The organism is Bradyrhizobium sp. AUGA SZCCT0177, from assembly GCF_018130125.1.
GTDB lineage: Bacteria > Pseudomonadota > Alphaproteobacteria > Rhizobiales > Xanthobacteraceae > Bradyrhizobium.
Map to the genome: position 1 here is coordinate 276,415 of NZ_JAFCMA010000002.1, position 57,450 is coordinate 333,864.

The 57,450-nt window shown below is 62.7% G+C and carries 53 protein-coding genes and 1 tRNA gene (1 of these 54 only partly in view); 23 read left to right on the top strand and 31 right to left on the bottom strand.

The genetic code is table 11. The features are described 5' to 3' along the window. Positions 1-42 precede the first annotated feature (42 nt). The 7 genes from JQ597_RS03690 (at position 43) to JQ597_RS03720 (ending at position 9,724) form a co-directional block, all read left to right on the top strand. Positions 43-1,239 (top strand): MFS transporter, encoded by a 1,197-nt coding sequence (locus tag JQ597_RS03690; RefSeq protein ID WP_212262878.1) that lies wholly within the window; start codon positions 43-45, stop codon positions 1,237-1,239. A 278-nt stretch (positions 1,240-1,517) separates the two neighbouring features. After that, positions 1,518-1,988: a DUF805 domain-containing protein gene (locus tag JQ597_RS03695; RefSeq protein ID WP_212262879.1), complete on the top strand. Its 471-nt coding sequence runs from the start codon at positions 1,518-1,520 to the stop codon at positions 1,986-1,988. A 260-nt stretch (positions 1,989-2,248) separates the two neighbouring features. Then, a complete protein-coding gene (locus JQ597_RS03700; protein ID WP_212262880.1) occupies positions 2,249-3,430 on the top strand; it encodes an efflux RND transporter periplasmic adaptor subunit in 1,182 nt (393 codons plus the stop codon). Positions 3,431-3,451: 21 nt separating this feature from the next. Next, positions 3,452-6,592, top strand: a complete 3,141-nt coding sequence (locus JQ597_RS03705; protein WP_212262881.1) for an efflux RND transporter permease subunit — start codon at positions 3,452-3,454, stop codon at positions 6,590-6,592. Between the two features lie 27 nt (positions 6,593-6,619). Continuing rightward, positions 6,620-8,095 (top strand): amidase, encoded by a 1,476-nt coding sequence (locus JQ597_RS03710; RefSeq protein WP_212262882.1) that lies wholly within the window; start codon positions 6,620-6,622, stop codon positions 8,093-8,095. A 42-nt stretch (positions 8,096-8,137) separates the two neighbouring features. Continuing rightward, a complete protein-coding gene (locus JQ597_RS03715; protein ID WP_212262883.1) occupies positions 8,138-9,052 on the top strand; it encodes a PaaI family thioesterase in 915 nt (304 codons plus the stop codon). A gap of 189 nt (positions 9,053-9,241) precedes the next feature. Further along, positions 9,242-9,724 carry a deoxycytidylate deaminase gene (locus tag JQ597_RS03720; protein WP_283813386.1) on the top strand — a complete coding sequence of 161 codons (483 nt, stop codon included), beginning with the start codon at positions 9,242-9,244 and terminating at the stop codon, positions 9,722-9,724. Between the two features lie 25 nt (positions 9,725-9,749). Here the strand turns inward: JQ597_RS03720 and JQ597_RS03725 are convergent, their stop codons facing one another. The 4 genes from JQ597_RS03725 to JQ597_RS03740 form a co-directional block, all read right to left on the bottom strand. Next, the gene (locus JQ597_RS03725) at positions 9,750-11,042 is read right to left on the bottom strand and encodes an ABC transporter substrate-binding protein (RefSeq protein ID WP_212262884.1); all 1,293 of its coding nucleotides are present in this window, start codon (positions 11,040-11,042) and stop codon (positions 9,750-9,752) included. After that, the gene (locus JQ597_RS03730; protein ID WP_212262885.1) at positions 11,039-13,060 is read right to left on the bottom strand and encodes an adenylate/guanylate cyclase domain-containing protein; all 2,022 of its coding nucleotides are present in this window, start codon (positions 13,058-13,060) and stop codon (positions 11,039-11,041) included. The genes JQ597_RS03725 and JQ597_RS03730 overlap by 4 nt, the downstream gene beginning before the upstream one ends. Before the next feature lie 183 nt (positions 13,061-13,243). Then, positions 13,244-14,020, bottom strand: a complete 777-nt coding sequence (locus JQ597_RS03735; RefSeq protein WP_212262886.1) for a potassium channel family protein — start codon at positions 14,018-14,020, stop codon at positions 13,244-13,246. Between the two features lie 62 nt (positions 14,021-14,082). Beyond that, positions 14,083-15,366, bottom strand: coding sequence for an MFS transporter (locus tag JQ597_RS03740; protein ID WP_212262887.1), 1,284 nt, complete (start codon positions 15,364-15,366; stop codon positions 14,083-14,085). A gap of 277 nt (positions 15,367-15,643) precedes the next feature. Here JQ597_RS03740 and JQ597_RS03745 point away from each other — a divergent pair, with 277 nt between their 5' ends. Then, positions 15,644-16,651 carry a Bug family tripartite tricarboxylate transporter substrate binding protein gene (locus tag JQ597_RS03745; RefSeq protein WP_212262888.1) on the top strand — a complete coding sequence of 336 codons (1,008 nt, stop codon included), beginning with the start codon at positions 15,644-15,646 and terminating at the stop codon, positions 16,649-16,651. A gap of 165 nt (positions 16,652-16,816) precedes the next feature. Here the strand turns inward: JQ597_RS03745 and JQ597_RS03750 are convergent, their stop codons facing one another. Then, positions 16,817-17,812 carry an MBL fold metallo-hydrolase gene (locus JQ597_RS03750; protein ID WP_212262889.1) on the bottom strand — a complete coding sequence of 332 codons (996 nt, stop codon included), beginning with the start codon at positions 17,810-17,812 and terminating at the stop codon, positions 16,817-16,819. A gap of 262 nt (positions 17,813-18,074) precedes the next feature. Here JQ597_RS03750 and JQ597_RS03755 point away from each other — a divergent pair, with 262 nt between their 5' ends. Further along, a complete protein-coding gene (locus tag JQ597_RS03755) occupies positions 18,075-18,245 on the top strand; it encodes a hypothetical protein (RefSeq protein WP_212262890.1) in 171 nt (56 codons plus the stop codon). 98 nt (positions 18,246-18,343) lie between these two features. Here the strand turns inward: JQ597_RS03755 and JQ597_RS03760 are convergent, their stop codons facing one another. Together JQ597_RS03760 and JQ597_RS03765 are read right to left on the bottom strand one after the other, a co-directional pair. Beyond that, positions 18,344-19,420, bottom strand: a complete 1,077-nt coding sequence (locus JQ597_RS03760) for a tartrate dehydrogenase (protein WP_212262891.1) — start codon at positions 19,418-19,420, stop codon at positions 18,344-18,346. A gap of 79 nt (positions 19,421-19,499) precedes the next feature. Next, a complete protein-coding gene (locus JQ597_RS03765) occupies positions 19,500-20,489 on the bottom strand; it encodes a tripartite tricarboxylate transporter substrate-binding protein (protein ID WP_212262892.1) in 990 nt (329 codons plus the stop codon). Positions 20,490-20,624: 135 nt separating this feature from the next. Between JQ597_RS03765 and JQ597_RS03770 the strand changes: the two genes are divergently transcribed. Then, positions 20,625-21,530, top strand: coding sequence for a LysR family transcriptional regulator (locus JQ597_RS03770; RefSeq protein WP_212262893.1), 906 nt, complete (start codon positions 20,625-20,627; stop codon positions 21,528-21,530). Positions 21,531-21,653: 123 nt separating this feature from the next. Then, the gene (locus JQ597_RS03775; RefSeq protein WP_212262894.1) at positions 21,654-21,830 is read left to right on the top strand and encodes a hypothetical protein; all 177 of its coding nucleotides are present in this window, start codon (positions 21,654-21,656) and stop codon (positions 21,828-21,830) included. 37 nt (positions 21,831-21,867) lie between these two features. Here the strand turns inward: JQ597_RS03775 and JQ597_RS03780 are convergent, their stop codons facing one another. From JQ597_RS03780 to JQ597_RS03815, 8 genes are all read right to left on the bottom strand, one after another. Further along, positions 21,868-22,284, bottom strand: a complete 417-nt coding sequence (locus JQ597_RS03780) for an META domain-containing protein (RefSeq protein WP_212262895.1) — start codon at positions 22,282-22,284, stop codon at positions 21,868-21,870. 202 nt (positions 22,285-22,486) lie between these two features. Continuing rightward, positions 22,487-22,852: a hypothetical protein gene (locus tag JQ597_RS03785; RefSeq protein ID WP_502754225.1), complete on the bottom strand. Its 366-nt coding sequence runs from the start codon at positions 22,850-22,852 to the stop codon at positions 22,487-22,489. Between the two features lie 22 nt (positions 22,853-22,874). Further along, positions 22,875-26,009 (bottom strand): efflux RND transporter permease subunit, encoded by a 3,135-nt coding sequence (locus JQ597_RS03790; protein ID WP_212262896.1) that lies wholly within the window; start codon positions 26,007-26,009, stop codon positions 22,875-22,877. Between the two features lie 12 nt (positions 26,010-26,021). Then, the gene (locus JQ597_RS03795) at positions 26,022-27,707 is read right to left on the bottom strand and encodes an efflux RND transporter periplasmic adaptor subunit (protein WP_212262897.1); all 1,686 of its coding nucleotides are present in this window, start codon (positions 27,705-27,707) and stop codon (positions 26,022-26,024) included. A 74-nt stretch (positions 27,708-27,781) separates the two neighbouring features. Continuing rightward, the gene (locus tag JQ597_RS03800; protein WP_212262898.1) at positions 27,782-28,285 is read right to left on the bottom strand and encodes a hypothetical protein; all 504 of its coding nucleotides are present in this window, start codon (positions 28,283-28,285) and stop codon (positions 27,782-27,784) included. A gap of 212 nt (positions 28,286-28,497) precedes the next feature. Next, on the bottom strand, positions 28,498-29,052 hold the full coding sequence (locus tag JQ597_RS03805; RefSeq protein WP_249147211.1) for a hypothetical protein: 555 nt from the start codon (positions 29,050-29,052) through the stop codon (positions 28,498-28,500). 677 nt (positions 29,053-29,729) lie between these two features. Then, positions 29,730-29,806: transfer RNA gene (locus JQ597_RS03810), tRNA-His, on the bottom strand. A gap of 833 nt (positions 29,807-30,639) precedes the next feature. Continuing rightward, positions 30,640-32,304 carry an L-lactate permease gene (locus JQ597_RS03815; RefSeq protein WP_212262899.1) on the bottom strand — a complete coding sequence of 555 codons (1,665 nt, stop codon included), beginning with the start codon at positions 32,302-32,304 and terminating at the stop codon, positions 30,640-30,642. Positions 32,305-32,607: 303 nt separating this feature from the next. On the opposite strand from JQ597_RS03815, the gene JQ597_RS03820 reads away from it, so the two are divergent. Then, the gene (locus JQ597_RS03820) at positions 32,608-34,353 is read left to right on the top strand and encodes an ABC transporter ATP-binding protein/permease (protein ID WP_212262900.1); all 1,746 of its coding nucleotides are present in this window, start codon (positions 32,608-32,610) and stop codon (positions 34,351-34,353) included. 19 nt (positions 34,354-34,372) lie between these two features. Here JQ597_RS03820 and JQ597_RS03825 read toward each other — a convergent pair whose 3' ends face one another. Further along, complete coding sequence (locus JQ597_RS03825) at positions 34,373-34,882, bottom strand: HPP family protein (protein ID WP_212262901.1); 510 nt, start codon at positions 34,880-34,882, stop codon at positions 34,373-34,375. Between the two features lie 84 nt (positions 34,883-34,966). Next, positions 34,967-35,980 carry a TorF family putative porin gene (locus JQ597_RS03830; RefSeq protein WP_212262902.1) on the bottom strand — a complete coding sequence of 338 codons (1,014 nt, stop codon included), beginning with the start codon at positions 35,978-35,980 and terminating at the stop codon, positions 34,967-34,969. Between the two features lie 420 nt (positions 35,981-36,400). On the opposite strand from JQ597_RS03830, the gene JQ597_RS03835 reads away from it, so the two are divergent. Then, the gene (locus JQ597_RS03835; protein WP_212262903.1) at positions 36,401-36,856 is read left to right on the top strand and encodes a hypothetical protein; all 456 of its coding nucleotides are present in this window, start codon (positions 36,401-36,403) and stop codon (positions 36,854-36,856) included. Here JQ597_RS03835 and glcF read toward each other — a convergent pair. From glcF to JQ597_RS03850, 3 genes are all read right to left on the bottom strand, one after another. Next, positions 36,853-38,199 (bottom strand): glycolate oxidase subunit GlcF, encoded by a 1,347-nt coding sequence (gene glcF / locus JQ597_RS03840; RefSeq protein WP_212262904.1) that lies wholly within the window; start codon positions 38,197-38,199, stop codon positions 36,853-36,855. The two genes, JQ597_RS03835 and glcF, sit on opposite strands and share 4 nt — an antisense overlap. Next, positions 38,196-39,434 carry an FAD-binding protein gene (locus JQ597_RS03845; protein WP_212262905.1) on the bottom strand — a complete coding sequence of 413 codons (1,239 nt, stop codon included), beginning with the start codon at positions 39,432-39,434 and terminating at the stop codon, positions 38,196-38,198. Before JQ597_RS03845 ends, glcF begins: the two co-directional genes overlap by 4 nt. Before the next feature lie 149 nt (positions 39,435-39,583). Next, positions 39,584-41,077: an FAD-linked oxidase C-terminal domain-containing protein gene (locus JQ597_RS03850; RefSeq protein ID WP_212262906.1), complete on the bottom strand. Its 1,494-nt coding sequence runs from the start codon at positions 41,075-41,077 to the stop codon at positions 39,584-39,586. 228 nt (positions 41,078-41,305) lie between these two features. Here JQ597_RS03850 and JQ597_RS03855 point away from each other — a divergent pair, with 228 nt between their 5' ends. Continuing rightward, the gene (locus tag JQ597_RS03855; protein WP_192738960.1) at positions 41,306-41,698 is read left to right on the top strand and encodes a c-type cytochrome; all 393 of its coding nucleotides are present in this window, start codon (positions 41,306-41,308) and stop codon (positions 41,696-41,698) included. A gap of 142 nt (positions 41,699-41,840) precedes the next feature. Here the strand turns inward: JQ597_RS03855 and JQ597_RS03860 are convergent, their stop codons facing one another. Continuing rightward, entirely contained in the window at positions 41,841-42,803 is a 963-nt protein-coding gene (locus tag JQ597_RS03860) for an alpha/beta fold hydrolase (protein ID WP_212262907.1), read from the bottom strand. 265 nt (positions 42,804-43,068) lie between these two features. Between JQ597_RS03860 and JQ597_RS03865 the strand changes: the two genes are divergently transcribed. Further along, positions 43,069-43,248 carry a hypothetical protein gene (locus tag JQ597_RS03865; protein WP_212262908.1) on the top strand — a complete coding sequence of 60 codons (180 nt, stop codon included), beginning with the start codon at positions 43,069-43,071 and terminating at the stop codon, positions 43,246-43,248. Between the two features lie 89 nt (positions 43,249-43,337). On the opposite strand, the gene JQ597_RS03870 is transcribed toward JQ597_RS03865, so the two are convergent. The 3 genes from JQ597_RS03870 to ykgO all read right to left on the bottom strand — a co-directional run bounded on the left by JQ597_RS03870 (position 43,338) and on the right by ykgO (position 44,600). Continuing rightward, complete coding sequence (locus JQ597_RS03870) at positions 43,338-43,613, bottom strand: hypothetical protein (RefSeq protein WP_212262909.1); 276 nt, start codon at positions 43,611-43,613, stop codon at positions 43,338-43,340. 109 nt (positions 43,614-43,722) lie between these two features. Further along, positions 43,723-44,382, bottom strand: coding sequence for a tetratricopeptide repeat protein (locus tag JQ597_RS03875; protein WP_212262910.1), 660 nt, complete (start codon positions 44,380-44,382; stop codon positions 43,723-43,725). A gap of 92 nt (positions 44,383-44,474) precedes the next feature. After that, positions 44,475-44,600 (bottom strand): type B 50S ribosomal protein L36, encoded by a 126-nt coding sequence (ykgO, locus tag JQ597_RS03880; RefSeq protein ID WP_002718645.1) that lies wholly within the window; start codon positions 44,598-44,600, stop codon positions 44,475-44,477. Positions 44,601-44,931: 331 nt separating this feature from the next. Here ykgO and JQ597_RS03885 point away from each other — a divergent pair, with 331 nt between their 5' ends. Continuing rightward, positions 44,932-45,960: an acyl-CoA desaturase gene (locus JQ597_RS03885; protein WP_249147212.1), complete on the top strand. Its 1,029-nt coding sequence runs from the start codon at positions 44,932-44,934 to the stop codon at positions 45,958-45,960. 82 nt (positions 45,961-46,042) lie between these two features. On the opposite strand, the gene JQ597_RS03890 is transcribed toward JQ597_RS03885, so the two are convergent. Then, positions 46,043-47,257: an ABC transporter substrate-binding protein gene (locus tag JQ597_RS03890; RefSeq protein WP_212262911.1), complete on the bottom strand. Its 1,215-nt coding sequence runs from the start codon at positions 47,255-47,257 to the stop codon at positions 46,043-46,045. Between the two features lie 55 nt (positions 47,258-47,312). Continuing rightward, positions 47,313-48,260 carry an alpha/beta fold hydrolase gene (locus tag JQ597_RS03895; protein WP_212262912.1) on the bottom strand — a complete coding sequence of 316 codons (948 nt, stop codon included), beginning with the start codon at positions 48,258-48,260 and terminating at the stop codon, positions 47,313-47,315. A gap of 88 nt (positions 48,261-48,348) precedes the next feature. Here JQ597_RS03895 and JQ597_RS03900 point away from each other — a divergent pair, with 88 nt between their 5' ends. Continuing rightward, on the top strand, positions 48,349-48,894 hold the full coding sequence (locus tag JQ597_RS03900) for a MarR family winged helix-turn-helix transcriptional regulator (RefSeq protein ID WP_249147213.1): 546 nt from the start codon (positions 48,349-48,351) through the stop codon (positions 48,892-48,894). 262 nt (positions 48,895-49,156) lie between these two features. On the opposite strand, the gene JQ597_RS03905 is transcribed toward JQ597_RS03900, so the two are convergent. Beyond that, positions 49,157-49,591, bottom strand: a complete 435-nt coding sequence (locus JQ597_RS03905) for a MaoC family dehydratase (RefSeq protein ID WP_212262913.1) — start codon at positions 49,589-49,591, stop codon at positions 49,157-49,159. A 12-nt stretch (positions 49,592-49,603) separates the two neighbouring features. Beyond that, complete coding sequence (locus JQ597_RS03910) at positions 49,604-50,080, bottom strand: MaoC family dehydratase (protein WP_212262914.1); 477 nt, start codon at positions 50,078-50,080, stop codon at positions 49,604-49,606. 108 nt (positions 50,081-50,188) lie between these two features. On the opposite strand from JQ597_RS03910, the gene JQ597_RS03915 reads away from it, so the two are divergent. Both JQ597_RS03915 and JQ597_RS03920 read left to right on the top strand, forming a co-directional pair. After that, the gene (locus tag JQ597_RS03915) at positions 50,189-51,073 is read left to right on the top strand and encodes an amidohydrolase family protein (RefSeq protein ID WP_212036908.1); all 885 of its coding nucleotides are present in this window, start codon (positions 50,189-50,191) and stop codon (positions 51,071-51,073) included. Between the two features lie 46 nt (positions 51,074-51,119). Beyond that, on the top strand, positions 51,120-51,944 hold the full coding sequence (locus JQ597_RS03920; RefSeq protein ID WP_212262915.1) for a dienelactone hydrolase family protein: 825 nt from the start codon (positions 51,120-51,122) through the stop codon (positions 51,942-51,944). 41 nt (positions 51,945-51,985) lie between these two features. On the opposite strand, the gene JQ597_RS03925 is transcribed toward JQ597_RS03920, so the two are convergent. Continuing rightward, the gene (locus JQ597_RS03925) at positions 51,986-52,384 is read right to left on the bottom strand and encodes a PaaI family thioesterase (RefSeq protein WP_249136208.1); all 399 of its coding nucleotides are present in this window, start codon (positions 52,382-52,384) and stop codon (positions 51,986-51,988) included. Between the two features lie 247 nt (positions 52,385-52,631). Here JQ597_RS03925 and JQ597_RS03930 point away from each other — a divergent pair, with 247 nt between their 5' ends. From JQ597_RS03930 to JQ597_RS03940, 3 genes are all read left to right on the top strand, one after another. Beyond that, positions 52,632-53,018: a GNAT family N-acetyltransferase gene (locus JQ597_RS03930; protein WP_212262916.1), complete on the top strand. Its 387-nt coding sequence runs from the start codon at positions 52,632-52,634 to the stop codon at positions 53,016-53,018. A gap of 102 nt (positions 53,019-53,120) precedes the next feature. Beyond that, on the top strand, positions 53,121-53,870 hold the full coding sequence (locus JQ597_RS03935) for a haloacid dehalogenase type II (protein WP_212262917.1): 750 nt from the start codon (positions 53,121-53,123) through the stop codon (positions 53,868-53,870). A gap of 98 nt (positions 53,871-53,968) precedes the next feature. Then, entirely contained in the window at positions 53,969-54,454 is a 486-nt protein-coding gene (locus JQ597_RS03940) for a YbaK/EbsC family protein (RefSeq protein ID WP_212262918.1), read from the top strand. Here JQ597_RS03940 and JQ597_RS03945 read toward each other — a convergent pair. Both JQ597_RS03945 and JQ597_RS03950 read right to left on the bottom strand, forming a co-directional pair. Beyond that, a complete protein-coding gene (locus JQ597_RS03945; protein ID WP_212262919.1) occupies positions 54,451-54,819 on the bottom strand; it encodes a hypothetical protein in 369 nt (122 codons plus the stop codon). The genes JQ597_RS03940 and JQ597_RS03945 overlap by 4 nt on opposite strands. 239 nt (positions 54,820-55,058) lie before the next feature. Beyond that, complete coding sequence (locus tag JQ597_RS03950; RefSeq protein WP_212262920.1) at positions 55,059-56,039, bottom strand: helix-turn-helix transcriptional regulator; 981 nt, start codon at positions 56,037-56,039, stop codon at positions 55,059-55,061. 285 nt (positions 56,040-56,324) lie between these two features. On the opposite strand from JQ597_RS03950, the gene JQ597_RS03955 reads away from it, so the two are divergent. Beyond that, positions 56,325-57,450 carry the beginning of an autotransporter outer membrane beta-barrel domain-containing protein gene (locus tag JQ597_RS03955; protein ID WP_212262921.1) on the top strand. 1,502 nt of this gene lie beyond the right edge of the window, so 1,126 of the gene's 2,628 nt are visible here — the first part of the coding sequence; it begins with the start codon at positions 56,325-56,327; its stop codon lies off the right edge, out of view.

Sequence of the window (57,450 nt, forward strand, 5' to 3'; positions counted from 1 at the left end):
GGTAACCCCCGAGCCAACGCCCCAGCGATCGGATGCAGAAGCTTGACAAGCGAGCGTCGGGTCCTGCTTTGGATGTGCCTTCTCGTTGGCGTGAACCAGCTTGGCTTCGGCGCGATGGTGCCGTCACTGCCGCTGTATGCGAACTCATTCGGTGTCTCGGCTTCAGCCATCGGCATTGCCGTCGCCGTCTATGGTCTCGCGCGGTTTTTGGCAGTGTTGCCGGGAGGACAATTTGCTGACCGCTGGGGCCGGCGGCCCGTGCTCGCCATCGGCGGCATCATTTCGGCGGTCGGAAGTTTCTGGTGCGCCGGCGCGCATAGTTTCGTGGAATTCAACCTGGCGCGAATTGTTGCAGGTGCCGGCGCGGGCATCATTCTGACGGTTGGCCAGATCGTCCTCGCCGACATTAGTTCGCCCGACCGGCGCGGACGAAACATCGCGACGTATCAGGCTGCGTTTCTCTTTGGTTTCGGCATCGGCCCTTTCCCCGGTGGATTGCTCGCTGGCGCCTACGGCCTGGCCGCGCCATTCTGGATGACGGGCGTGGCGAGTGTTCTGACGACGGCGATTGCGTGGTTTCTGGTCAGCGAGACCCGGTCCACCAGAACGAGCGCGACAGCCTCCGGCAAGGCAGCTGAGATCCCCTTCGTCCTGCAGATGCTGCGGCTGTTGTCTCATCGGGGCTTTCTGCTGGTCAGCCTGATTTCGCTGATGAACGCGGTCGTTCGCACGGGCGGGTTGTTTGCACTCATCCCGCTGCTTGCGACAGCCACGCTGGGCCTTTCGGTCGCCGAGATCGGCTTTGCCATGATGGTGTCCGGCGTATGCGGCTTTGCCGCCGCCTATCCAGCCGGGGCGCTCGCCGACCTCGTCGGCCGCAAGGCGGTCATTGTCCCGTCAACCGTGCTGACGGGATTGTCGATGGTGCTGTTCTGCTATGCGCCTTCGTACGCGTGGTTTATCGCGGCTTCCGTCGTCTGGAGTGTTTCAACCTCCATCAGCAGCTCCGCGCCGGCAGCCTACGCCGCCGATTCAGCTCCAGCCATGAACGCTTCGGCGATGAGCGCCTATCGGATGACGGCGGACGCGGGCTATGTTCTTGGGCCGCCCGGGTTAGGCCTGCTCGCTGACCTCACCAGTCCGGCCGTCGCCATTATCTCGGCATCCGTCGTTCTCGTCGCCATCGGAGCCATCTTTGCAGTCACGCCGGCGGAGAAGCGGAGTCTGGAGCAGCGCTAGGTTGAGGGGATGAACGAAGCGCAATGCCCCCTAGCGGAGATGCCGATGGCTCGCCGAACGGGTATGCCTCAACTTGGACCTGTTCAACCATTCACGCTGCGACAGCGGCCATTGGGGGCCGTAGGGCGGATTGAGCCGAAGGCGTAACCCGCCCGTTGTCTTCGGTTCGGACGGCGGATTACGCTGACGCTAATCCGCCTGTGCGCTCCGTTTCGAACCAAATCTGCCGCCGTATCGACCAATCAAAGCACCCGGGAGGACGCCCCTGGCGAGATGCGATGAAACTGCAGAAGATCCTTTTCAGCTTCGACGGCCGGATCAGCCGCCGCACCTATTGGCTGGCGATCCTCGCCCTGATCGTCGCGGTGCAAGTGTTGACCGTCGCCCCCTTTCTCCTCGAAAGCGAAAAGGCGGCCGTCCTGTTGCTCGCCTTGACCTCGCAATTCATATGGCTCTTGAGCCTGTGGCCGATACTGGCCGTAGGCAGCAAGCGATTGCACGACCGCAACAAGAACGGCTGGTGGCTGCTGGTTTTCTGGCTGCTCCCCTTTGCCCTGTTCTGTGGCGGCTTCAGCATCTACCTCTTTGACGACCCCAGAACCGGCCGGAGCGGAGATTTCTTGACCGGCTCGATCCTGATTTTTGCGAGCCTTCCGCCCGCGCTATGGGGCATCGTCGAGCTCGGCATTCTGCCGGGCACCAAGGGGACGAACCTATACGGCGCCGACCCGGCGCAACAGTTGACTTAAAACCGCTACGCGTCCCGCGCTGGGTGCCGTCCTGATCGCTCTTGCACCATAGCCACTCCAAACCACAACCGAGTGCAAAACCGATCGGGCGGCACGGCAGACAAGTCGGCTCCAATCCTGTGGCGCCTGGCGTGCCTTTCCGGTGATTTCAAGCTCGCAGCCCCTAGCTGCGGCGCGACCGGCATGCTTTGGTCCGCCCGGGCAAAATCGGCGCGGATTTCTTTTGGTTTGGGTTGCGCGGCTGGGGTATCGTCCGGGGCATGTCAATTACGGCGAAAACGCATTTTGTTCGGCTGATTGCCGCGCTGTTCGGCGTGTCGTTGACCGCATCGTCGGCCGTGGCCGAGGGCACCATGAAGGGGGCGGACTTTGTCCGGGTCGTCCCCGATCAGATGCATCAGCTGGAGGTCGCAAAGGTTGAGACGTTTGCGTTTCGCCCGCAAAGATCGGCGATCGGCCAGATCGGATACAATGAGGATGCCTCCACGATCGTCCTGACACCGTTCTCCGGCCGCGTTACCCGTCTGGTTGCCAAGCTCGGCGATCAGGTCAAAAAGGGCGATCCGCTGCTGGAAATCGACAGCCCCGAGCAACTGGTCCCGCAGAACGACTTCATCGCCGCCCAGGCCGCCAGACGCAAGGCAGGCTCCCAGCACAATCTGGCGCAGATCCTCGAAAAGCGCGTTCGCGATCTCCATGAAGGCAAGGCTGCGCCGTCCAAGGACCTGCAGCAGGCCGAGGCGCAGCTTGCCGCCGCCGAACATGACCTGCGATCGGCGGACACGGCGTTCGAAGCCGCCCGCGTCCGCCTGCGGATTTTGGGCCGTACCGATGCGGAAATTTCGAAGCTCGAGCAGGATGGCATGCTGAGCCGCGTGACCACGATCACCGCGCCGATCGATGGTACCGTCGTCTCGCGCAAGGTCGGGCCGGGGCAATATGTCAAAGCCGATTCCGGCGAGGCCCTGTACACGATCGCCGACCTCTCGACGGTGTGGCTGAAGGCCCAGATCTTCGAGCAGGATATCGCGCAGGTGCGGATCGGCCAGGAGATCGAGGCCAGGGTTTCCGCCGTGCCGAACCGGGTGTTCAAGGCGCGCATCAACGCCATCAACTCGACGTCGGACCTGACGACGCGCCGGGTCGTGGTCCGGTCCGAGATCGAGAATAGGGATCATGCGCTCAAATCCGAGATGTTCGCGATGTTCAGGATCAGCATCGGCGAAACATCGAGGAATCCTGCGGTGCCGACCGACGCTGTGATCCGCGAGGGCGACACGGCTACCGTTTGGGTCGAGACCGAACCGCTGCTGTTCAAGCGTCGTCCGGTCGAGATCGGAATCCAGCAGGACGGCCTGACGCAAATTCGCAGCGGCCTCGAGGCCGGAGAAAAAGTCCTCGCGCGCGGCGCGATCTTCGTCGACAACGAGTGGCGTCAATGATTTTGCGTTTCGGGGCCACGGATGCTGCGTAGTCTGATTGCGTTTTGCCTGTCGCGGCGGCTGCTGGTGATGGTCGCGTTCGCGGCCTTTCTCGGTCTCGGCTACGTCACTTTCCTGATGCTGAACATCGAGGCCTATCCCGACCCGGCGCCGCCGATCGTCGAGATCATCGCCCAGCAGGCCGGCCAGTCGCCGGAGGAAGTCGAGCGCTACATCACGATCCCGATCGAGATCGCGGTCGCCTCTACGCCGGGGCTGAAGTTCATTCGCTCCAATACCGTCTACGGGCTCGGTTTCGTCCGCCTGCAGTTCGAATACGGCCGCGACTATCATTTCGTGCGCCAGCAGACCCTCAACCGGCTGAAGGATGCGGTGCTGCCGGCCGGCGTGCTGCCGGTGATCTCGCCTGCCGGCGGCATCAGCGAGATCTTCCGCTACGAGCTGGTCGGCCCGCCGGGCATGGACGTGATGAAGCTCAAGGCGCTGCAGGACTGGGTGGTCGAACGCAAGCTGCGCATCGTGCCCGGCGTCGCCGACGTCGCCGTGCTCGGCGGCAAGACCAAGGAATTCCAGGCCGAGATCAATCTCGACCGCATGATGGCCTACGGGCTGACGCTGCCGCAGATCATGACCGCGATCTCGGGCAGCAATTCCAATGTCGGCGGCCGCACCATCTCGATCGGCGAACAGTCGGTCAATGTCCGCAGCATCGGCGTCATCAGTTCGATGGACGACATCGGCAATATCGTGCTGACCCAGCAGGGCGGCGTTCCGGTGCTGGTATCCGACGTCGCCAAGGTCCAGATCGGGTTCGCGCCCCGGCTCGGTCTCGCCGGCCGCGACGACAAGACCGACGTCGTGACCGGCATCGTGCTGATGCAGAAGCTCGAACGCACCATGGACGTGGTCAAGCGCGTGCGCGCGGCGGTGGAGCGGATCAACACCGACGGATCGCTGCCCTCAGGCGTCAAGATCGTGCCGTTCTATGACCGCGGCGATCTCGTTGCGATCACGGTGCAGACCGTGCTGCATAATCTCTTGTTCGGGATCGCGCTGATCTTCCTCATCCAGTGGGTCTTTCTCGGCGATCTGCGCTGCGCCGTCATCGTCGCGGCGAACATTCCGGTGGCGCTGTTCCTGGCCGTCATGATCACGGTGATGCGGGGCGAGTCCGCCAATTTGTTGTCGGTCGGCGCCATCGACCTCGGCATCATCGTCGACGGCACCGTGATCATGGTGGAGAACATCTTCCGCCATATCGCCCACCACACGCCGGGGGTGGCCCCGGATCGGCGGGCGCGACTCAGCGACAAGCTGCACCGGATCCTGACCGGCGCCATCGAGGTCGACAAGGCGATCTTCTTTTCGGTGATCATCACGATCGCGGCCTTCCTGCCGCTGTTCACGATGCAGGGCGTCGAAGGCCAGATCTTCGGGCCGATGGCGCGCACCTATGCGTATGCGCTGCTCGGCGCCGTCATTGCCACCTTCACCGTGACGCCGGTACTGGCCTCGATCCTGCTGCCGGCCCATGTAAGGGAAGTCGAAACCTTCGTGGTCCGTCATATACGCACCGTTTACCAGGCCATTCTGGTGCCCGCGGTCCGCAACTATCGCCGATCAGCTGTCATCGCCGCGGTGTTTCTCGCGCTGTGCCTCAGCCTGAGCTTCCGGCTCGGCACCGAATTCCTACCCAAGCTGGAAGAAGGCAATCTCTGGATCCGCGCCGTGATGCCGCCGACGATCACGCTCGAAGCGGGGATGGAAACGGTGACCAAGATCCGCGCCATCATATCGAGCTATCCGCCGGTCCAGACCGTGTTTTCCGAACAGGGCCGCGGCGAGGAAGGCACCGATCCCGACGGATCGTTCCTCGCGGAGTTCTTTGTCCCGCTCAAGCCGGCCGACACCTGGCCGGCGGGGCTGACCAAGGAGCAGATGGTCAAGCAGATGAGCGAGAAGCTCAACCGCGAATTCGTCGGCATCGATTTCAACTTCTCGCAATACATCCAGGACAATATCGAGGAAGCCGTTTCCGGCGTGAAGGGCGAGAACTCGATCAAGATCTTCGGCAAGGACCTCAACGAGCTGGAGCGGCTGTCCAAATCGGTGAAGACCGAACTCTCTGGCGTGCGCGGCGTCGCCGATCCCGCCAGTTTCAATCTGCTCGGCCAGCCCAATCTGGTCGTCCAGATCGATCGCGCCAAGGCCGCGCGCTACGGCTTCTCGATCAGCGACATCAATTCCGTGGTCCAGGCCGCGATCGGCGGCCAGGAAGTTTCCAAGGTCTATGAAGGCGAGATGATCTTCGCGCTGACGGTGCGTCTGGCGCCCGAATTCCGCAGGGACGTCGATGCCATCCGCGCGATCCCGGTGGCGCTGCCGAACTCGGATCCGAAGACGCCAACCGCCTATATCCGGTTAGGGGATCTCGGCGAGGTCAAGCTCGTCAGCGGTGCAGCCTATATCTACCGCGAGAACAGCCAGCGCTTCATCCCGCTGAAATACAGCGTTCGCGACCGCGATCTCGGCTCGACCGTGGTCGAGGCGCAGGACCGGATCGCGAAGAAGGTCCCGGTTCCGCAAGGCTACTCGATGGAATGGTCCGGCGAATACGGCGCGCTGGTCGATGCCAAGAAGCGGCTCGCACTGATCGTGCCACTGAGCCTGCTGTTGATCCTGATGCTGCTGTACAGCCTGTTCAATTCGATTCGCGACAGTCTGCTGGCGCTGTCGGGCATCCCCTTTGCGGTGGCCGGCGGGATTCTGGGGCTCTATATCGGCGGCCTGAATTTCAGCGTCTCGGCCGCGGTCGGATTCATCTCGCTGTTCGGCGTGTCAGCCATGGATGGCATTCTCCTGATGTCCTATATCCGACGCGAAATCGATGAAGGCATGGGAACGGAGGACGCGATCATCCGCGCCGCCGAAACACGGATGCGGCAAATCTTCATGACCGGGCTTTCGGCCTCTATCGGCCTGGTCCCGGCGGCGATCTCGACCGGGATCGGTTCGCAGGTTCAGCAGCCGCTGGCTTGCGTCATCGTCGGCGGAATGCTGCTGTCCCCGATCTGCAGCCTGCTGGTGATCCCGGTGCTGGCACGGTTGTGGATGCCGACGATACAGGAAACCGGATTGGCGCATGAAGCCGCGCCCCATTAAGACGCCGCGCGTAAGGAAATGGACCGCATGACTTTGCCGATGAACTGGAACGAATGGGCGCAGCACGACGGCGTGGCGCTGGCGGAGCGCGTGCGGAAGGGCGAACTGACGGCGCAGGAATTGGCAAGCCAGGCAGCCGCAGCCATCGCAAAAGTCGATCCGGCGCTGTCTGCCGTGGTCGAATTGTTTGAAGACGCCATCGACGATCCCGCCAAGGCCGGCGCCAATCTTGCGGGACCGTTTGCCGGCCTGCCGTTCCTGATGAAGGATCTGGGTCCGACCATGCAGGGACGCCTGCAGGAAATGGGATCGCTGCTGATGCGCGGCAATCGCGCCACATCAGATACGTTCCTGACATCGAAGATGCGCCAGGCCGGACTCAATTTGATCGGACGGACCACGACGCCAGAGTTCGGCGTTTGCAGTTCGGCTGACAATCCCGCCGTTTACGTCACGCGCAACCCCTGGAATACCGACTACACCACCTGCGGATCGTCGGCCGGCAGCGCCGCGATGGTTGGGGCGGGCGCGGTGCCGATCGCGCATGCCACCGACGGCGGCGGTTCGATCCGCATCCCGGCCGGCGTCAACGGCAACATCGGTCTGAAGGTTTCACGCGGCGTGTTCTCGCTGGCGCCGCACCTTTCCGACTTGTCGGGGCTGGTGTCGATCCAGGGCTGCCAGTCGCGCACGGTGCGCGATACCGCCGCCTTCGTCGATGCTTGCCGCGGTCCCGCGCCCGGCGAATTGATGCCGTTCTGGACCGCGCCGGAGCCGTATCAGGACATGATCAAGCGCGATCCGGGAAAGCTGAAAATCGCGCTCTCGCACCAATGGGGCGACTACCAGGCGACACCGCAGATCGCATCCGAGCTGAAAAAAGCCGGACAATTCCTCGAAGGCCTCGGCCACCACGTCGATTACGCGTTGCCGGCGATCGACTACCCCGCCGCCTTTGAAGCCCAGACCACCTGCTACATCAGCAATTTTGCGGTGGTCATCAGCAACATGCTCGCCGCGCGCGGGCTCGAAAAGCCGCCCGAGGACCTCATCGAACCGGTCAACATAAGGATCTGGGAAGCCGGCCGGCACACAACCTTCGCCGAGCGGGCGCGCATGCAGGCGGTCTTCAACACGACCTCGCGCGGCTTCGGCGCATTCTTCGAGGATTGGGACATCATCCTGACGCCGATCACCGCGCTGCCGACGCCCAAGGTCGGCACCACGGAATATCTGACCATCTCCGACAATCCGTCGGTGCTGGACTGGTTCGGCAATCTGTGGCGCAACTTCGCTTTCACGCCGCTCGCCAATCTGTGCGGGATTCCCGCGATCTCGCTGCCGATGGCGCAGCATGAGCATGGCTTGCCGCTCGGCATTCAGGCCCAGGCCAGGCAGGCCAATGACGGGCTGCTGCTGCAGCTCGCAGCGCAGATCGAGCGCGCGCTCGGCGGCCAATGGAACTCGGGACGGAAGCCCGGCGTGCACGCGACGAACGGCTGAGTCGTCTTTGGCTCACCCATCAATATGGTCTAGAACGTCCGTATGTCCGAAGCATCAAAAGTCGACACGCCGCTGCCGTTTGACGAACTGGCTGACGCCATCAAGAGCCACCGCTCCGTCTATGGGCACATCAGCGGACTTCAGCTCGACCGCGCCGCCCCTGGCGAGGCCTGGTCGAGCCTGCCGTACCGCCCGGTCTTCGTCGGCGATACCGGGACCGGCGTACTTCATGGCGGCGTCGTCACCGCGATGCTCGACGAGAGCTGCGGCATGGCGGTCCAGCTCGCGCTCGACGGGACGCGCGCGATCGCAACCCTCGATCTGCGCATCGACTATTTGAAGCCGGCAACGCCCGGCCTCGACATTCGGGCGCATGCGATCTGCTACCGCGTCACCCGCTCGATCGCCTTCGTGCGCGCAACGGCCTATCAGGAGACCGAGGACGATCCGGTCGCCACCGCAACGGCCTGCTTCATGGTCGGCGCCAACCGCACCAATATGCTCAAGGGCCGCTCGAGGGAGGATCTCGCGCTGCCGACGCTTGAAGCGCCGGAAGATCCGACGGGCCCGTTCGCCCAAAGCCCGTTCGCGCGCTGCCTCGGCATCCGCGTCAGCGAGGACGGCACGCTGGTGATGCCGTTCTCACAGAAGATCATCGGCAACCCGATCCTGCCCGCGATCCATGGCGGCATGACCGGCGCCTTCCTCGAAACCACCGCCATCGTCGGCGTGACGCGCGAACTCGGCGTGTCGCTGCCGAAGCCGATCGGGCTGACGATCAATTATTTGCGCTCCGGCCGGGCGCTGGACAGCTACGCCAATGTCTCGATCGTCAAGCAGGGCCGGCGCGTCGTCGCCTTCGAGGCGCAGGCCTGGCAGGACGACCGGACCAAACCGATCGCCTCGGCGTTCGGGCATTTCATGCTGAGGCAGGCGCCGGGCGCGGACGAGGAATAGGCGTATCCAGGCGTTAAGCTTACGATCCAAGCAGTCATCGACAAGCGGCTACCGCCGGGCTTAAATCTGTCAGGTGCTGACCGCGGCCACACGGGCATTAACGGGATGTTGATGCTCTCGCTGTTGTCTCGCCATGGTTGATGGTGGAACATTGGCGCATAGAGCGCACTGATTTTTGAGGGAACGGTATTGCTGGATCCAAAATGGGATGAGCGATTTATGCTCCTGGCGCATCATCTGGCCACCTGGAGTATCGAGAAAGGGCGGCGCGTCGGCGCCGTGATCGTCGGGCCGGATCATGAAATCCGCTCGACCGGCTTCAACGGGCTGCCGCGCGGTGTTCGCGATGATCTCGAGGAGCGTCATTCGCGCATCACCGGCGCCAAATATATCTGGAGCTGCCACGCCGAACAGAATGCGATCTTCAATGCGGCCCGCATTGGCGTCGCGCTCAAGGGCTGCACCATCTACGTTCCCTGGTTTCCCTGCGTCGAGTGCACCAAGGCCATCATCCAATGCGGCATCACGGCGCTCGTCGCCTACGCACCCGACCGGCCCAACTCGAACTGGGCCGAGGATTTCTCCATCTCCGGCCAGATGCTGAACGAAGCCAACATCGAGGTTCGGCTGATTCCCCGGCTCGCCGAACTACCCGACGCCACCGAAGAGTGAGGCTCCCGCCTCATCGTGCGGGCCGTCACCAATCCTTGTAGGTCGGCTCGGTGCACCCGCCACAAACCCAGGGAAAGGTCCAATCGGCAATCCGTCTGGCGCTGTCGGGAAGATATCTGCTCCAGACCGACGCCTTGATCGGGCTGATTGACCGCCAGACCACGTCATAACTTCCGGAAGCTTCGAGTTTGCCGATCATGGCCGGCTTGGAGAGGAGATGATTGGTGTTCATCACAACCTCAAAACCGCTCGGCGCCCTGACGCGCTGGCCGTACATCGCTTGCCGGACCGCATTGACGTCGGCGGTGCCGGCCTGGCTGACGGCCTGCGCCCACATCCGAAAGCCGATCAGGGTCGCCTCCATCGCATCGTTGGTGGTCTTGTCCCGCTGCTCGTTGAAATCCGTCCACATCTTGATGAACGCGTCATTTTCTGCCGACTTGACGGACTGGAAGTAGTTTCGCGCCGCCATGTGCCCGGCGAACTTGCCGAGGTCCACGCTGCGCAGCTCACGTTCGCTGACGGAGAGCGCCATGAACGGCATTTTGCTGACGTCGATCTGTTGCTTGACCAACTCGGCGTACAAATGAACGTTTGAGTCCCCGGTGACGGTCGAGATCACCGCGGTCTTTTTTCCTGATGCGGCGAACGACTTCACGCGTTCGACGATCTCCCGCCAGTCGGACTGGGTCGGCGCTCCATAGATCGTCGTAATGTCCTCCAGAGACACGCCCTCGGCCGCAAGATAGGCGCTCAAAATCTGGTTGGTCTTGCGCGGATAAAGATAATCGGTCCCGAGCAGAACCCATCGGCGAACGTCGCCGCCTTCCTTGCTCATCAGGTACCGAACAGCGGGAATGGCCTGCTGGTTCGGTGCTGCGCCCAGATAAAAGATGTTACGGGAGCTCTCTTCACCTTCGTATTGAATGGGATAGTAAAGCAGCCCGTTCATCTGCTCGAAGATGGGAAGAGCCGCCTTTCGCGCAAGAGAGGTCCAGCCGCCGAATACCACCGCGACCTTGTCCCTGGTCAGCAACTCGCCGGCTTTTTCCGCAAAGGCATCCCAGTCCGATTCGGGGTCGGCGACAACAGGCTCCAGTTTCTTTCCGAGCAGCCCTCCCTTCTTGTTCTGGTCCGCAATGAGCATCAGCACGGTGTCCTTCAGGACGGACTCGCTGATTGCCATGGTGCCGGACAGCGAGTGCAGAATGCCGACCTTGATCGTGTCTTCGGCGGCGTGAACAGCCGACGCAGTGAAGCCCAGCCAGAGCGTGAGCAGCGTCGACAATATCCCGCAAGGGATCGGCGTCCGCTTCATGTCGATGCTCCCAGCAGTTCAAAAATGCGGGTTTCCTTGGTCATGCCCTTGGCAACCACGGCATCAAGAGCCCTGAACTTGAAGAGATCCCCAACCCGCCGGAACACATCCTCACTGACCAGGACCGTTGTCCCGGTTTGCTTGTTCAGGCCCTCGAGACGGGCCGCCAGATTAACGGTGTTGCCCAGTGCCGTGTAATTCATGCGCTCGGTCGATCCGACATTGCCGACCACGGCCTCGCCGACATGAATGCCGAACCTTGTAATGAACGGCTGCAATCCGCCGGCCTCGAATTCGGCGTTAAGGCGTTCACCGGCAGCCCTGGCTGCCAGCACCGCCCGGCAAGCGCGCGCCACATGGTCGGGTTGCGGATTGGGTGCATTCCAGAACACCATCACGGCGTCGCCGATGAACTTGTCGACCGTGCCCCCTTCGGCGAGAAACGCCTCTGTCATCACGGAGAAGTACCGCGACGTCTGCCGCATCAGGACGTCAGGATCGGCCGACTCCGCAATCGTGGTAAACCCCTGGACGTCGGTAAACACCAGCGTGATGTCCTGCTTTACGCCGCCGAGTTCGGTTGAGATGGAATTATCGATCAACCCGCGAACGATCTCCTTGGGAACGAAATGCGCGAACGACCATATCGCCCGCTGCGCGAGATTCATGTTGCTGCCCAGCGCGTGGATCTCCCTGATGTAGGACGTCACCGGCACGAGTTCGGGTTCAGCCAGTGTCTGCAATTGGCGCGCCTGCGCGGTAATGCGCTGGATGGCCCGGGACATCTGGCTGCCGAACATCCAGACGACCGGAATGAAGCCCGCGCCGACCAGGATCGCGAGAACCAACCCATTGAACTGGAGCTCGCGGACGTTCTGGACGAAGTCATCCTGGGCCGCCAGCAGCAATATGTTGCCGCTGTAGCGTTCGCCGAGCGCGAACTTCGTCACCCTGAAGAGAAAGCCTTTCCCTGTTTCGTCCTCGATGTTTCCTTCGTAATTGTCCTTGTTGTACGCACCGCGTATCACCGAGGCCACGATTCCCTTGTTGATCTCGTCGATGCTGGGCAATGACGATCGGGCCGGGTGCGTCATCGCGCTGGTCACCAGATCTGAAAACTGGGGGTGGGCGATGATCGATCCCGCCTGGTCGAAGATCATCACCGTGCCGTGCTGTCCCGCCCGCTGCGCCTGGACGAATTCGCTGAACGTATCGAGCTTGAGATCGGCGGCGATCACGCCCGGCACCTTGCCGCGCAGTGGCGCGCTGACGGTGATGACCGGGGCGCCAATACTGAACGAGAGATAGGGTTCTGAAACATACGGCCGGTCCGCCTGCATCGTCGCCCAGTACCAGGAACGTTTACGGGTGTCGTAGCCGTATTTCCACAGATCGATTTCATCGATCTCGTTGCCTTGCTTGTCCTGGAAGATCCGCCGCAGCGGCAGTTGACCTCCAGCGGTCGGACGAATGAGACTGATTGCGATGTCTGCGTTGGAGGGCGCGCGCAGGCGTTCGCGCTGCTCTTCGGTAAGGTCGCTGATGCGCCGCACCTGCAGCCAGGCGCCGTTCTCGAAGCCGGCATAGATGCTGTCCATCTGCGGCAATTCCTGCAGTGCGGCCTTGAACAGCGGAATGGCGCGGCCGGTCTCGCTTCGTTCATCGGAGTCGGCCACGCTTGAACTGGTAGCCAGCACATTGACCAGCGATGAAATCGCGGACAGCTCGCCTCGAAGACGTCCAAGCACTTTGGTGCTGGTTGCATCCATGTAGGCAGACGCGGCTTCGTGGGTGGCGAAGCGCAGCGACCGGAGCTGAATGGCGATCAGCAGCACGGTCAACGCGACGATAAACGCCATGACCACAAACGTGATGGAGGTCCGGAATGTGAACATCTGCGTTCCGACTCCCAGGCCACCGCGGATCGCACCTGGCGAGCGTTGCGGCGCAAAAGGCTTTCGCACATGGCCGATGCAACCGGCGCCTGTCGCCACCTTGCGGGTGGCATCATCATCCATGGCAACGCTGTTGTCTATTGCATGGGTCTATTGCGCGGCAGTCTACCCCAAATAGGGCATGGTTTCCGTACGACCGCTCCGGCCAGAGGTTCAAACGCCGGCGATGATGCCGCCGCCTTCGGAGAGTAAGCGTTTAAGGCAAATACCACTGTACGAAATTATCGTAATTTCCGCGCGGCTCGGCTACGTCGCCCCTTCGTCGGGAATATTCAGGACCACACCACACGCCTTGCAGTGCACGGCATCGCTGTCGTGGCGCTGCAGGCCGCAGGAGGGGCAGGGAAAACGCACCTTGCTCGGGGACAGCAGCGCGCGGGCGAGATTGAAGAACAGCGTCACGCCGAAGATCATGATCACGACCGTAATCATGCGGCCGACCGTTCCGCGCAGGGTGATGTCGCCAAAGCCGGTCGTCGTCAGCGCCGTGACGGTGAAATACAGCGCGTCGGCATAATTCGTGATCTGCTCGTTACGAAACTTCTGGGTCTCGTAGACGATCGCGGTCATCACGAAGATGAAGACCGCAAGATTGGTGACGGCAAAGATCACTTCCTCGTTGCGCCGGAAAAACGTGCTGTCGCCGCGCAACCGGGTCAGCATCTGAACCTCGCGCAGCAGCCGCAAGGTGCGCAGGATGCGCAGAAAGCCGCCCGCTTCTCCCGCCAGCGGGGCCAGGAATGAGGCGATCGCGATCAGATCGGTCCAGGTCGAAATGCGGGTAAATGCCCGCAACCGGCGCCGGTTGATAAACAGGCGCGCCGCGAAGTCGGCCAGGATCACCGCGCCGAACAGGACGTCGAGCGTTTCGACGATCTCGCTTGGGGGCAGGAACGACGTTACGACGATGAACAGCACCGTGACGATGTCGAACGCCAGCAGGGCGTAGCGAAAACGGACGCCGAGCGGCGTGTCGCTTTCGTAAAGCTGCCGGATATTGCTTTTCAGCGCGCCGAGGTTCATGGCGGCATGTTCACAGGTTTACCCGCATCATGGCAAGCCATGCAGGGCGCCGCGCCGAGGCATCACGCGGTGGCCGCCCGGGCGCGCATTTCGTCGCTGGGCCTGACGTCCTGCGAGCGGCTGTAGATCGCAACGGCCGACATCAGCACCACGGTGAGCACGCCGAACAAGGCGCGGTAGGCGGTCTCGGAGCGGGTGCCATCGGCGAGAGGCTCGAACCCGCCGACGATGATGCCCGACAATGTCTGCATGCAGGCGACGCCCAGCATCACGGCGGTGTTGATGGTCGCAATGCCGCGCCCGATCAGCCGGTCCGGGAAGATGCCGCGGCCGTGGGTCATTACCATGGTGCTGGAGGCGCTGAAGAAACCGATGGCGACGATGGCGCCGACGGGCACCCAGACGGGCGGGCGGGACGCGAGCGCCAGCGTCGCAAGCATGGATATGGTCACCATGGTGCCGCCGATGGCGATCCATTTGCGGGTGTCGAGCACGCGGTCCAAGGGGCCGAAGGCGACGATGCCAAGCTGGTAGGTGATCACGGCGGCCAGCAGTACGTTGCCGGCCTCGATCGGGCTCATGCCATACACCTCGCGCAGGAACGAACCGCCCCACAGACCCTGAACGGTGAAGGTGCAGGCATAGTTGCAGAAATTCATCGCCAGGATCGGCCTCAGGCGCGGATTGCCCAGCACCTCGATCAGGCCCTGCAGCATCTGGCGTGGCGGCTCCGGGGTGCGGTCGAGAAACGGGTGGCCGGCCGGCGCGTCGCGCACCACCAGCCACACGGCGATGGTGGCGAGTGCGATGAAGACGACGACGACGCCGAACACGGCGCGCCAGCCGACGGCCTGCGAGGCCCATGCCAGCGGCGTGGTGGCGAAGAGATTGCCGAGCAGTCCGATCGACAGCACCATGGCGGTGAGCGTGGAAAAACGATCCGGTGGAAACCAGCGCGAGATCACCACCATGCTGCCGATCAGCATGACGCCGAAGCCGGCGCCCATCAGAACGCGGCCGGTGAGCAGCACCGGCCAGGTCGGCGCCAGCGTGAAGATCGCAGCGCCTGTCGTGGCGAGGATCAGCATGCAAGCCACGGTGCGCCGGGGTCCGAAATGGTCGAACAGAAGGCCGCAGGGGATCTGCATCGCGGCGAAGCCGAAAAAGAACGCGCCTGTCAGCGCGCCCAAGGCTTCCGGTCCGATGGCGAGGTCGCGCATCAGGTCGAGGCCGATGGTGACGTTGGCGGCGCGGAAAAAATGGCTGGCGACATAGGCCGTGGCCAAGGTCGCGACGATGATCAGGCCCCGGCGGTGGGCAAAAGGGCGCCGCAACGCGGAGCTCATCGACTGGGGGGTATCCCTCTTGTTGTTTGTTGCCTGGCAGGCGTTTCCAATCACCGAGCCTATGCGGCCTTGGCAGGCAGTTCAAGGTTGGGTCTGACGGTTGGCCGTTTTCCAGGGGCTGCGCGAGGCGATGAATCGAACCTCTCTGCTGCAGTGCATGATTCCCTTTGCAGGCCAATCGAGCATTCGATGAAGAATGTTGCGGCGCGCCGGGCTTGCGGTGAAACAAGGCCACCCATAAGAACGTGGATCGACATCGCTGGACGGAGGCAATCTGGTGGTTAAGCTCTCACATCGTCGCAATGTCATGAATGCCGTGATCACCTTTGCATCTGCCGTCGCCTTCGCAGGCCCGCTGGTGGCAAGCGCGGTCGTGCATGCCGCTGAGTTTCCAGCGCGCAGCATCACGCTCATTGTCCCCTACCCGGCCGGCGGCGGCGTCGACGCCATGGCGCGCGTGGTGGCGCAAAAACTGTCCGATGCGTTCCGCCAGACCGTGACCGTCGACAACCGCGGCGGCGGCGGAGGAACCATCGGCACCCGCGCCGTGGCGCGCGCCGCGCCTGATGGCTACACGCTGCTGCTGGGCCACACCGGCACCCTCTCGATCAACCCCAGCCTCTACACCAAGCTCGGCATGGACCCACGCAAGGATTTTGCGCCGATCGGTCTCGTCGCATCGATGCCGGTGGCCCTGCTCGCGCATCCGTCGTTTTCCGCCAAGACGGTTGCTGATGTGATAGCGCTCGCCAAGAAGGAGCCGGGCAAACTCAATATCGGCACGTCGCCGGTCGGCACCGGCGGCTACATGTGCGCGGAACTGTTCAAGGCCGAAGCCGGTATCGATGCCGCTATCATTCCCTACAAGGGCACGGCGCCCGTGATGAACGACCTGCTCGGCGGCCATGTGCCTGTCGCGTTCGGCGTGCTGCCGCCGGCGCTCGGCAATATCGCGGCCGGCCAGTTGCGCGCCATCGCCGTCACCAGCAAGCAGCGGTTCTCGCTGTTGCCTGACGTGCCGACTTTCGACGAATCTGGCATGCCCGGCTTCGAAGCCGTGCTGCATTACGGGCTGCTGGCGCCGTCAGGCACGCCGCCGGAGATCGTCGAAATCCTCAGCGCCGAGCTGCGCAAACTCGGCAGCGATCCGGAGGTGCAAAAACGCATCCGGATCGAAGGCGGCGATCCCCTGGCCTCGACACCTGCCGAATACGCCGACGACATCGACAAGGAAGAGAAGAAGTGGAGCAAGCTCGTGCATCAGCTCGGGCTGAAGGTGGATTAGCGCCGGCTACTGCTCCCTCGCCCCGCGCTTGCGGGGAGAGGGTCGGGGTGAGGGGCTCTCTCCGCGAACGCTGATGCAAATTGATAGACCTGTACCCCCTCACCCGGATCGCAAGTGCGATCCGACCTCTCCCCGCAAGCGGGGCGAGGTGAAGCCGATCGCACATCAAATATTCGGATTCCACATCACCGGAATCTCCCGGTAGCCGCTGCCGTGTTTCTCGACATGCGCGAGCGACGGGAACGGGTAATGAAAACCCTGCACCCGTATCCTGTCGGCCGCCAGCATGTCGTAAACCTTGCGGCGGGTCGCTTCCGCCATCGCCGGGTCCTGATCGTAAAAGACGTGCCAGTCGGGATGCCGGACGAACAGGAACGGGACGTGGGTGACATCGGATTGCACGTAGACGGAATCCGAACCCGAGGCGATCACGAACGAGCTATGGCCGGGCGAGTGCCCAGGCGTACCCTGCGCGGTGACGCCGGGAATCACTTCCTTGCCCCCCTCATAGGTTCTTACACGCTTCAGAGCCTCCGGCGTGAACACCCGCCGCACATTCTTGAAGACGCCCTCGATACGGCCTTTGGGGGCGCGACTCATTTCGCCGTCATCCATCCAGTACTGGTGCTCCCTGGCGGGCACGAGGATCTCGGCGTTCGGATAGGTCAGTGAATTGTCGTCCATCAGGAGGCCGTTCATGTGGTCGCCGTGATAGTGCGAGATGATCACGACATCGACGGCATTGCGGTCGATGCCCGCGGCGGCGAGATTGGTCACGAACTGGCCGGCGGTGCCGTTGCTCTTCTTGTAATTGCTCTCGCCGGTGCCGGTATCGATGATCGCCAGCTTCGATCCGGTGTTGATGGCGATCGGGTTGTACGGCGTGGTCATCATGTCCTTTTCCATGAAGACCTCGGCGAGCGCGGCGTTCACCGCATCCTTCTTGATGTTGGTGACGTGATCCTCCGCCATCTTGAAGCGGTTGACGCCGTCGGTGGCCACGGTCACCTCGATGCTGCCGATCTTGTAGCGGTACCAGCCGGCGGTCTGCTTGCCCGCTGGCGGCGTCGCGGCGCGAACTGGCTGACTGAACGGCAGGCTCGTGGCCGCTGCCGCGCCTGCGGCAGCCGACAACAGATCGCGGCGCGTGAAAGCCGTCATAGGCGTCTCCCCTCAATTATTTATCCCGGGATTTGGCTCCCGCATTGGCGTGAATACTCCTGATTTTTGGGACCTTCCGCAAGCCGAAGCCAGACCGAATCTTCGGAGCCGGCCGGTGCGGGAGCTACCCGGCCCACATTTTCTCACCCGCCCCCCGCCTGTCACCTGGGGAACAGCGCGCCGGCGCGGCAGCAGGCATTGTCCTCCTCACCGGACAGCGGACGCGATGGTCGCGCCGCCCGGCGCAAAGGGAGATACTGCGATGAATACCAGGATCAGGAATGCCGATACCCTCGACACGCGCGCGCTTGCCGACCACGAACTCGAAGCCGTCACCGGCGGCAAGGCCACCTATTACCAAATGGGAGGCCATTGGTACATTGTCGGTCACAACAAGTACGGCCAGTCGACCGGCGCGGTCCGCGTGACTTGATGGACTCTGCCGGAGCTGCAAAGCAAACCGGCAATGCAAAGGGCGGCCGCAAGGTCGCCCTTTCTTCGTTTCGGATCGCTGCGACGGATCGCACGATCTCAGTCGTTGGCGCCGTGGATGGAGGCAACGACCGCGGCCGTGACCTCGTCGGTCCTGGCCTTGCCGCCGAGGTCCGGCGTGTGAAAGCGGGGATCGGCCGTGACACGCTCGATCGCCTGCATCAACCGCGTCGCGGCTGCCGGCTCGCCGAGGTGCTCCAGCATCATCACCGATGACCAGAACGTCCCGACGGGATTGGCGATGCCTTTGCCGATGATGTCGAAGGCCGAGCCATGTATAGGCTCGAACATCGAGGGATAGGTCCGCTCCGGATTGAGGTTGGCGGTCGGCGCGATGCCGAGTGAGCCGGCGAGCGCGGCAGCGAGATCCGACAGCACGTCGGCGTGCAAATTGGTGGCCACCACGGTATCGATGGTCTCCGGCTTCATGACCATGCGCATGGTCATCGCATCGACCAGCATCTTGTCCCAGGTCACGTCCTTGAACTCGGCCGCGATCTCGGTCGCGATCTCGTCCCACATCACCATGGCATGGCGCTGGGCGTTGGACTTGGTCACGACGGTGAGCAGCTTGCGCGGCCGCGACCGCGCGAGCTTGAAGGCGAAGCGCATGATGCGCTCGACCCCGGGACGGGTCAGGATCGAGACGTCGGTTGCGACTTCGAGCGGCAAGCCCTTGTGGACGCGGCCACCGACGCCGGCATATTCGCCTTCCGAGTTTTCGCGGACGATCACCCAGTCGAGCTCCTTGCCGTGGACGTTGCGCAGCGGGCTGGTGATGCCGGGCAGGATCCGCGTCGGACGGACGTTGGCGTATTGATCGAAAGGCTGGCAGATGGCGAGCCGCAGACCCCACAGCGTGATGTGATCAGGCACGTCAGGCGCGCCGGCCGAGCCGAACAGGATCGCGTCGTGGTTCCTGATCTGGTCGCGGCCATCCTCCGGCATCATGATGCCGTGCTTCTTGTAGTATTCAGACCCCCAGTCAAAATGATCGACCTTGAATTTGAAGTTGCCGTCGCGCTGGGCCAGCGCGTGCAGCACCTCGACACCCGCGGCAATGACTTCGGTGCCGATCCCGTCGCCCGGGATGGCGGCTATGGCGTACGTCTTCATCGATTGGTCTCCGGATTGCGAATGTCGTTGTTCAGCCATGGGTGACCGGCCGCTTGCGACGGCGGGTTCAATTTCGAGCTCAGTTTCCCTTGGCGCCTGCTGCCTTGATCACGGCGCCCCAGCGCGGCACTTCGGCTGTTAGATGCGCCTTGAGCGCCGCCGGCGTCGCCAGCTCCGCCTGGACCGGCTCGGTGCCGAGATTGGCAAACCGCTCGATCACCTTGGGGTCCTTCAGCGCGGCCTGAAGGGCTGTGACCAGCTTGTCGGTCACCTCTTTCGGCAATCCCTTCGGGGCCCACATCGCATGCCAGGCCGAGACCTCAAATCCCTTGACGGCGCCGCCGTCGAGCGTCGGCAGGTCAGGCAATGACGAGACTTTGGCTTTGGTCGTGACGGCAAAGCCCTTGATCTTGCCTTCCTTGATCTGGTTGGTGGTGTTGGTGGTCTGGTCGCACATCACGTCGAACTGGCCGCTGAGCAGGTCGTTCATGGCCGGCCCGGTGCCGCGATACGGAATCCCGTTCATCTGCACGCCGAGCTCCTTCATCAGCATCAGCATGCAAAGATGAGAGGCGGAACCGATGCCGGCATGTCCGTAGACGGCCTTGTCGCCGCTTGCGCGAATCCACGCCACGTACTCGGTCACATTGTTGGCAGCAAGTGTCGGCTTCGACACCAGGGTCATCGGCACGTCGGTGATGCGGCCGAGGTGATCGAAATCGTCGACGACATCATATTTGAGGGAGTCGTAGAGCGCGGGTGCGGTGGCATGCGCGATGTGCCAGATCGCGAGCGTGTAGCCGTCGGCGGCCGACTTCGACACGCGCGCCATGCCGAGCGTGCCACCGGCGCCGCCGACATTTTCGACCAGGATGGTCTGGCCGAGGCTTCGGCCCATCGATTCCGCGATCAGGCGGGCCACGGTGTCGGTCGGCCCTCCGGCCGCCGCCGGAACGATGATGGTGACCGGTTTTGTCGGAAAGGCGGTCTGCGCGAAGGCCGTGGGTGACGCCCATAGCGACGCGGCCGCGAGGGCGCCGGAAAGGATCGTACGACGATTGAACCGCATTGGGTCGCTCCCTGCAGAATTCGTTGATTGGCTGATTTCAGCGCTTCCGGACACGCTACGGCTAAAGGCCACGCGCCTTCAATCGGCATACGATTATACAAATATTTGATATAATCTGCCGGAGGAGGACGAAATATGGAACTGCACCAGCTTCGCTGCTTCGTGGCGGCGGCCGAGGAGCTGCATTTCGGGCGCGCGGCCCAACGGCTGGAAATGCTACCCTCCGCGCTCGGCCGTTACATCCGCCTGCTCGAAGACGATCTCGGCACCCGCCTGATGACGCGAACGACGCGCAGCGTGACGCTGACCGATGATGGCGTCGTCCTGCTCAAGGAGGCCCGCAATCTGCTGGCGCAGGCGGACAATCTGGCGGTCAAATTCCAGGCGCGGGGCCGCAAGCAGGGCGCGATCATCCGCGTCGGCGCGATCGACAGCGCAGCGGCGGGACTGCTGCCGATGCTGCTTTCCGACTTTCGCGAACAGAGACCGGATGTCACGGTGAAATTGACGGAAGACAAGACGATCCGGCTGTTGCCGGCGCTGCTCTCCGGCCGGCTCGACATCGCCCTGGTGCGCCCTCCGGAAAAGCCCGACAAGCGGCTCGAATTTCTGTTTCTCCTGCACGAGACGGCCGTCGTCGCGGTGCCGGATCATCATCGCCTCGCGTCGAGAAAACGGGTGACCGTCGCCGATCTTGCCGAACAGCCGCTGATCGTACCCGAGCGCCGGTCGCGCCCGCATAGCCACGATCTGACCATGAAACTGTTTGCTCAGGCTGGACTGCAGGCGCGAATCATCCAAATTGCCAATGAAAAGCAGACCATCGTGAACCTCGTCGCGGCCGAACTCGGCGTTGCCATCGTGCCACGATGGACATCGCGAATGGCGGCGCGTGGCGTTCAGTTTGTTCCGCTCGCGGGGTCAGACATGAACCGCTTGCCGCTCGCAGCCGCCTGGACCCGCGGCGCGCGCGATCTCATCAGGGACGAAATGCTGGAGATCCTCAAAGCTTCGCTTAAGCGCTATGCAAAGGACGCGTGAAGTCAGGACGGGTCACGGAACGAATCGTGGGCTGAGTGATCTGGATCACAAACAAGCCGGGTCGGAGAAGGCAATGTCCCGTTCGTCGCAGCGTCGTGCTGCGCATAATAAGGGAAGACAGCCATGACCGATTTCACTCCCGTCAAAGCCGAAGCGTTGACTTCCGATGAACTCGATCGCGTTGCCGGTGGCATCATCATCGTGAGCGGATTGCAGCGCCAGTTTACCTCCAGGCTGGACTGGGTCGCGCTCAATCCGCAGCCGCTGCCGCCGAAGGTTTTCTTCTCATTCGGCCGCTGATCGCGGCCGTTGCCTCCGGCATTGCGAACTCGCGTGGCTAGTTCGTATTGAGCCGGAACCGCAGCGTCCTGGTGCCGATGAACGATATCGCATCGCCCTGCCGCTTCCAAGTCGCGGCATCGGTCAGTGCGGCAATCAGTTCATCGTCAGCCTGGGCGCGATTGGGCGGACAATTGCGGTTCTCCATCGCGCCGGCGACGAAGATCACGGTGTTGCCCGCCACCGAAAACTGCCCCTTGCCGCCCTTGCACCAGAGTTCGAGCACCACTTCGCCGGCGTCGCCAATCTCGAGATTCGGTATCCGCTTGGAGCCAGGCTGAGGCGGGACATCCATGGTCATTTCCATTCCGAACGGAAAGCCGTTGTCGGCCTGGGCTTGACCGGCATTGGGGACGGAAACCAGCAGCACCGAGGCAACGCCTGCGAGCTTCACCATGCGCGCGAATGAAACCATACAACCTCTCTCGAAAAATCCTCAACCCCGATATCGCGCCGTTCTATTGAACAAGTATGTCATTGGCTAGAGCCGTCCGGTTCAGACCGGCTTCTTGTCCTGCCTCAGCCAATGCGCAAAAATGCCGCACCGACGAAAAAATCCCCGCGGGCTGCGCCGCGGGAATTTCATTGATCGATCTGGGCCTTGCTTCGCAATCCGCTCAGTCGAATTTTGCCTGCGCCGTCTTTCCATCAGGACCGGTCAGTTGAACGACACCTTTTGGCTGAACCGGCAATGCGACGCTGGCGGTGCCGGAAAGCAGCGCGCTCCCGGCAGGCTGCAGCAGGATTCGCTGGGATTTGCCGCCGACAACGAGGATGGCAATCGCCTTGAAGCCGGTTGCCGGGATCGATTTCTGGTTCTCGTCGCTGACGAACAGTTCGAGCCTGTCGGATTTCGAAACCAGTTCGACGTGATACGAACCGGCATGGGCGACCCACCCGCCATTCGTTCCCTTCTCGTCGTGCGCCGAGGCGCAAGTCGACCAGGCCAACATGGCCGCAACCATCAGAAATTTCGCATTCACCGTCATTCTCCGCATGTTGATGTCAAAAAGCTTCGGCGGCTGAATTTGCCGGGGCCGTTCCCGCCTTGCCGTCGGCACCTCGCCGCAGCCGCTCCAGAGGAGCTTCGCCATAGCGAAGGAAGAGAACGGGCGTCAGCAGCGTGTCGAGCAGGGTCGCGCTGAGGAGACCGCCGAAAATCGTCACGGCCACCGGATGGAGAATTTCCTTGCCGGGATTTGCCGCATCGATCAGCAGCGGCACCAGCGCCACGCCGGCCGCCATCGCCGTCATCAAGACCGGCGTCAGCCGCTCGACGCTGCCGCGAACCACGAGGTCGTGGCCGAACGGCATTCCTTCTTTCAGCGCCAGGTTGATGTAGTGGCTGATTTTCAGGATGCCGTTGCGAACCGCAATACCGGTCAGCGTGACAAATCCGACCATCGACGCAACCGAGAGCGGTTGGCCCGCCAGCCAAAGCGCCGCGACCGACCCGATCAGCGCCAGCGGGACGTTGCCCATGATGATGAAGGCGAGCACGGTCGAGCGGTAGCGGCTGTAGAGAATGGCAAACACCAGCAACAGCGACAGCAGCGAGAGTACGCCGATGGTCCGGCTTGCTTCCTCCTGAGCCTGGAACGTTCCCTCCAGCCGAACGTAGAAGCCTTCGGGAAGCCTGGTCGACGCGGTCACCTTCCGGATCGCCTCGATGATGTCGGTCATGTCGGCCGTCCCGTCGGCGTTCGCCAGCACCACCACACGACGGCGACCGTTCTCGCGCAAGATCTGGTTGGGGCCTTCGGTCTCCTTGACGTCGGCGATCTGCCGGGCGGGGATCCATCCGGCCGGCGTTTCGATCAAGAGGTCGCCCAGGGTTTGCGTGGTGCGAAGCCGATCCGGCAGCCGCATCGTGACGTCGAACCGGCGATAGCCGTCCACCACCCGTGAAATAACGCGGCCGTTCGAGAGCCGGCTGAGCTGCTGGATCACGGCGGCCGGCTGCACGCCATAGAGCGCGGCACGGCCATAATCGACGCGGATTTCCAGCTGCGGAATCAGCACCTGCTTTTCGACCTGCAGGTCGGTGAGACCCGGAATCTCCGCCAGCTTGCCGCGCAACATGTCAGCGGTCGCGCGCAGGCTGTTCAGATCGTCGCCGAACACTTTCAGCGCAATTTCGGCCCGAACGCCCGAAAGCAGATGGTCGAGCCGGTGCGAAATCGGCTGGCCTACGTTGATCGCAGCGGGAAGCACGGCGAGCCGGGCCCGGATATCCGCGACGATTTCGGTCTTTGGCCGTTTCGTTGGCTTGAGATTGACCTCGAGGTCCGACGAATGGACGCCTTCGGCATGCTCGTCGAGCTCCGCCCGCCCGGTTCGCCGGCCAACGGTCTTGACCTCGGGCACTTCAAGGATGAGGCGCTCGGCAATCAACCCGACGCGATGGGATTCGGCGAGCGAGATTCCCGGATTGAAGAGCATGTTGATCGTGAAGGTGCCCTCGTTGAAGGGCGGCAGGAATGCGCGGGGAAGATAGAATGCGGAAGCCGCCGCGATGACGACCGCCGCGAGTGCGGCAGCCATCAAGGCGCGCTGATGGTGGAAAACCCGTTCCAGCAAGGCCGCATTGGCGCGCTTGAGCATCGCAACCAGCGCGCTGTCGCCATGATCGAGGCGCTTGAGATGCGGAAGCATGTGATACGCCATCACCGGGGTCAGGGTGATGGAGACCGCAAGGCTGGCGAGAATCGAGATGATGTAGGCCTGGCCCAGCGGCGCAAACAGCCGGCCTTCTATACCCGACAGCGCGAACAGCGGCACGAACACCAGAACGATGATCGCGGTCGCATAGACGATGCCGGAGCGCACTTCCTGGGATGCCGATACGACGACGTCGAACGCCGGGCGGGGATGCTCCAAAGCGCGATTTTCGCGCAAGCGCCGGAAGATGTTTTCGACGTCGACGACGGCGTCATCGACCAGTTCGCCGATGGCGATGGCGATGCCGCCAAGGGTCATCGTGTTGATCGACAGGCCGGCAAAATAGAACACGACCGCGGTCGTCAGGATCGACACCGGGATCGCAGCCAGCGAGATCGCCGTCGTCCGCCAGTTCATCAGGAACAGAAACAGCACGATGGCGACGACCGCGCCGGCCTCAAGCAGGACACGCTCGACATTGCCGATCGAGGTTTCGATGAAATTGGCCTGCCGGAAGATGATCTGGTCGGCCTTCATGCCTGTTGGCAGCGAGGCCGTGATTTCCTTCAGGGCCTGTTCGATCTCGCGCGTGAGCCGGATGGTATCGACGTTCGGCTGCTTCTCGACCGAGACGACCACGGCGGGCTTGCCCATATAGCCGGCGTCGCCGCGCTTGACCTTGGGTGCGAACTCGACGGTGGCGACCTGCTTGAGATAGACCGGCCCGCCATTGACCTGCGCCACCACCACGTTGCGAAGGTCGTCCAGATTGGTGGTCCGCCCGATGTTGCGGATCAGATATTCGCGGGCATGCTGATCGGTAAATCCGCCGCCGGTATTAACGCCGAACTGATTGAGGGCGAGCTCGACCTGCTCGTAGGTGACGCCAAGGCTGCGCAACGCCGGCGGATTGGGCGCGATCCGGTATTGCCGGACCTCGCCCCCCATCGGAATCACCTGCGCGACACCGGGGATCGTGAGCAGCCGCGGCCGCACCACGAAGTCGGCGGTCTCGCGGACTTCCATCGCCGAGGCCCGGTCGCTGGTCACCGCGACCAGCAGCACCTGGCCCATGATTGAGTTGATCGGTCCCAATTGCGGAACGGTATTGGGCGGCAACTGGGTCCGGATCAGATTGAGGCGCTCGCCGATCTGCTGCCGGTTACGATAGATATCGGTACCCCAGTCGAATTCGACATAGACGATCGAAAGGCCGATTCCGGAAACCGAGCGGACCCGCGTCACGCCGGGAACACCGTTCATCTGGGTCTCGATCGGAAAGCTGACGAGCTGTTCTACCTCGGGCGGCGCGAGCCCGTCCGACTCGGTCATGATCGTGACCGTCGGCTTGTTCAGGTCGGGAAACACGTCCACCGGCAGCCGGCCGGCGCTGAAGATGCCGAGCAACACCAGGGCCAGCGCGGCCGCCATGACCAGCAGGCTGTTGCGCAGCGACTGTGTGACGAGAAAGCGAAACATCTGCCCTGCTCCTCAGCGCACTTGGTCAAGGAGTTCGGCGCCCTGCACGACAAGACGCTTGCCTCCGGCGAGGCCGGTGGCAATGAACACGCGGTCGCCGTCGAGGGGTTCCACCCGTACCGGGCGCTGTTCGAAGCGCTCGGGCGCGACGTGCTCGTAAACCACCTCTTGGCCGTTGGCGTTGCGCACCAGACTGGCCCGCGGCACCGCAAGGCCGACCTTTTCCTCATTGGTGGTGGCCAGGACCGTGACGAACTGCCCGGCGCGAAGGCCGGAATGGTCGCCCTGAATCGCGAACTGGACCGGAATGGATTGGTTGCGGTCCGCAAAGCCGGAGCCCTGATAGACCAGCGTGAAGATGCGATCGGTCCCGAGGTTGGCGGTCGCGCTGCGAACGCCCACCAGCGGGTCGAAGCTGCGGGCTTCAACCCACAGACGGGTCGGATCGATGATGTGGAAGATCACGGCATTTGACTGGGCGATTTGTCCGGCTACCGGCGTGCCCTCGGCAATCACACCGTCGACCGGAGCCACCAGCGCTTCGGGCTCACGGCGCGCCCGGTCGAGCGATCCGCGTCGGTCTTTCAGTCCCTGCAGCTCCGACCTTGTGTCTTCGAGCTGGGAGCGGGCAATGGCGCCGCTCGGCACCAGCGTTTCATAGCGGGCGAGCCGGCGCTCCACGATGGAAATCTGCTGGTCGAGTTCGCCCTGGCGCTGGCGCATATCCGACACGTCGATGGCCTGCAGCGGCGGGTCGACATAAGCGAGCACGTCGCCTTTCTTGACCGGCGTCCCCAGCCTCGGAAAACCGCCCGGAGGCGCCGAAAGGCGGCCGCCCACCGAAGCCTGCACGAAGCCGCTGGCGTTCGGATCGGGAATGATCCGGCCCGGCAGCTCGATGGCGCGCGGGTGCGCGCGGGATTCGGTCATCACGGTACGAAGGGCGAGAATGTGTTGCGTGCTCTTGGGTACGAACACGCCTCCGTCAGGCAGGCGCTGCGCGAGGTCGCGAACCGACTGCATCGCTGCTGCCGGAGCTGTGTGATCGTGGCCGTCATGGGAACGGGATGGGTTGTTGGACAGGACGAACGCGCCGGCGACGAGGAGAAGCATCGCCGCCGCCCTGCGACGCCGCCGGATCAGCGCCATGACGCCGATGCCGGCAGCAAGCCCGGCCAGGATGGCGATGAACAGCGCCGGGCCGTCATGATTGAAGTGATAGCCGACCTCACCCGCGATGGCGGAGGTCGAGAACCACGAAGTCGGTCCGGCCTTGGCCCCCGGAGCATCCGGAATCACCAGCCGGGCGGGCAACACATCGACATTGCCGTCTTTCGCGACCGTGAAGATCAGGTCGTAGGCGCCCGGCTTGCCGGACCAGGGCGCGTCGAGACGATAGGGCTCGCCCGGCCTGGCTTCGGCCTTCTGCGGCCCGGCGGGCGTTTCGATTTCGATTTCGGCGCCATCCACCGGCTCGTTGGTTGCGAACCGGTCGAGATAGATGACGAGCACGCCTTCGCGCGCAATCGCAACCAGTTCATGCGCGTCCGAGTCGCTCTCGGCACGCGGCGCGAGACTGGCGCTCGGCGCCGGAACAGGCGCGCCATGATCGTGGCCTTCGTGCGCCAGCACCGGGCCTGCCATGAGCAGGAATGACATAGCCGCCACGCACCGCGCGGCACGGAACAAAAAGGACATCTGAATAACTCACCTGAGAAGAAGCGTGTTCTCGCTCGCGCGGCCGGCACGTCGTGCCGCCGCGACATCGTTGCTCAGGTGAGCGCTCGGGGCGGTTTACGCAGGCTTGCGGGCTCTATGCCCGAAGCAAGCACGGCACCGGTAACGTCAAGACGGTGCGAATGAACCGCGGGAGGCAAACATTGCGAGGCTGCAACCAAAGCGGCCCCGCCGCAGCACCCCATGCCCGCCCCGCAACAACCGTCTACGCATCCGTCCGCATCGATCGGCGCTGCGCCCGGCGGCCGACCTGCGGTCAGGATAAGCTCGTGCGGGATAGATCCGATAGTCTCGGCAAGAGAGGCCTTGGTGAAGTCAGCCTCTGCAAAGACGTCCTTGGTGAACGCAGCCTTGGTGAGGTGGTGCGCCACCGGCGCATGGGCGCCGTGAGGCACCGCATGATGATGAACGTGGACATGTCCCTGCAGGCGGTGGGCCTGGTCGGCATGGGCGCGGGCCAAGGCAGGCGAAAATTGAACGGCGATCAAGACGATCACCGCACAAATAAACTGCCAAAGCTTTGGGTTCGCGTTCATCATGCTCACAATATCACAGGGCTCTCGGCACTGCATAGGTCAGGTTAAAGATGGCTAACGCGTACCGCAGGCCATTCATCTTTCTGTCGTCTTCAGGCCAGCAACGGTTCACGAGGCTTTGATGAACGGGGCCGCTGGTCCAGACAGGGTGTATATTCACGCTCGAAACTGAATACTATTACGGTCCGCATCCGTTCAGGACGCGCCCCGCAACCTCAGTTGAATTTGGCTTGCACGGTTTTGCCGTCGGGCGAGGTCAGTTGCACGACCCCCTTCGGCTGCGCCGACAGCGCATCGCTGGCGGTTCCGGAAAGCCGCGCGCTTCCGGCAGGTTCCATCGCAATGCGCTGGGCTTTGCCATTCACGACAAAGATGCCAATGGCCTTGAATCCGGTTGCCGCGATCGGCTTCTGGTTCGCATCGCTGATGTAGAGATCGACCTTTTCGGATTTCGAAACCAGCTCGACATGATACGAGCCGGCATCCTCGACCCTCCCGCCATTCGTGCCGTGGTGATCGTGCGCCCAGGCACTGGCGGACGAAGCCACGAGCGCAGCAACCATTAGAAACTTCTTCATTGTCATTCTCCAGATGTTCGGTTGCCGACAGGCGTCAAAGGTATGTGGGCAAGGTGGATCAACGGCGATCCACCCGAGGTGGTAAGCCGGCCGACGGCTGTCGGCCGGCTTTTTGTCGTTAGTGGTGGTGGTGACCGTGGTGGTGATGATGGCCGTGGTGATGATGGTGATGGCCATGATGATGATGGCCATGCCAACGCCAATGCCAGTGATGGCCATGATGGTGATGACCGTGATGGTGATGGCCGTGGTGATGATGACCGTGATGGTGATGCCAATGCCCCGCGCTGCTTGCGGAGACGCCGGCGACCAGGATGACGGTTGCAGCGACTGCAGAGAGGATTGCTTTACGAAACGACATGGTAGCTCCTTGGGTTGTGGTAGCAGGGGATCTGCTCCGTAGTTCGAACCCTATGATCGTTGTCGGCGGCTGAACGTGAGCTGAAACACGTTGGTGCACTCGCCTCTACTTGAAGCGTGGACATGCAAGCGAATTCGCAAGGCAAATCAGACACGAACTGAACATTCATCTCGGCATGCGCCACAATGACGCGCGTCGAAATTGCTTCGTCGTCGATCGTGTCGATGTGTCGAATCGTGTGCATGGCTGTTTGACGCGCGCGTCATTCACATCGTTCATGGAAAATTTCTGAACGGTTGTTCAGGTGTCCGCTCGGCGATGAAGGGAAAGACGATCGCCAGCACTATTGAAGGTCGCAACCAGCGCCGCGACATGGCGCAATTCCTTGCTGCTCACTTGCGACGTCGGCCGTAGTGAAACTCGGGTTCGGCAAATAGTCGGTTCGGCTCGATGGAGAACCAGGCAAATGGACGTTGTGATGGAAGCTGATCTGACCGCCTTGAAAGGCTGGTACAGTTGGGTGGGTTCGAACCACCGACCTCCTGTTCCACAGACAGGCGCTCTAACCAACTGAGCTACAACTGCATCCTGCGCGAAGCCCTTGGGAAGGATTGCTTCGGCTATCCGTGATGACTACAGCAGGCATCATCGACTGAATGTGAGTTACCGCACACAACGGATCGGACGACGCGCAACAGCCGCGCCGACAACCTGCACATGATCCTTTGGCCGCGACAAAACGACCCGACGGGCAAATCACTTCTGGTTTACGGAAATCATGTCAAGCCCTGAAGTAAAAAATATTTCTGTTTTACAGAAGACCAAATCAGTTTATATGAGAGCCATCCCGTCCTACTCAGAAGGGCGTCGGCCGTCGTCACGGACGTTGGACGGGTTGCGGTGGACGCTGGTTTGCGCTGAGACGATGGCGCGGATTAGCGTACGGCAAAACCGTGTGGTCCTGGCACCCGTTGCAGGTGTCAAGCTGTCGGGTAGGCGAGAGCTGAACCGGTGGTGACGGAGTCAACCAAGAACTCGTCTCCGGGGAGATCACGGCATAAGCCGTAAAGCCATTGCGCAGGGAAGGCCGGGTGTTCTCCGCTGCCCTGTATGCTCGTGTGCACTTTGTTTTGTGCAAACCGCGGGTGCAGCGCGCACCCGGTCTTCCCTGCGCCCTCTCAATGAGAGGGCGGGAAGTTTCCAGCAAACCTCGGGCGCATCGCGTCGCGAGATCGCGAAAGTGCGTTTTGTATGATGGTGGCACAACGAACACCGCCGTCGTCCCGGCCTTGGGCCGGGACCCATAACCACAGGAAGCAGTTTTGCGAATGGTCTCTGCTACTGAGCTTCACAGAGGGATCACGCGGTATGGGTCCCGGCGTTCGCCGGGACGACATCTCCGTACGTTCAGTTGCACCCTACTGCAGGACCATCAACGTGAACGGATAGACGTAAGCCTGCAGTGTCACCAGCCCGCCGACCAGACACGCCAGCACGATCGAATGCAGGAACACATAACGAAGGATCGAGCCTTCGTGGCCATACCAGTTGGTCGCTGTCGAGGCGACGACGATCGATTGCGCGTCGATCATCTTGCCCATGACGCCGCCGGAGGAATTGGCGGCGGCCATCAGGATCGGCGACAGGCCCAGCTGCTCGGACGTGATCTTTTGCAAATTGCCGAACAGCACGTTGGAAGCAGTGTCCGATCCCGTCAGCGCCACGCCGAGCCAGCCGAGCAAGGTGCCGAAGAAGGGATAGAGCACGCCGGTTGCCGCGAAGGCCAGGCCGAGCGTGGCATCGACGCCGGACAGCCGCGTCAGCGTGCCGATCGCCAGCATCGCCGAGATCGTGATCAGCGAGATCGCGCACAATTTGATGGTGCGGCCGTATTCCGCAATCATCTTCGCCGGCGAGAAGCTCATCAGGAAACCGGAAATGATCGCGGCGATCAGCATGCCGGTGCCGGTGAACGACAGATAGGTGAAGTCGAACAGCGCGGCTTCCGGTGTCGGCTTGGCGGCGACCGGCGGCACCTTGTTGATCAAATTGTGCAGGTCGGGGACCTGATATTTCCAGACGAAGCTGGCGTTCGCCCAGGTCTTGAATCCGCCATTGCCCCAGATCAGCATCACCACGCAGACGATGATCCATGGCAGCAGCGCGCTCCACAATTCGCTTTGCGTGAGCGGCGTCTTGTCCATCGGCTTCGGCGTCGTCATGGTCGCGGCCGATTCATCCTTGCCGCGCAAGGCGGGCGACAACCAAAGCTCCCTGGGCTGCCACACTTTCAGGAACAGGATCAGGCATCCCATCGAAATCAGCGAAGCCCCGATGTCGACGATCCAGGGGTTGATGTAGTTCGAGATCACGAATTGCGGGATCGCGAACGAGACGCCGGTGACCAGAATCGCCGGCCACACGTCCTTCATGCCTTTCCAGCCGGCAAAGGCCCACACCACCCAGAACGGCACGATCAGCGAGAAAAGCGGCAATTGCCGGCCGACCATCGCGCCGAGAATGTAGGGATCGAGACCGGTGACCGAGGCCAGGCCCTGGATCGGCGTGCCCAGCGCGCCATAGGCAACCGGCGCGGTGTTGGCGATCAGCGACAGGCCGGAGGCCGCCAGCGGCGAGAAGCCGAGCCCGATCAGAACCGCGCCTGTGATCGCAACCGGCGTGCCGAAACCGGATGCGCCCTCGAAAAATGCGCCGAAGGCGAACGCGATCAGGAGCAATTGCAGGCGACGGTCGTTGGTGACCCCGCCGATGGCGCGCTTCAACAATTCGAAGCGGCCGGTCTCGACCGTAATGCGGTAGAGGAAAATGACATTGAGGACGATCCAGCCGATCGGGAAGAAGCCGACCACCACGCCGAGCAGCGATGCCCGGACCGACATGCCCGCGGGCATGTGGTAGATGGCAATGGTGACGATGTTGGCGACGATCAACGCAGTGATGGCCGCGATGTGCGCCTTGACCTTGCCGCTGGCGATCAGCACCAGCAATGTGACCACCGGCACGGCGGCGGCAAGCGTCGACAATGTCGCGTTGTCGAGTGGATTATAGACTTGATCCCACATGTTCGGATTCTCCCCGGATTATTATTGGGCACCCGGCCGTGTGGACGGTCCGGCGTGCCTGGCGCCAGCGGAAACGTTGCTCTCGTCCGCGAGATCGACTGCTGGTTCGGCAGTTCGCCGAAACCCGCTCACAACCTCGCGAAGTCCAGAGGTCCCCCGCCCCTCGCCGTGGCAGCCATGCTAGGGTCAACCCGGTAGCTGCGACAAGCCGCCGCAGGCTGCGAAATCTGCTACTTTAGTCCAAAAACCCTGATTCTTCCGTTCTTTCAGGCCTTTAAGGCCACCTCCCGGAGACGACAATCTGTGAACAGCATCCGCTCGACGCTCGCGACCGTATGGCGGATCGCCGCTCCCTATTTCCGTTCCGAGGACAAATGGGCCGGCCGCGCGCTGCTTGCTGCAGTGATCACGATCCAACTGGCGCTGGTCGCGATCGACGTCCTCGTGAACCAGTGGCAGAATCGCTTCTTCAACGCGCTGCAGGAATACAATTGGGACGTCTTCGTCAGGGAGATCGGCGTCTTTTGTTTGCTGGCAAGTTGCGCTGTCGCGCTTGCCGTCTATCAGCTCTACCTCAATCAATGGCTGCAGATTCGCTGGCGGCGCTGGCTGACCCGGCACTATCTCGGCGAATGGATGCACGGCGCCAATCACTACCGCATGCAATTGCAGGGCGACGCGGCCGACAATCCGGACCAGCGCATTGCCGATGACGTCAGGCTGTTCGTCGAGCGGACGCTGGATATCGGGCTCAGTCTTTTGAATTCGGTGGTGACGCTGCTTTCCTTTGTCATCATCCTGTGGGGGCTGTCGGCAGCCGCCCCCTTGCACCTGTTCGGCAAGGAGTACGCCATCCCGGGCTACCTGGTCTGGGGCGCGCTGATCTACGCCGTCCTCGGCACGGCGCTGACGCAATGGATCGGCTCACCTTTGGTGCGGCTTGATTTCAAGCAGCAGCAATTCGAGGCCGACTTCCGCTTCAACCTGGTTCGGGCACGGGAGAACTCCGAGCAGATCGCGCTGTTGCAAGGCGAGCGCGCGGAGCGCCTGGGGCTTTGGGCGCGCTTCCACCATGTGATCGAAAACTGGTACGGCATCATGAGCCGGACCAAGCGGCTGACCACGTTCACCGCGAGCTATTCGCAGGCCGCGGTGATCTTTCCCTACATCCTGGTGGCGCCGGCCTTCTTCGAAAAGAAGGTCCAGCTTGGCGGCCTGACCCAGACCGCGTCCGCATTCGGCAGCGTGCAATCGGCGCTGTCGATCTTCGTCACCATCTACCGCACGCTGGCCGACTGGCGCGCCATCGTCGCCCGTCTCGACGGGTTTGAAGCAGCCATCGCGAGCGCCACGGCGCTGCAGAAATCGAGCGAATCGATCGACGTCGTCGCATCCCAGGGCGGCACAGCGATCGACCTGCGCGAGCTCACGCTGCGTCTGCCCAACGGCACGGCGCTGGTCTCGGCCGATGCCTTAAGCCTTCGCGGCGGCGAACGTACGCTGCTCACCGGCCCGTCGGGCTCCGGCAAATCGACCCTGTTCCGGGCCATCGCCGGCATCTGGCCGTTCGGCAGCGGCTCGATCGCCATCCCCGCCGGCGCGTCTGTCATGATGCTGCCGCAGCGGCCTTACTTCCCGATCGGATCGCTGCATGGGGCGATCGCCTATCCCGGCGCAAACGAAACCTTCAGCGCCGATCGGGTCAGGGAAGCGCTTACCCTGGTCGGCCTGCCCAAGCTTGCCGGGCGGCTGGAGGAGGAATCGCACTGGAACCGGATGCTCTCGCTTGGCGAGCAGCAGCGCCTCGGGCTGGCGCGCGCGCTGTTGCACGCGCCGCAATATCTGTTCCTCGACGAGGCGACGGCCTCGCTCGACGAACCCTCGGAAGCCGCGCTGTACAATTTGCTTGGCTCGAAACTGCCGCAAACTACCATCGTCTCGATCGGCCACCGCTCGACGCTCGAGGCCTTCCACCAGCGCCACGTCGCCATGGTCCGCGACGGCGACCAGTTCACGTTGCGGGAAGCGGTCAGCGCCCAGCCGGCGTAAGCCTGATAGCCGTCCCGGACTACAGCCAGCGCCGCGGCCACGGCTGGCGGCGGATCCAGCGATGCCAGACCAGCGCGAACGCGGCCAGAAGCGCCGCGCCCGCCAGCACCGGCACGAACAGAAACGTCCAGGGCAGATTGCCGGAAACCACCAGCAGCGGATTGATACCCGCCGGCGGATGAAAAGTACCGGTCACATACATCGCCAGAATGGACAGGCCGACCGCGGCGGCCGCGGCCCAGGCATGCGGACCCAGCAACTTCAGCACGGCGAGGCCGACCAGGGCGCTGACGACATGGCCGCCGATCAGCGCGCGCGGCTGCGCCGGCTCCGCGTCCGGCGATCCGATCACCAGCACGATCGAGGTCGCGAACGGAATGACCGCCAGCGGATATTGCGCGACCACCGAGAACCACTCCATGGCGCCGATCGCGAGCGCGCCGCCGAGGCCCGCGACCATCCCCGCCAGAACATTGCGGTGATCGTTGCGGGAGGTCGCGCCCGCGGTGCGCCGCCAATCCCATTTCATCGGAGCCGCCCCAAAAGCAAAGGGGCGGCAGATTGCTCTGCCGCCCCCAAAGGACTTTGAAAGGAAGTCTTCGAGAGAAAGGCCTTACTTCAGGTTGGTCAGCGCGGTCAGGTCAGCCGAGAGCTTGACGATGCCGGCTGCGCCGCACCAGTTCGAACCCACGCCGGACGGATTGATCGCAGTGACGTTGGTTCCGGTAAAGGCGTTGAGTTCGCCGCGAGCGGTGAAGTCGCTGGTGAAAGCGTTGCAATCGCCCTTCGACAGGTTGGTGTCGGAATAACGGAAGTCCAGCGTGAACACCTTGTAGGTGAAGCCGATGCCGATATTCCAGGTGTTGTAGTCGGCGTAGTTGATGCCGTTCGGGAATACTGCGGTTCCGTAGAACGAGTCCGACGTGCCCAGCCACTGGCGGCCGAACTCACCCGACACATACATGCCGAGGCCGCTGGTGCCGAACCAGGCGCTCGGCGCGATCGCCTTGCCGACTATCGAAGCATAGGTGCCTTCGGCGCCGCTGTTGAGGAAGCTCGGCGTATAATAGGCAGTGCCGCCCAGCGAGAAGTTGTCGTTGAAGGTGTAGTTCACCTTGCCGTAGACCTCGAAGAAGCTGACGTCCTTCTTGAGCACGTTGAGATTGAGCAGGGTGTTAGCCTGGCATTCGGGGCTGAGCGGAACGCCGGCGAAATCGGCGACAGCGCCGCCACCGTATTGGCAGGTTCCACCCGGATAGATGTAGCCCCAGGCGCCGACATCGAAAGCAAAGGCGCCGACCGTCAGGCGGGCACCGCCGTAGGCGTCGACTTCAGCGGCTGCACGGTTGGGGAACGAGATGCTCGCAGCGCCCAGGCCGACGTACAGCTGGAAGTCCTTGGTGACGTTGTAGCGTGGCTCGAAATAGGCGTTGACCGACGGCTTGTGGTTAGACTGGGTGATGCCGCGGAAGATGTAATCGTTGGTGATGCCGGCGCCGAAGGCGATATCCCAGGGATCGAACGCGACAGGCGGCGGGGCCTTCACAGCCTTGACACGCAAGTCTGCCGCGAGAGCCGAACCCGATACCATTGCCAGCGCCGTTGCTAACAAAGCCAGTTTCTTCATGACGATCCCCATCACCTTCTAGAACAGTCCCGTTCCGGTGGCCCCCCAGGGCGAGCGATAACCGACTGCAACCAAACTCAACGGCAATCTGGGACCTGCTGTCATGGGCGTGAAGCAAAAAAGACAATCATCTGCCGCCTTTTTAGGCGTTCTGCCTGTTTCGGAAAATGTTGTCTGCGGGTGTTGCATTCCCACAACAAGTTTGGCGGTCTTCGTGTCCGGCAGGCGACATCTGGAACCGGCAAAACAAGGGGTCAGCTGTCCGCTTGCCTGAACTGCGGCCGAATCAACAGCCTCCGTAGAATCCCGTAGTGAAATTGATCAGCCGGCCTCAAGAGAAAAGCCGCAGCGGTGGCCGCTGCGGCTTTCCGATAGATCAACCTTGACGGTCCGCGTTCAACCTAGTGTTGATCGCCGCCATTGGACGAGCCGGAGCCCCATGACGGGGTCGATGACTCCGAACTCGGCGTTGCCCAGCTCGGAGCGGGCGCAGCTTCGGGCTCTGGCGCCGGAGCCGCCACCGGGGCTGCCGGCTTGGGCGCAGCAGGCTTGGCGGCGGCTTTCTTTTTCTTCGCCGGGCTCTTCGCCACAGCTTTCTTGGCGGATTTCTTCGCGGCTTTCTTGGCAGCCTTCTTGGGCGCTGCCTTCTTGGCGGATTTCTTTGCGCTCTTCTTCGAAGCCTTCTTGGCCGACTTCTTTGCCGACTTCTTGGCGGCCTTCTTCGACGACTTCTTCGCAGACTTCTTCGCCGCTACCGCCTTCTTGGCCTTTTTAGCCTTCTTGCTTTTCTTGCTCTTCTTCGCTTTAGCCATCGTGGTCCTCCTGTTGCCGCTGGTCGTGTCAGTCGAGCGCTCGAATAGTCGGCCGATCGATTAGTTCAACGCCGGCCTTGTCAGTCCAGGCCCCTTCAACTCAGGTTTTGGACCTCCTGTCGCCCAATCGAGAAGCTCAATCGTGTGCACCACAGGAACTGACGTACCGCCGGCAATCTGCACCATGCACCCAATATTGCCCGCAGCGATCATGTCCGGTTTGACTGTCGCAATATTGGCGATCTTGCGATCGCGCAATCTGCTCGCAATGTCAGGCTGGAGAATGTTGTAGGTCCCCGCCGAACCGCAACACAAATGGCTCTCGGGTACATCTTTCACCACGAATCCATTCTTGGAAAGCAATTCTTTCGGCGCGTGCGTGATTTTCTGTCCGTGCTGCAGCGAACAAGCCGAGTGATAGGCGATGGTGACGTCGCCTTGCTGGCTCGATGGATGCAGATCGATGCCGGCGAGATACTCGGTGATATCCTTTGTCAGCGCGGATATCCGTGCAGCAGGGCCGGCGAATTCGCGGTCCTCGCGCAGCATGAAACCATAGTCCTTGATGACCGTGCCGCAGCCCGACGCCGTCACCAGGATGGCGTCGAGGCCACCTTGTTCCGCTTCGCTTTGCCAGACCGTGACGTTGGCGCGGGCGCGCGCCAGTGCGTCGCCGTCCTGCCCGAGGTGATGAGTGAGCGCGCCGCAGCATTGTTCATCCCTAACCAGCACCACCTCGATGCCGTGGCGCGTCAGGAGATTGATGGCGGCTTGGTTGATGCGCGGCGCCAGCACCTGCTGGGCACAGCCCTGCAGCAGCGCGACCCGCCCCCGCCTGCCGCCAATGGCCGGGAAAACACTGCCGGCGGCAGGTCCCGGCGCCGGCAGGCTGCCGGGCGCGAGCGCCAGCATCGCCTTGATCCGCCGCAGCAGGGTGGGTGTCGGCGGTGCGGTCTTCGGTGTCGGCAACAGGCCAGCGAACGGCCGGCCCAGCCGCGCCATGATCATGCTGGCGCGGAACAGACCCGGCCGCGGCAGCACAAAGGCCAGCACCGCGCGCAAGGCCCGCTCGCCCAGCGGCCTGGAATAATCCCGCTCGATCCTGACCCGCGCCTGATCGACCAGGTGCATGTAGTTCACGCCCGATGGGCAGGTCGTCATGCAGGCGAGGCAGGACAGGCAGCGGTCGATATGCTTGACCACCTCCTTGGTCGGCGGGCGGCCCTTCTCCAGCATCTCCTTGATGAGATAGATCCGGCCACGCGGGCTATCGAGTTCGTCGCCGAGCAGCACGTAAGTCGGACAGGTCGCGGTGCAGAACCCGCAATGCACGCAGGCGCGCAGGATCTTGTCGGCTTCAGCGATGTCAGGGTCGGCCAGTTGAGCGAGTGAGAATTCGGTTTTCATGTCGCGACCGCCCGCAGCAAGCGGCCCCGGTTGAGGATGTTCTTGGGATCGAAGCTCAGGCGGACGCGCTCGCTCAAGGCAGCCACGCCGCCGGATTGCGGATGGAACACGTCGACATTGCGCCGCACCAGTTCGGACGCCCGGACCAGCATCGCATGGCCGCCGGCGGCATCGACGCGCGCACGCAGCAGGGCCGCCTGCGCGTCCGGCTTGGGCGGCAACGCCGCCCAGATCAGGCCGCCGCCCCAATCGTAGATCACGTCGCCGCCGGTGTCGCGCGAAAGCTGCTGCCCGAGCGCGCCGCCGGAAGCCGGCGGACACACGATCCGCCACACCGGCCACGCCCCCAGCGCACCTTGGGCCGCAAACGGCAGGACATCGCGGATCGAACTCCAGATCGCGGCCGAAACAGCGTCTTGCAGGACCTCCACGGCGCCGAACGGCGCCAGCGCCTTGCCGAGCGAGCTGGCGCGGTCGGCGGCGGAAGCCGCGATGCCTTCGAGCCGCAGCAGGGTCGTCGCCTGCCCCGGCGCTCCGAGCCCGGCCAAGGCGCCGGCCGCGGGCCGGAACGCCTGATACGGCAGATGCGCCGCACCCGACACGTCGTAGGGCGAGCCCAGTGCCGCCGTCATCGCCCGGTTGGCGGTGACATCGTCGAGCCCGCGCAGCACCAGCGTGCGTTCGCTTTCGGGTTTCGGCATCACCTTCAACGTCACTTCGGTCATGACCGCCAGCGTGCCCCACGACCCCGCCAGCAATTTGCAGAGATCGTAACCGGTGACGTTCTTCACCACCCGCCCGCCGGTTTTGAAACTGTCGCCGAAGCCGGACACCGCATGCGCCCCCAAGAGGTGGTCGCGGGCGCCGCCGGCCCTGATGCGGCGCGGGCCGGCAAGGCCTGCGCCGATCATGCCGCCGATGGTGCCGGAGCCGGAGACACCGAGCAGCGCCGAGGTGTCCATCGGTTCGAACGCGAATTGCTGGTTCTTGCTGTCGATCAGCGACAGCACATCGGCAAGCGGCGCCCCCGCCTGGACCGTGATGATCAGCTCGTTCGGCTCATAGGCGGTGACTGCGTTCAGCGCCGACAGCTCAAGCAGGGCATTGGTCGCCATCGGCTGGCCGACCAGGCGCCGGGAGCCATGGCCAACGATCTCCAGCGGCTGCTCGCTGGCGATCGCCGCCCGCACCACCTGCTCGACGTCCTTGGCGTCACGTACTTTCAAAGTGTCCACGGTGCCAACATCTGCTTCTTGTTGTCATCGTCCGCGAAGGCGGACGATCCAGTAATCGCAAGCACCGCGGCTATGCACTGACGGCGCGGAATACTGGATACCCCGCCTGCGCGGGGTATGACGACCGAAAAATGGGTGAGCCTCATTCTTCAAAACCGCGGCAATTCGGGAAACGCCAGCCGGCCGCCGTGCACGTGCACGCGGCCGAGCTCGGCGCAGCGATGCAGGGTCGGAAACACCTTGCCCGGATTGAGCAGACCCTGGGCGTCGAACGCGCATTTCAGCCGCTGCTGCTGGTTGAGGTCGATCTCGCTGAACATTTCCGGCATCAGGTCGCGTTTTTCGATGCCGACGCCGTGCTCGCCGGTGAGCACACCGCCGAGTTCGACGCAGCAGCGCAGGATGTCGGCGCCGAACGCCTCGGCCCGCTCCATCTCGCCGGGCTGGTTGGCATCGTAGAGGATCAAAGGATGCAGATTGCCGTCGCCGGCATGAAACACATTGGCGACGCGCAGGTCGTATTTGGCCGAGAGGTCGCGGATGCGCGCCAGCGCCTTGGGCAGCGCGCCGCGCGGAATGGTGCCGTCCATGCAGAGATAATCAGGGGAAATCCGGCCCACGGCCGGAAACGCCGCCTTGCGGCCGGCCCAGAACAGGTTGCGCTCGGCTTCAGACGTGGAAATCTGCAGCGTGGTGGAGCCGCAGCCTTTGGCGATGGCCTCGACGCGGCCGATCAGTTCATCGACTTCGACGCCGGGACCATCGAGTTCGATGATCAAGAGCGCCTCGACATCGAGCGGGTAGCCGGCATGGACGAAGGCTTCGGCGGCGTGGATCGCCGGTTTGTCCATCATCTCCATGCCGCCCGGGATGATGCCGGCGCCGATGATGCGGGCCACGCATTCGCCGGCGGCCTCGACCTCGGCGAAGCCGACCATCAGCGCACGGGCGGTTTCCGGCTTCTGCAGAATCCGCACCGTGATCTCGGTGATGACGCCAAGCAGGCCTTCCGAGCCGGTGATGATCCCCATCAGATCGTAGCCTGCGTTCTCGGCCGACTTGCCGCCGATGCGCAGGATTTCCCCTGACATCAGCACGATTTCGCAGCCCAGCACGTTGTTGGTGGTCATGCCGTATTTCAGGCAGTGCACGCCGCCGGAATTTTCCGCGACATTGCCGCCGATCGAACAGGCGATCTGCGACGAGGGATCGGGCGCGTAATAGAAACCGGCATGCGCCACCGCCTGGCTGATGGCGAGATTGGTCACGCCGGGTTCGGTCACCACCACGCGGTTGTCGAAATCGATCTCGCGGATGCGCTTGAATTTGCCAAGGCCCAGCAGCACGCCATCGGCCAGCGGCAGCGCGCCGCCGGACAGCGAGGTGCCGGAGCCGCGCGGCACCACCTTGATGCCCTGCTCGAAGCAATATTTCAGGACTTTGGAGACCTGCTCCGTCGTGTCCGGCAACACCACGACCATCGGCGGCTGCCGATAGGCCATCAGGCCGTCGGACTCGTAAGGCAGCATTTCGGCTGCGCTGTCGATCACGCCCTCACCCGGCACGATCCCCCGCAAGGCGGCCACAATGGCGTCGCGGCGATCCAGAACGGCCTGATCGGAAGCCGGCATCATAATGGCCATGCGTTTCCTCCAGGGCCTAGCGCGTTATCGATTTGTCGCGGTAAATCAAGCACGTCTGGGCGCATTTGGGTAGGCCACACCAATGTCGGATTGCCTTCCCCCAAAACCGTGAGTTCGCTCTCGGGCAAGCCTGCGATGCCGGAACCTGTCAAAGTTTCGTGGCTTGTCCAATCGGAACGAGCCTGCCAAAAGCAATCGACCTCTAGGGAAAGAGACGAAGAGCACCACATGAAAACACCGATCTTGGGTACGCTGGTTGTTGTCACCTCATTGATGGCCGTGTCGGGCGCGCTGGCGCAGGACGTCACCGCCGGCAAATCCTCGTTCAACAAATGCATGGCCTGCCATGCGATCGGCGAAGGCGCCAAGAACAAGGTCGGGCCGGAGTTGAACGGGCTCGACGGCCGCAAGTCCGGCACCACGGCAGGCTACTCCTATTCGGAGGCTAACAAGAATTCCGGCATCACCTGGGGCAAGGATGTGTTCCTCGAATACATCAAGGAGCCGAAGGCGAAGATTCCCGGCACCAAGATGGTGTTCGCCGGCATCAAGAACGAGAAAGAGGCCAACGACCTCTGGGCGTTCCTTGTGCAATACGACAAGGACGGCAAGACCAAGTAACGGCTGCCAATATCGCCATTCCAGAGCTTCGGTTCTGATTCAAACAGAGCCGAAGCTCCCGCTTCTGGTTTGACGCGTTTTCTAGACGCAACCCGCTATCCGCCCCCGGATCAGGTCCAGGGCATGCTCGCTCCCAAACGCTTTAGTTCGCTGCGGCGGCCGTGTTCTGCGCCATTCTGCCTATCATCGCTTCGATCTCGGAGATCACGAGATCAGGCACCGCGTTCTGCACCATGTGACCGAGGCCGGGCAGCACGATTAATTTGACGCCCGGCGCAGTAGCCGCCAGCGGTCGCGAATGGATGTTGGTCGACACCGTCTTGTCGATATCGCCTGATATGATCGTGATCGGCGCTTTAATACTGGCATAGCGTGGCGACTGCTCGGCGACGGCCGCCTTCAGCGTCACCAGATCGCGCGCATTGGCGAGAAACTCGCGCGGGCGCAGCAGCAGCGAGCTTGCGGTGTTTTCGACATATTCGTCCGGGACCGCTTGCGGCGAAAACACGCCGCGGACGCCGGAACTGATCAGGAGTTTGCCGAGCGGCAGCGTAATCGTATAGGCCAGCAACGGGCCGATCACCGGCGTAGCGACGATCTTGTTGTAGCGTCCGACGCCGCCCGGCCACGGATAGGCCACCGGTGCCAACATCACCATGCCGGCGACGCGCTCCGGATAATCGAGCGCCATGCGCGCGCCGAGCGCGCCCGCCCAGGAATGCACCACCAAGATCGCACGCCCGATGCCGAGCTTGGCCAGCGCCTCGTCAATCATCCGTCCCTGAATTTCGGGCGTTGAGTCCTCAAGATTGGCGCGCGTGCTCCAGCCGTGACCCGGACGATCGATCAGGATCACCCGATGGCTTTTCGCAAGCCGCTCACCCATCGGCTGCCGCATCACCTCGAGATTTGAACTGGCGCCATGCAGCATCACGATCGGAGGGCTGGCCGGATCGCGCGGGCCGATATCGACAATATGAAGGGTCGCGCCGGCAACCTCGACCATCCTGCCCTGGGCGGGATGGGCCCGCTGCGTCAGCCACACCCCACCCTGCGTGACCAACGCCAGGATCGCCAGCGCAGCCACGACAATCGCTACCACCATTGAAAATATCCGAATGATCTTTGGCACCAACGAGATACGGCCGGAATGGGTGCGGGTTTCGGAAGTTCTCCACAGTCCGCCCAGCCCTGTGGATAGCGGGGTCATACTGCCGTCACTGGGCTTTTTATACAGTCACGCTAACACTTTCGCCATGTCTCGACGTGTTTGATCAAGGTGTGGCCGACACCTGAAACTTGTACCCAAAATCCACAGGAACGCAGGCGAAGACCACAAATTGTTCCACGGTACAATCGGAGGACTACCCATGATTTCCGACGCAAGCGAAGCGGCCATCGACCAGATCGTTGCGACCTGCAACGGCGACATTCGCGGCGCGCTGAAGGCGCTGCTGCTGGTCAATGAACAGCTGGAAGCGGAGTTGGCGCAGTTCTACGCGGCAGCGGGCCTTGACGGCATGGCGCGCGGCAGCAACGCGCTGCATTAGGATTTTGCGCGAACCGGTATCCACCCCCGGATCAGGTCCGAGGGCATGCTTGGCTTGAAAACGCTTCAGCCCGATTTGGTCCGACTTGTTTAGTCCAACTTGTCCTCATCCCCCGCATCGGAGGAAGGCTGTTCTACCTTCGGGCAAGCGCTGAGGGTCGTGCGTGCGAGTTTGGCATCGTCGAGCGATCGATAAGGCCCGCTGCCGAACCAGATATTTCCGCCGACCTGCGCGTTGATCACTGGATTGCTGGTGACGATCTCGCATTTGTTGGAGGCGCGGTCGCCGACCACCCAATAGTCTGCGCCGAAAGCGCTCGTGCCGGCAGTGACCATCACCGCGCCGGCCAGCAGCAATGATTTCATGGCTTCGCTCCTGACAAGCTGACGGCCGATAATAATGCGTTGGCGGGAAACGTTCCGGCCTGTCCGGAAACAGGGTTAACCACAACGGAGCACAGCGATTCTGATTGAATCAGATATCGCGGCCCTCGACCTTTTCGGTCAGCGTCTTGACCAGTTCCGGCACCTTTTCGAGGTACGGGTTGACCGCGAGCGCCTTTCGGAACGCTTCCAGCGCGCGCTTTTCCTCGCCGAGGTCCTGCATGATCATGCCGAGCCCGGCCAGCGCCCCGAAATGGCGCGGTTCGCGGACCAGCACCTGCCGGATGTCCTCAAGCGAATGGGCGTAATCGTTCTTCAGATAGTAAAGCGTCGCCCGCCGGTTCCAGGCCTCGACATAATCGGGTCGCAGCTTGACCACGGCGTCCAGCAGCTTGAGTGCGACGTCGGCCTTCTGCGCGTCCATGGCCGCCTTGGCGCGCACCATCAACAGCGCCGCGGTATCGCTCGGGGTCTGCATCCACAGCGCCCAGATCCGCGCCTCGACATGCTTGGCGCTGGCCTCATCCGGCGCAGCCTTCAGCGCGCCGAACAGGAAATCCAGACCGCGCGTCCGATCGGCGCCGACCTTCGGCAGTTTGCTCGGCGCTTCCGGCAGCTTCTTCTGTTGCTTGGGTGGCGGGATGATCCGGGGATCGTTCTGAGCAAACGCCATCACCGGCACGGCTGTCATGACAGCGGCGACAAGGATCGCGATCCGGCAGGTGCGGGGTTGCAGGAATCTCAAAGCCATGGGGCAAGTCTAGACGCACAAAAACGCGCTGCAAAGCAGCACGTCGTCAAAGACCTGTGAAGCGGGACGGAATCGCGGGCGAAAAGCCGACCTCAGCCCTGACGGGCCTTGAAGCGGCGCTGCACCTTGTTGATCACATAGACCCGGCCCTTGCGGCGGACCAGACGGTTGTTGCGATGGCGACCGCGCAACGATTTCAGCGAGTTACGGACCTTCATGGGACAATCCTGATGCGTTGAAAGGCCGTGATGGAGGCCGAACCTGCGCTACCCGAAAGTGGCAAAATGAGATTTTTCCCGCCAGCGGCCATACCGCCCGGGACGGGGCGGTTTCTAAGCCATCGCAGGGGAGAATGTCAATCAACCCCGCGAAATCCGGTCCATCTGCCCCGGGGGGCCGCTAGTCAGCTGATTCTCCAGCCATTTTTCTTGAGAATCCAGCGTCAATTAGCCTCAGAATTTGGACCCCGGTGCCGGCGCGAACTGTATAAGAGGAATCGCTCCCCTGCGTCGCCGACGACGCCTCCCGCAGAATGGAACTGACCTCCATATGACGACCGCTCCCCGGCCGACCATCAAGACTGCGGTACTGACCCCTGACGCCCCGATTAACCAGCCCACAAGCGCCAGGCTGCTGCTGCCGGCCGGCGTGCTGCCGTATCAGCTCAACTGGCCCTACATTCTGGGGATCGGCGCCTACCACGCCCTGGCGCTGCTGGCGTTGCTGCCGGGCTATTTCAGCTGGAGCGGCCTGATCGTCGCGATCGTGGGCACGCATCTGTGCGGGCTGTTCGGCATCAACCTTTGCTACCACCGACTGCTCACCCATCGCGGCCTGAAATGCCCGAAATGGCTGGAGCACAGTATGGTGGTCATCGCGATGTCCTGCCTGCAGGAAACGCCGGCGCGCTGGGTCGCGATCCACCGCCGGCATCATCAATTCGCCGACCAGCAGCCGGACCCGCACAGCCCGCTGGCAAGTTTCTTCTGGGCCCATATCGGCTGGATCCTGGTGCATCAGCCGGAGCTGTCGCGGCTCGGGATCTACGAACGTTACGCCAAGGACATCTTGCGCGATCGCTTCTATGTCGCGCTCGAACGCCATAACTGGCTGATCTGGATCAATCTCATTCAAATGCCGCTGTTCTTCGCCGCCGGATTCGCCGTGGCCTGGCTGTTTGGCGCAACGCCGGCCGACGCAACGCAGACCGGCCTCAGCATTCTCCTGTTCGGCGTCTTCGTCCGCACCGTGCTGGTCTGGCACATCACCTGGGCCGTCAATTCGGTGACGCATGTCTGGGGCTACCGGAACTATGAGACCGACGAGGACAGCCGCAACAACATGATCGTCGGCCTGATCTCCAACGGCGAAGGCTGGCACAACAACCACCACGCCGATCCACGCTCGGCGCGCCATGGTCATCGCTGGTGGGAGATGGACAACACCTGGCTGACCATTCGCATTCTGGCGTGGCTGGGCCTCGCCACCGATGTGGTGCCGCCGAGTAAGCATCTCGCAAAGCAGCCTGCCGGGAGCAAGCTGACGACGCGCGGCTCAACCGGCGTCCCGACCGAATAGGGTTAGGGGCCCGGACACAAAATCGCGAAAACAACCCCATGCAAAGTAGGATGGGGCCCTCGCGCGGGCGAATGTGAAGGCTTCAGCGGGGCGCGTTCTTGACCAGGGCGCACTTGCTCTCGGACAGCGGCCACACGGTCTCCTCGGGCGGAATCGAGCGAACGATCTCAAGGTAGTCCCAAGGGTAGCGGGATTCCTCGGGCTTCTTTACCCGCGCCAGATACATCGTGCGTGTGACGCGGCCATCGTCGCGGATCTGCGCGTTCTCCGAGAAGACGTCCTCGACCGGAATCTTGCGCATCTCCGCGGCGACCTTATCGGCATCGTCGGTGCCGGCCTTGGCGACCGCCTTGAGATAGTGGCGAACCGCACCGTAGACTCCGGCATGCAGCATCGAGGGCATCATCCCGGTCCGTGCCATGAACGCCTTCGACCAGCTGCGCGTCGCTTCATTCGCGTCCCAATAGGAGGCGGTGGTCAGATACGTGCCCTGTGTCGCCTTCAAGCCGAGGGCATGGACGTCCTGAAGGAAGAAGATCAGCGCGGCGAGGTTCTGACCGCCCTGAACAAGTCCGAACTCTCCGGCCTGCTTCATCGTGTTGGTGGTGTCATTGCCCGCGTTGGCGATGCCGATGACCTTCGCGCCGGAGGACTGCGCGCGAAGCAGAAAGGAGGAAAAATCCGCCGTGTTGAGCGGATGGCGCAGGGCGCCCACGACCTTGCCGCCGGCGGCTTCGATCACTTTGGTCGCATCGGCCTGGAGCTGGTGACCGAATGCATAGTCCGAGGCGAGGATAAACCAGGACGTTCCGCCCGCCTTCACGACCGCCGAGGCGGTCCCGTGCGACACGGCGTAGGTGTCGTAGGTCCAGTGGAATCCGTAAGGCGAACACTGCTCGTTGGTGAGCGCCGTGGTGCCGGCGCCGGAATAAAGCGCGATCCGCTTCTTCTCGCGCGCCGCATTCTGCACCGCGAGCGCGACGCCCGAGTTCGGCACGTCGACGATCGCATCGACGCCCTCCACGTCAAACCAGCGTCGCGCGATCGAGAGGCCGATGTCGGCCTTGTGCTGGTGATCCGCCGAGATCACCTGCACGGGCTTGCCGAGCACGGTGCCGCCGATTTCCTCGACCGCTATCTCGGCGGCGGCAACCGACCCCTTGCCGGTGATATCGGCCGTCACGCCGGCAAGATCGGTGAGAACGCCGAGCTTGACGACATCGCCGCTGATCTGGGCCTGTGCCGCGGCCGGCAGCAATGCGGCCAGGAGTGCAACGCCGAGTGCATTCAGCCTCATCTTGGATTTCCTTCCCGTATGCGTTTTCTGGTGGTCTTTTTCTGGTGGTCTTGCGTCAGCAATTATTGGCGTCGAGCCAGCCGAGAACCATCGCGGCGAGGTCGTCACTGTTGTCCTCGATCATCATCATGTGACCGTTGCCGCGGATGCCGCGCTCCGGCAGCCATACGAACTCCGCGCCGAGATAGCTGGCGGTCGCTTCGTCCACTTCGCGGGGATGGCGCGCGTCGTGATCGCCGGTCACGATCAGAATCCGATGCCCTTTCAGACTGGAAGGATCGCTGATCCTCAAGCCGCGTCCGCCAATGTTGAATCGCTCATTGAGGATGCGCGCGCTCTCCGGGACGATCGAACGGCGGTAGTTCTCGAAGGCCTGGCGCGGAAAGCGCGGCGCGTTGGCCCAATAGGCGGCGGCGAATTCGGCGCCGAACCACACCGGGCTCTCCTCCCCGGAATAGACCGGGCAGCCCGCGCGCGCGTCGTCGCGCAGCTTCAGAACGGCAGCTGGATCGTCGGGCAGGTCCGCGAGCAGGTTCGCGGGCGGTCCCGGCGCGATGGCGACGACCGCCGGCACCAGATCGGGGCGCTGCTCCACGATCCACCACGCCATCGGTCCGCTGGCCGAATGCACCAGCAGCACAGCGGGCCCGACCCGCTCCAGAAGTCCGAGCAGCGCACTTGCGACGTCTTGCGTGCCAAGCCTTGCAAAGTCCGGCCCCATGGGCGAGCGGCCGTGGCCCGGCCAGTCAGGCACGAAGACGCTGCGACCCGCGGCGGCGAAGCGCGGCGCCCAGCCCGGCCGAAAGTCCGGCGTCGCCAGATAGCAGGCGCCGGTATGGCCGCCCCCATGCACCATGACGACAGGCGGCTTGCCGGGCACACGGTGCGCCGGACGGACGTGATCGACATAGATAGGATGAGCTGCAGTTCCCGCATAGAATGCAGACGGCGCATTGTCCCATGACCCAGGCATGAATTCTCGCTGGGCAGGCACGGCCTTCATGCCACCCTCCCTGTCGCTCGCATTGATCTTTCTTGTTGTCCGGCAATGCTAAGGTGGCACCGATTCTGATGCAAGATGAAAGTCACAGATGAGACTAAAAAAGTCACATATAAGACTATGTACACCGAAGGCCGCACCGGCCCGCACCGTGCGTCAGGGTGCGCCCGGCGAGATCGCCGACGTCCTCGGCGGCACCGAGATCAAGATCGCCTACAAGATGGGTTACGTGCTGAACTTCTACCGCGAACCTTCATTCCGGAGGATCGAAATGGAGTTCGGCCTGACGCGCCCCGAGATCGTCACGCTGATCTTCCTGAATTTTCGCGAGGGCGTGACCGCGAGCGACATCTGCGAGTATACCGGCCACCTCAAGGCGAATATCAGCCGCGGGATCATCGCGCTCGAGAAGAAAAAGCTGTTGCGCCGCGAAGCCGACAGCACCGACAACCGGCGCCAAATTCTGTTCATCACACCGGCCGGCCGCGCGCTCTATGCGCAGTACATACCGGCGTTGCGCGAGCGCGAGCGCAACATGCTTGCGTGCCTGACTCAGCCGGAGCGCAAGGCGTTCGAACGCCTGCTCGACAAGCTCGCCGGTCATGTGCCGCTCTGGGCGGCGCCCGGTGAATTGTAAGGTGGCGCACCGGTGCAGTGCATCCTAAAGCCGGATGAGATTAGGTCGAATAGCAGCCGCGAAGGGTCTGCGCTCCCTCTCCCGCTTGCGGGGGAGGGCTGGGGTCGGGGTCTATCCACACGACGCGTTCCAAGTGGAGAGACCCCCACCCGTCGCGCTTCGCGCGCCGACCTAAGAGCGAGCCTCGCTCGTCTCGACCCCCGCAAGCGGGAGAGGTGAAGCGAACTCGCGGCTAACTGATTCAATCAATAGTCACCACGCTTTAGTTCGGAAACTCGACCATCGCCTCCCCGGTCGCGACCTTCTCGCCCGTCTGGTTGCGCACCATGACGTCGATCAAGACCCAGCGCGAGTTTTTCGTCACCTGCTTCGACTTAATGATTCCCGTCGGCTGGATGGTGTCGCCGGGTTTCACCGGCTTGACCCAGCGCGTTTCCAGCCGCCGGTGGATGGCGCCGGCCGGATAGGCCCAGTCGGTCAGCATTCGGGAAATCAGCCCGAAATTGTTCATGCCGTGCATGATGATGCCGCCGAAATTGGTCTTGCCGAAATTGCCCTTCATGTAATCGTCGTCGAGATGCAGCGGGTTGTAGTCGAGCGAGGCATCGCAAAACAGACGGATGGATTCGCGCGACACCGCGAATTTCGGCCCGTCGATGCTGTCGCCGGCATTCAGGTTTTCGAAGCTGGTGGTCATGATGCACTCCGCTCATTCGGGCCGGATGGTCCAGCCGCGGCCGGAGCAGATCACGTCGCCATGCTGGTTGAAGAAGACGTTGTCGTGCACCACGAACAGCCGCTCGCGCTTGATGAATTTGTCGAGCGCGCGGGCCTGTAATGTGATGACGTCGTTCGGCCGCGCCGGAATGTTGTAGCTCCAGGACTGCCCGGCATTGACGGTGCCGGGCGAGCGCATCCAGTCATCCGCCGGCGTGCACGAGAACATCAGCAGGATGTGGATCGAGGGCGGCGCGATCAGACCACCATAGCGGGTGGTCTTGGCGTAGGCCTCGTCGAAATAGATCGGGTGATCCTCGCCGACCGACCTGCAGTACAGTTCGATCGCTTCTTTGGTCAGCGTGTAGGGGATGGTCGCGCGCGGCGCGCCGGGCACGATGTCGTCCCAGGCCTTGCGCAAATTGGCGTCTTTCCAGAAATCGGTCTCGAAGGCTTCCGCCTGCGCCATGCCATCCTCCCTGTTTTTCCGCGATCTTTGATTCTGCCGCCTTGCGGAATTTGTTATATAGTATAATCAATTTTCCAGACCGAAAAATCAAGCCGCGGGGAACCCCAAATGGCCAAGCTCACATTGCCCAATATCGACGACGTCGTGGCGATCGACATCCACACCCACGCCGAAGAGCCCTGCGGCATGCATGGCGACGACGGCTATGACGATTTCCAGGCGCAGATGGCCGACTATTTCAAGTCGCCGCACAAGCACCCGCCCACGGTTCCGGAAACCGCAGCCTATTACCGCTCCAAGAAAATCGCGGCCGTGATCTTCCCGGTCGACGCCGAGCGCGAGACCGGCTTCCGCCGCTACAACAATTACGAGATGCTGGAAGTCGCCTCCGACCATCTCGACGTCCTCATCCCCTTCGTCAGCATCGATCCCCACAAGGGCAAGCTCGGCGTGCGCGAGGCGCGCAAGCTGATCGAGGAATACGGCGTCCGCGGCTTCAAATTCCACCCCACCATGCAGGGCTTCTATGCCAACGACCGCATGGCCTACCCGCTCTATGAGGCGATCAACGAGGGCGGCGCCATCGCGCTGTTCCACACCGGCCAGACCGGCGTCGGCAGCGGCATGCCCGGCGGCATGGGCATGCGGCTGAAATATTCCAACCCGATGTACATGGACGACGTCGCGGCTGACTTCCCCGACCTGAAGATCATCCTCGCCCACCCCTCGTTCCCCTGGCAGGAAGAAGCGCTGTCGGTGGCGACCCACAAGCCGAACGTCTATATCGACCTCTCCGGCTGGTCGCCGAAATATTTCCCGCCGATCCTGGTGCGCTACATCAACTCCATCCTGCAGGACAAGATGCTGTTCGGCTCGGACTGGCCAGTGATCACGCCGGACCGCTGGCTGGCGGATTTTGCCAAGCTCGACATCCGCGACGAGATCCGGCCCAAGGTCCTGAAGGCCAACGCACGGAAGATTTTGGGTATATAATAGCGGCGTCCGGTCGTTGGCGGACGGTTGAACAAGATGGTGTCCAGTGACCCAACTTGCCAAAATCGCTGTCCTCGTCGCCGCGATCTCGACGGCAGGCATCGTTCAATGCCCCGCGGCTGAATCGCCGCCGATTGCCGTCGAGATCGAGAGCCCGCTTGCCAGTCCGCATCCGCTGCAGGGTTATCTGCGGCAAACAAACAGCGCGGGCCCCTCGCCCGCCGTCGTGTTGCTGCATAGCTGCAATGGAAATTGGGGACGGCTGGACCAGCGTTGGGGCAAGCGGATCGCATCCTGGGGCTATGTGACGCTCACCGTGGATAGCTTGGGCCCGCGCGGCCTGAAGACCTGCGGCGAACATCCCCCGCAGGATCTGATCCTGGATGCCTATCGGGCTCTGAAGTTTCTGGCGCGCCATCCTCTGGTCGATCCCGCGCGTATTGCGGTGCTGGGTTTTGCGAATGGCGGTCGGGTGGCTCTCACGTCTGTCGAACACGGCTTCCTGGAACAGGCATCGCCAAACAAGTTTCATGCTGCCATCGCGTTCTATCCGCCGTGCCGTCATTTCAAAGGCGGCATGACGGTGCCGACGCTGATTTTGATCGGCGAGCGCGATGACGTGACCCCTGCCGAAGAGTGCCGCAAAATGGTAGACGGCCGGGACGCCTGGGGCATATCAAGACAGAAGGATCAGGGCGCACCGATCAAACTCATCGTCTATCCCGATGCCTATCACGGCTTCGACGCACCCAACGTCACGACACCGTCCGAGCTTTTGGGGCGCCATCTCGAATTCAACCAGATTGCAACAGACCAATCGGTCGTCGCCCTCCGCGAATTTCTCGACGCAACGATTGGCAGGAGAGAGTAAGTCACGTGAATATCAAAGCCGTCGTGTCCAAACCGAGGCAGCTATTTCTTGTCTACCACGCGCAGCCGTGCCGTGGCCTCGGCAACCGTCACGCCCTGCGCATCGACCAGCGCGGCTTCCACGACGATTTCCCGGTCCGTGCGCTCCACGACCTTTGCCCTGGCGACAATAGGCCCGACATTTGCGGGCTTGAGAAACCGCGTATCCAGACTGCGGGTAATCGCGGTCTGGCTTGAGGTGAGCGCAGCCAGGGCACGTAGCCCGGTCGCTGAATCCAGCATGGCAGCCAGGAAGCCGCCCTGAATCGTACCGTGCCTGTTGGTGAAGGATGGCTGCGCCAAGAACCGGATCGAAGCTGTCTCGCCGGCGTCATCGAACCCCAGCCACTCGCGTCCCAATAGCAGAGCGCCGGGCGGCACGTTTGTTATCGCATCGCTCAAGCGACCCCTCCATCATGACGATCAATGACACGAGAACATCTGGTCCGTCATCTCACACAATGTTTCTCGGTCGTAACCGACGCAGAGAGAGATGAGCCAGGCAGCGCATTTCCAGTTTGACGGTTTGACGCTTTCCTGAAACGCTCGCCGCACCATGAACAGGCCCTCGTTCGAAATCAAACGCCTTGCTGAAGAATCGAGTCCTGCGGCGTCGATCGCCAAACTCCAATTCGAGTTATGGGGTCCATTGACCGGCTTCGAATCGATAAGGGAATACGAGCGCTTCCTTCGTACCAGCACCCATTCGGCCGGGCTTCCTACTGTTCTGGTCGCGAGGCGCGGCGCGGCGCTGCTCGGATCGGTCAATTTTCTGGCCAGCGAAATGACGATCCGACCTGAGCTCTCGCCCTGGCTGGCACAGCTATTCGTCGTCGACGCGGAACGCGGCGGCGGTGTCGGAGGCGCCCTGATAGACGCCGTGATCGATCATGCCGCGGAGCTCGGCTTTCGTCGCCTCCATCTCTACACGTCGGGCACGCTACCCAACTACTACGCTTCGCGCGGATGGCGACCGATCGAGGAAGTCGAGTATCTCGGCAGGGCGCGCACCATCATGGCCTTCGACCTGCCGTGAGCGCATGGCACCGGTGAAAACGCGCGTCGCTCGTGGGCTGGCTAGTTCTGGCGCCGCGATCTATACAACCCAGCACGCAATTTTCCGCTTACGGGTGATGCCGTGACTATCAAAGCCGTCGTGTTCGATGCCTATGGCACGCTCTACGACATCCAGTCGGTGGCGTCAGTCACCGAACAGGCCTTTCCCGGTTACGGCGAAATCATCACCCAGGTCTGGCGCATCAAGCAGCTGGAATATACCTGGCTGCGCTCGCTGATGCGGCGCTATGAGGATTTCTCCGTCGTGACGCGGGAATCCCTTGCCTACACGCTGCGCTGCCTCGGCCTGAAATACGACGAGGCTGATTTGGCCGGGATCATGGACAAGTACCTGCGTCTCGATCTCTATCCCGATGCGCTTGCCTCGCTCGCGGCGATGAGGAACAAGAAGCTCGCCATTCTCTCCAACGGCAGCCCGGACATGCTGGGCGCGCTGGTGAAGAACAGTGGCCTCGACCGCGTACTCGATGCCACCATCAGCGTCGACGCCAATAAAATATTCAAACCGAGCCCGGACGCCTACGCCTTGATCGAAAGCACGCTTCACATTCCGCCGCACGAGGTCCTGTTCATCTCCTCGAACCCGTGGGACGTCTGCGGCGCCAAGGCGTTCGGGCTCAACGTCGCCTGGATCGAGCGGGTCACGCCGGAGGCGATGGCGCAGGCCTGCAGCAAAGCCGATCTCGTCCCGCCGCTCACGATGTTCAAGGCGATCCGCACCCAGATGGACGAGCTCGGGCTCGAGCCCGACCATCGCATCCGCGCGCTCGCCGAATTGCCCGACCTGGTAGCTGGAGCCCCGTTCCGATGAAATCGGAACGGGGCTCCAGATTCTTGATTAGACGCGTTTTCCTGACGCGAACCGGTGTCCACTTCGCTGGAAAACGCTCTACCCGAAAGTCCTGACCCATGAGCCTTGAATCCGTCCGCGCCTTCTTTGCCGAGAAGGCGCCTGAAATTTCGGTGATCGAATCCACCATGAGTTCGGCAACGGTCGCGCTCGCGGCCGAGGCGTATGGTGTCGAGCCGGCACGGATCGCCAAGACGCTCAGTTTGCGGATCGGCGAACGCGTAGTTTTGATCGTGGCCGCCGGCACCTCGCGGATGGACAACAAGAAGGTGAAAGCGCTGTTCGGCGGCAAGCCGAAGATGCTCGGACTCGACGAGGTCGCCGAGATCACCGGCCATGAAGTCGGCGGCGTCTGTCCGTTCGGACTGAAGACGCCGCTTCCGGTCTATTGCGACGTGTCGTTGAAGGCGTTCGATGTCGTGGTTCCCGCGGCGGGCTCAACGCACAGCGCGGTGCGCATCACACCCGCGCGCATGGCGGAACTGACCTCGGCCGAATGGGTCGATGTCTGCGAGGTCAGAACCGAAAGCGAAGCGACGGCCTAATCGTCGTCGTCGTAGGGTCTCGGCGGCTGGGGCTGTACCAGTGGTGCTGCACGGCCGCGCGGCGCGATTTGCTGTTGTGGCGCCCGGCCGGCCGGTGGCTGTTGCGCATTCGCCTGCGATTCGAATACGGCGCGGCAATTGTTCGAGAGCTGCGGCGTGTTCTGCCGCAAACACGTCACGATCCGGCTGACATCCGGAACCTGATCGCTGCACAGTCGCCATACGTCGGGGGTGCAGGCCATCTGTTGTTCCCAGGTTCCCCTATATTCCTGGGCGAATGCTGTTGATTGCAGGGCGCCAACGCTTCCGATCGCGAGGGCAAGGCTGAGCCCGATGCGTGGCACGGCCGGGTCCGCTCGTTTCATGTCCGGTCCTTTCATTCGAGTGGTGTGGCGATACGGGTTCCAACTCGCACCGCTCCCAAAACACTCTCCAATGAATGCGGCCACCCAACGTTCGCTCAGACAAAAAAATGTGAATGGAGTTCCCTACTCCGCCTCCGATGTCCCTCGCCGCGGCGACCAGTCGAGGAAAGCGCGTCATGAGCGCCCCGACTGCGCGACGTCGCATCGCCATGTGATGCAGGACAGGGACCGCTAGCTTGCTACTCTTTTTCCGAGCGCCGCATTTTCGCGTCCAGCGGCGTCATGCCAAAACGCCGGCGAAACGACCGGTGAAAATACGAGACATCGTTGAAGCCGGAGAGATAGGCAATATCGCTGATCTTGCTCGCCCGGCGCAGCGGATCGCGCAGCAGCCGTGCCGCCCGCATCAGCCGCTGCTCCAGAACGAATTCCGAAAACGTGGTACCAGCGCGTTCGAACAGCATCTGGATGGCGCGCGGGCTGGCGCGGTGGCGCTGCGCGAGGTCGGCGAGCGTGAGCCTGCCGTCGCCGAGGCGCGACAGAATGTCGGCCTTGATCGCTTCCAGGCGAGCCGCCGCAAGGCCGCGGTCTTGCGCGAGTTCGGTCTCGTCGCGTCCTGTCCCCAGCATCAGGACAACCAGGTCCAGAAGATGCTGCGAGACGGCACTCTGCGCCAGTGCGTCGAGACCCGGGGCATGCTGAACCGCGAGGTCGTAATATTGGTGCAGCATCGCCGCGAGCGCGGGGTTTGGCGCGAGCGGCCGCGCAATGCGATCTTCCGCATCGGGACAGTAGGCGAGCAGCGTCCGGCGCTCGATGAACAGCGACTTGAAGCGCCCTTCGGCCAGCTGCGAGACGTCGGCACCTTCATGCGCCGCATCGGCAAGGCCGGTGCCCATCGGTTCAAGATCGACCGACCGGCCACCGACCGTGATGCGCATCGGCGCGGCCGTGGCCAGCACGAAGGCGAGCGCGCTGTCGCGGTCGGCGCCGGTCGCGACGAACTGCATCGGCGAGCCTGCTGCCCCCGACATCTTGAGACCCGGCAGCGGCACCGCGGTCACGTCGCATCGCACGGGCCCGGCCGCGAGCGGCGCGACATCGCCGCACATCACGCGGCGGCAAAACTCCTCCCGCCAGGCGTCATAGGCAGGCCCATGCGGGTCGCCGGTATAGCCGAGGCGCGGTGCGCCGCGGATCGATTGGCTGTCGGCCGCCATAAGCGCGCGCGTCTCCAGGCTCGTGTAACGGAACACCAATATCGCGTTGGCTGCCCGGCGCAACGTCTTCCAGCACAGTTGCGCGCCAGGCCATGGAAATTTGCGCTGTAGTCCATTCGGTGCGGCAACGCGTCGCGCCGCCGGCCCGGCCGTCCGTGTCATCGCCGCAACAGGCCGGCACAAACCAGCGTCCTGCGCCTTCAGCCATAATGCGTTTCGCCCGGCTCCAAGAAGCGCCGCGACGTTCCCGCTAGCAGTTCAGATACTGCAACGAAGGAATTATCGATGCTGACTGGAATGCCGGCCCGCGCCCAAAACGCCGTGATGCCGAATATCTTGCGCAACAGGCTGCTCGTCACCACCACGCTGGCGCCGCTCGTGCTCGGGGGACTGCTCGCGCTGGCACCCGGCCCGGCGCACGCCGCCTGCACGGTGGCCGGCACCGGCGCTATCGGCGCACTTGACTCCGGCGACGTGGCGACCTGCACCGGCCTGGGCAACACCGACAACATCAACGCTATGGGCAGGACCAATGTCACGGTCAATATCGGCACGGGGGGTGCCCCGGCTTCGCTTACGCCAGCCGCCGCCTTTTCGGCGGTTGTTTTTTCAAATACTTCCTCATCGCAGGTGAATGTCAATGATCAGGGAACGATTCAGCACGCCGGCAGCAGTGGAATCCTGATCCTCAACGGCTCCGCCAGCAACACGATATCGATTGCAGCCGGAGGGCTTGTCGCGACCACGAGCATCGGCGGGCCTGCCATTGGCGTTCTCGATTCCAGCAACAACACCATCAACGTCGGCGGCACTGTGTTCGGTAACGCCATCAGCGCGCAAGGTGCATATGTTGGCGGGACATCGACTTCAAACTCAATCAATGTGCTCGCTGGCGGATCCGTCATCGGCTTTGACGGCATTTTTCTCAGCGCCGGCGGCAACACGATCAACAATGCCGGTACGATTTCCGGGACCGTCGCTGTGGGAATCACGGGATCGACCGGCATCGACACCGTCTTCAATTCGGGCACGATCACGGGCGGCGGCAGCACCGCGATCAATTTGTCGGGTGGCGCGGACTCGCTCACGCTGGCGCCAGGATCCGCCATCACCGGGCTTGTATTTGGCGGTACCGGCACCGACACGCTGGGATTTGGCGGTAACGGAAGCGCGACGTTCAACCTCGGCAATCTCGGCACCGGCCTGCAGTATGATGAGTTCGAACTGCTGCGGAAAACCGGCACGTCGGTCTGGACGCTGACCGGCACCACCGCCTTCAACGGCGCAACGACGGTGGAAGCCGGCGGCCTGATCGTGAACGGCACATTGCCATCCGTCGTCACCGTCCATGGCGGGTATCTCGGCGGCAGCGGCACGATCGGCGGTCTCGTCGTCAACAACTTCGGTACGG

Coding starts and splice junctions, on each gene's coding strand:
- JQ597_RS03885 (WP_249147212.1), top strand. CDS start 44,932: ATGACGACCGCTCCCCGGCCGACCATCAAGACTGCGGTACTGACCCCT.
- JQ597_RS03755 (WP_212262890.1), top strand. CDS start 18,075: ATGAATACCAGGATCAGGAATGCCGATACCCTCGACACGCGCGCGCTT.
- JQ597_RS03900 (WP_249147213.1), top strand. CDS start 48,349: ATGAGACTAAAAAAGTCACATATAAGACTATGTACACCGAAGGCCGCA.
- JQ597_RS03725 (WP_212262884.1), bottom strand. CDS start 11,042: ATGAAGCGGACGCCGATCCCTTGCGGGATATTGTCGACGCTGCTCACG.
- JQ597_RS03800 (WP_212262898.1), bottom strand. CDS start 28,285: ATGATGAACGCGAACCCAAAGCTTTGGCAGTTTATTTGTGCGGTGATC.
- JQ597_RS03750 (WP_212262889.1), bottom strand. CDS start 17,812: ATGACGGCTTTCACGCGCCGCGATCTGTTGTCGGCTGCCGCAGGCGCG.
- JQ597_RS03770 (WP_212262893.1), top strand. CDS start 20,625: ATGGAACTGCACCAGCTTCGCTGCTTCGTGGCGGCGGCCGAGGAGCTG.
- JQ597_RS03940 (WP_212262918.1), top strand. CDS start 53,969: ATGAGCCTTGAATCCGTCCGCGCCTTCTTTGCCGAGAAGGCGCCTGAA.
- JQ597_RS03950 (WP_212262920.1), bottom strand. CDS start 56,039: ATGGCGGCCGACAGCCAATCGATCCGCGGCGCACCGCGCCTCGGCTAT.
- JQ597_RS03730 (WP_212262885.1), bottom strand. CDS start 13,060: ATGGATGATGATGCCACCCGCAAGGTGGCGACAGGCGCCGGTTGCATC.
- JQ597_RS03710 (WP_212262882.1), top strand. CDS start 6,620: ATGACTTTGCCGATGAACTGGAACGAATGGGCGCAGCACGACGGCGTG.
- JQ597_RS03700 (WP_212262880.1), top strand. CDS start 2,249: ATGTCAATTACGGCGAAAACGCATTTTGTTCGGCTGATTGCCGCGCTG.
- JQ597_RS03945 (WP_212262919.1), bottom strand. CDS start 54,819: ATGAAACGAGCGGACCCGGCCGTGCCACGCATCGGGCTCAGCCTTGCC.
- JQ597_RS03795 (WP_212262897.1), bottom strand. CDS start 27,707: ATGTCCTTTTTGTTCCGTGCCGCGCGGTGCGTGGCGGCTATGTCATTC.
- ykgO (WP_002718645.1), bottom strand. CDS start 44,600: ATGAAGGTCCGTAACTCGCTGAAATCGTTGCGCGGTCGCCATCGCAAC.
- JQ597_RS03740 (WP_212262887.1), bottom strand. CDS start 15,366: ATGAGCTCCGCGTTGCGGCGCCCTTTTGCCCACCGCCGGGGCCTGATC.
- JQ597_RS03705 (WP_212262881.1), top strand. CDS start 3,452: ATGCTGCGTAGTCTGATTGCGTTTTGCCTGTCGCGGCGGCTGCTGGTG.
- JQ597_RS03915 (WP_212036908.1), top strand. CDS start 50,189: ATGGCCAAGCTCACATTGCCCAATATCGACGACGTCGTGGCGATCGAC.
- JQ597_RS03780 (WP_212262895.1), bottom strand. CDS start 22,284: ATGGTTTCATTCGCGCGCATGGTGAAGCTCGCAGGCGTTGCCTCGGTG.
- JQ597_RS03735 (WP_212262886.1), bottom strand. CDS start 14,020: ATGAACCTCGGCGCGCTGAAAAGCAATATCCGGCAGCTTTACGAAAGC.
- JQ597_RS03830 (WP_212262902.1), bottom strand. CDS start 35,980: ATGAAGAAACTGGCTTTGTTAGCAACGGCGCTGGCAATGGTATCGGGT.
- JQ597_RS03760 (WP_212262891.1), bottom strand. CDS start 19,420: ATGAAGACGTACGCCATAGCCGCCATCCCGGGCGACGGGATCGGCACC.
- JQ597_RS03860 (WP_212262907.1), bottom strand. CDS start 42,803: ATGGTGGTAGCGATTGTCGTGGCTGCGCTGGCGATCCTGGCGTTGGTC.
- JQ597_RS03715 (WP_212262883.1), top strand. CDS start 8,138: ATGTCCGAAGCATCAAAAGTCGACACGCCGCTGCCGTTTGACGAACTG.
- JQ597_RS03865 (WP_212262908.1), top strand. CDS start 43,069: ATGATTTCCGACGCAAGCGAAGCGGCCATCGACCAGATCGTTGCGACC.
- JQ597_RS03765 (WP_212262892.1), bottom strand. CDS start 20,489: ATGCGGTTCAATCGTCGTACGATCCTTTCCGGCGCCCTCGCGGCCGCG.
- JQ597_RS03870 (WP_212262909.1), bottom strand. CDS start 43,613: ATGAAATCATTGCTGCTGGCCGGCGCGGTGATGGTCACTGCCGGCACG.
- JQ597_RS03875 (WP_212262910.1), bottom strand. CDS start 44,382: ATGGCTTTGAGATTCCTGCAACCCCGCACCTGCCGGATCGCGATCCTT.
- JQ597_RS03775 (WP_212262894.1), top strand. CDS start 21,654: ATGACCGATTTCACTCCCGTCAAAGCCGAAGCGTTGACTTCCGATGAA.
- JQ597_RS03805 (WP_249147211.1), bottom strand. CDS start 29,052: ATGGCCATCATCATCATGGCCATCACCATCATCACCACGGCCATCATC.
- JQ597_RS03910 (WP_212262914.1), bottom strand. CDS start 50,080: ATGGCGCAGGCGGAAGCCTTCGAGACCGATTTCTGGAAAGACGCCAAT.
- JQ597_RS03695 (WP_212262879.1), top strand. CDS start 1,518: ATGAAACTGCAGAAGATCCTTTTCAGCTTCGACGGCCGGATCAGCCGC.
- JQ597_RS03895 (WP_212262912.1), bottom strand. CDS start 48,260: ATGAAGGCCGTGCCTGCCCAGCGAGAATTCATGCCTGGGTCATGGGAC.
- JQ597_RS03890 (WP_212262911.1), bottom strand. CDS start 47,257: ATGAGGCTGAATGCACTCGGCGTTGCACTCCTGGCCGCATTGCTGCCG.
- JQ597_RS03855 (WP_192738960.1), top strand. CDS start 41,306: ATGAAAACACCGATCTTGGGTACGCTGGTTGTTGTCACCTCATTGATG.
- JQ597_RS03825 (WP_212262901.1), bottom strand. CDS start 34,882: ATGAAATGGGATTGGCGGCGCACCGCGGGCGCGACCTCCCGCAACGAT.
- JQ597_RS03790 (WP_212262896.1), bottom strand. CDS start 26,009: ATGTTTCGCTTTCTCGTCACACAGTCGCTGCGCAACAGCCTGCTGGTC.
- JQ597_RS03905 (WP_212262913.1), bottom strand. CDS start 49,591: ATGACCACCAGCTTCGAAAACCTGAATGCCGGCGACAGCATCGACGGG.
- glcF (WP_212262904.1), bottom strand. CDS start 38,199: ATGAAAACCGAATTCTCACTCGCTCAACTGGCCGACCCTGACATCGCT.
- JQ597_RS03850 (WP_212262906.1), bottom strand. CDS start 41,077: ATGGCCATTATGATGCCGGCTTCCGATCAGGCCGTTCTGGATCGCCGC.
- JQ597_RS03815 (WP_212262899.1), bottom strand. CDS start 32,304: ATGTGGGATCAAGTCTATAATCCACTCGACAACGCGACATTGTCGACG.